This window comes from Nonomuraea sp. NPDC048882 (assembly GCF_040649755.1).
Lineage (GTDB): Bacteria > Actinomycetota > Actinomycetes > Streptosporangiales > Streptosporangiaceae > Nonomuraea > Nonomuraea maheshkhaliensis.
The window spans coordinates 112732-170402 of sequence record NZ_JBEZGB010000008.1; the positions used below are offsets into that span (position 1 = coordinate 112732).

A 57671-nucleotide genomic window follows, 5' to 3' on the forward strand; every position below is an offset into this window, starting at 1 on the left:
TTCTGCGCGACCCCTTCGCCCACGATCAGCTGGCGTGGTCCGCGGACGGTCTCAAGCATGTCGGTGCCTCTCTGGAACGTCGGCGGTGATGTGCTGGACCCCCGGGTTCCGGCGGATCCGTGCCGGTCACGGCAGGTCGATCGCCGCGTAGGTGACGTCGAGGTACTCGAGGATGCCCTCGTGCGACCCCTCCTTGCCGATCCCGGACTGATTCACGCCTCCGAACGGAGCCGACGGGTCCGAGATCAGGCCACGGTTGACGCCGACCATCCCCGTCTCCAGCCCCTCGGCGAACCGGAGCGCCCGCCGGAGGTCACGGGTGAAGACGTATCCGGCCAGGCCGTGCTCGGTGTCGTTGGCCTGCGCCATCACCTCGTCGTCGGACGTGAACGAGATGATCGGCGCCACCGGGCCGAAGATCTCCGTCCGCAGCATCCGGGCGTCTTCGGGCACGTCGACGAGGACCGTGGGCGGGTAGAAGTGGCCCGGCCCGTCCGGACGCTCGCCGCCCACCAGGACACGGGCGCCGCGATCGACCGCGTCGGCGACGAGCTCGTCGAGCTTGGTGACCGCCGCCTCGTCGATCAACGCCCCGACGTCCACGCCGTCGTCGAGACCGTGACCCACCGAGAGCGCGCCCATCCGCTCGGTGAAGCGCGCCGTGAACTCCTCGCGCACCGGCTCCTCGACGTAGATCCGGTTGGCCGCGATGCAGGACTCCCCGATGTTGCGCATCTTGGCCACCATGGCGCCGTCGAGCGCGACGTCCAGGTCCGCGTCGGCACACACGATCAGGGCCGCGTTGCCGCCCAGTTCCATGGAGGTGCGCAGCACGTTGTCCGCCGCCTGTCGCAGCAGCAGCCGCCCGACCTCGGTCGACCCGGTGAACGACAGCTTGCGGATCCGGCGGTCGGCCAGCAGCGCTGAGACCACCTCGCCGGCCCGCTCGGTGGTCACGACGTTGACGACCCCCGGGGGAACGCCGGCCTCCTCCATGATGCGGGCCAGGAACAGCATGGTGAGTGGCGTCTGGGCGGCCGGCTTGGTGATCGTCGTGCAGCCCGCCGCCAGCGCGGGAGCGATCTTGCGGGCACCCATGGCCAGCGGAAAGTTCCAGGGCGTCACGAAGACGCACGGTCCGACCGGCTTCGGTACGGTGAGGATGCGATATCCGCCGGCGGGAGCCGTGTTGTAGCGTCCCTCGACACGCACCGCCTCCTCGGCGAACCAGCGGAAGAACTCGGCGCCGTAGGCCACCTCTCCCCTGGCCTCGGCGAGCGGCTTGCCCATCTCGAGCGTGATCAGCCGGGCGACCTCCTCGGATCGCCCGATCAGTGCCCGGTACGTCGCGGTCAGCAACTCCGACCGTTGTCGCGGCGGGGTCGCCGCCCACTCCGCCATCGCCGCGCTCGCCGCGTCCAGGGCGGCGAGCCCGTCCGCGACGCCGGCGTCCGCCACCTCGGCGATGGTCTTGCCGGTGGCCGGGTCCTCGACGGCGAAGGTGGCTCCGCCGGCGGCGTCGCGCCAGGCGTCGCCGATCCGCAGCCGCCGGTGCTCGGGGGCCAGGACGTTCATCGGGTCACTCATCGCGCCGCCTCCTGTGCAGTTCTCGATGCGCCACCGATCACCTTCCGGCTTCGGACAGCGCCAGCCCGGTGCCCGCATCGAACAGGTGCGCACGGTCCAGGTCGACCGTGACGAGCAACCGCTCGCCCGGCGTACCGGTGACGGTGGTCCGTGCCTTGACCTTGAGGATCTCCGTCCCCACCCGGACGTCGACCACCGTCCGGTCACCGAGCGGCTCAAGGCCGTAGAGCTCACCCGGCAACGACGCGTCCCCCCGCCGCTCGACGGACAGGTCCTCCGCGCGCACGCCCAGCAGCAGCGGGCGACCGTCCTCGGCCGTGGTCCAGCGGGGCCGCGGCAGCGTCCAGCCTTCCGCCCCGACCAGACGATCTCCCTCGGCGTGGCAGGCGAGCAGGCTGATCGGCGGGCTCCCAACGAATCCCGCGACCCACTGGTTGGCCGGACGCTCGTACACTTCGGCCGGCGTTCCGGTCTGCTGCACCTTTCCCTCCTTGAGCACCGCGACCTGGTCGGCCATGGACAGGGCCTCAACCTGGTCGTTGGTGACGTAGACGAAGGTCGCTCCGAGGCTGCGGTGGATGCGGGTGAGCTCGGTGCGCATCTCGACCCGGAGCTTGAGATCGAGGTTCGTCAGCGGCTCGTCCATGAGGAACGCGCGTGGGTGACGTACCAGCGCCCGGGCCAGGGCGACCCGCTGCATCTCGCCGCCCGACAACTGCGCCGGACGACGCTGCAGCAGCCGTTCGATGTGCAGCAGGCTCGAGATCCGCTCGACGGCGGCGGCGATCTCGCTCGCGGAACAGCGGCGTGCCCGCAGCGGCGAAGCGATGTTCTCGTACGCCGTGTGCCGCGGGTAGAGGGCGTAGTTCTGGAAGACCATGGCCAGGTCGCGTGCGGCCGGGGCGTCACCGGTCGCGTCCCTCCCGTCCAGATGCACCGACCCGGCGTCGAGCTTGTCCAGGCCGGCGATCGCGCGCAGGGTCGTCGTCTTGCCCGCCCCGGAGGGTCCGAGCACGACAAAGAACGATCCGTCCGGAACGTCCAGCGTCACCCCGTCCAGGGCCTGGACCTTGCCGAAGGACTTGCGCAGCCCGCGCACCGCCACGGTTCCCATCAGGCCACCAGCTCTTCCGTGTGCACGTCGTAGACCGCCGGAGTCCCGCCGGTGTGCCGCAGCCCGACCGGTGCGTCAGCGGCGAAACGGACGGTCGGCGGCATCCGCACCCGTACGTCCCTCTGTCCGCCGTGGTCGACCACGTAGATGATCTCGTCGCCGAGCCACTCCGCCGAGACCACGCGGGCCGGGACCGAACGTTCCGCCTGTGGTTCGGTGACTTCCAGCGCCTCCGGCCGGACGCCCGCGACCAGGCGACGGTCGCGCGGCAGGCCCGGCGGTGGCGTGAGGACCAGTCCGCCCTGACCGCGCAGCTTCCCGTCGGCCACCTCCACCTCGATCAGGTTCATCGGCGGAGAGCCGATGAACGCGGCGCAGAAGAGACTCGCCGGACGGTCGTAGACCTCCAGCGGCGTGCCGATCTGCTCGACGCGGCCCTTGTTGAGTATGGCGATCCTGTGGCCGAGCGACATGGCCTCGACCTGGTCGTGGGTGACGTAGACCATCGTCGTCCCCAGCTCCCCCTGCAGGTGCTTGATCTCCGTGCGCATGTCCGCTCTCAGCTCCGCGTCCAGATTGGTGAGCGGTTCGTCCATGAGGAACGCGCGCGGCCGTCGCACCAGCGCGCGGGCGAGCGCGACGCGCTGCTGCTCCCCGCCGGACAGCCGGCGCGGCCGCCGGTCCAGGAGCGGACCGAGCCGCATCAGCCGGGCGGCCTCGTCGACCCGCTCGTGCACCTCCGCCTTGGGCAGTCCCTCGGCCCGCAGCGGGAAGGCCAGGTTGTCGCGGGTTCGCAGATGCGGGTAGAGCGCGTAGAACTGGAACACCATGGCGATGTCGCGCTCGGCCGGCGGCAGGTCGTTGACCAGCGTGTCGCCGATGCGGATGTCGCCTGTCGTCTGCCGCTCCAGGCCGGCTACGGCCCGCAGTGTGGTCGTCTTGCCGCAACCCGAAGGGCCGAGCATCACGAACAGCTCACCGTCGCGGATGGACAGGTCCACGTGATCGACCGCGACCGTCCCGTCCGGGTAGCGCTTGTGCAGGGCGCTCACCTCGATGCCGGCCATCAGCGTCGCACCGCCCCGAGCGTCACACCGGCGACGAGGTGCTTGCGCACCAGATAGGCGAAGACGAGCACCGGCAGGGCGAACACCACGGAGGCGGCGGCCACCAGACCCCAGTCCACGGTGGTTCCGCCGATGAGGCCGGCGATGGCGGGCGGGGCCGTCCGCACGCTGTCGCTGGAGGTGAGGAAGATGGCGAACACGAACTCGTTCCACGAGAAGATGAGCGCGAAGACCGCCGTCGCGGCGATGCCGGGCAGCAGCAGGGGCAAGGTGTATCGCCAGAACGCCTGCAAGCGGGTGTAGCCGTCGAGCATGGCGGCGTCCTCGTACTCCGCGGGCACCTCGTCGACGAACCCCTTCATCATCCAGATCGTGAACGGGACGTTGAACGCGGCGTAGATGAGGATCAGGCCGAGCTTGCTGTCGATGAGCCCGACCTGGCGGTACATGAGGAAGATCGGGATCACGACCACCACGGGCGGCATGAAGCGGGTGGACAGGATGAAGAACAGCTGGTCCTTCTTGGCCTTCATCGCGAAGCGCGAGTAGGCCCAGGCCGCCGGCACCCCCAGCACGGTGGCCAGCGCCGTGGAGGCCCCGGCGACCACGACGGAGTTGAGAAACGCGACGGACAGGGTCGAACGACCGCTGCCGGAGGCGACGAACACGTCCTTGTAATGGTCCATGGTGACCTTGAAGTCGAAGAACTTGGCCGGGATGGCGTAGACGTCCCGGTTCTCCTTGATGGACGTCTCGATCATCCACAGCACCGGAAAGAGCATCACGGCGGCCAGCACGGTCAGCAGCGCGACCTCCAGCGCGGAGCGGCCCCGGCCGCCGAAGCGGCGCGTGGGGGACCTCCGATCCCGGGCGGGCCGTGTGGACACGGCCTCGTCGACGGAGACGGCCATCAGTCCTCCTTGAGCTTGTTCAGGTAGCGCAGGTAGAGCTGCGTGAGGATGATGACGACGAGGATCATCAGGATCCCGTACGCCGAGGCGGTCCCGGTGTTGAAGCCCAGGAACGCGACCTTGTAGACGTGGAACGACAACGTCTCGGTGGAGACCCCCGGACCTCCGCTGGTGAGGATGTAGACCAGGTCGAACAGCCGGAAGGCCTCGATGGCCCTGAACAGCACGGCGATGAGGAGCAGTGGCCACACCAGGGGAAGCGTGATGGTGCGGAACCGGAACCACTCGGACGCCCGATCGATCGAGGCGGCCTCGTACAGGTACCGGGGAACCGCGGTGAGGCCCGCGAGTGCGATGAGCATGATGAACGGCGTCCACTGCCAGGTGTCGACCAGGATCAGGGAGATCAGTGCCGTTCGCTGCCCGGTGAGCCACTCCACCTGCCCCAGGCCGATCGAGCCGAGCATGCTGTTGACCACGCCGAACTGCGCGTCGAGCATGAACCTCCAGAACAGCCCCACCACGACCGGCGACAGCATCATCGGCACCAGGAACAGCGTGGTCAGCAGTCCTCGCCCGCGCGTGCGCCGTGAGATCAGGTAGGCGATGGCGAAACCGAGCACGGTCTGCAGGGTGACCGCGCCGACCACGTAGACCAGCGTCGTCAAGGCCCTCAGGTGAACCTGCTCAGAAGCCAGGATGGCGGTGTAGTTCCCGAACCCGACGAACTGGGCCGGCCCCCCGCGGGTGGCCGAGTAGTCGGTGAAGGACAGGTACACCGCCCACAGCAACGGGAACACCGACATGGCGAGCAACAGCAGCAGCGCGGGCGAGGTGAAGGCCACGGCGAGCCCGCGGTCGCTCAGGCGGCGGGACCGGCCCGGTGCGGGCGGCGTCGCGGACGCCACCCGCCCGGGCTGGTCGGTCGTCAGGGGGGCGGAGTCACTCACAGTCCGCCGCCGCCCTTGCCTCCGGCGGCGTCGAGCACGCTCTGCTGCTCCTTGGCGATGTCGTCGAGCGCCTCCTTCGGTGTCTTCGCGCCGTTGAGAGCCGCGTTCACGTTGGTGTTCTCGATGTCGACGAGGCGCGCGTACTCGGGCACGTTCCACATGTCCCGCATCCGCGGCACCGAGTCGGTGTACACCTGGTTGAACGGCGCGGCGTCGAGGAACTCGGGCGACTCCAGGGCGTCCGTACGCGAGGGCACGCCACCGGCCGCGGCCCACTTCTTCTGGATGTCGGCCTGCTCGAACCACTTCATGAAGCTCAGGGCCTCGGCCTGGTTCGCCTCGGGGGAATAGGCCGACACGTGCATCCCCATGCCGCCGAGAGGCACCAGGTTCGTCTTCTGGCTCGGCAGGGTGGCGAAACCCAGCTTGCCGAGAATCTGCTCCCGTGTGGTGCCGAGCGTCGACTGCTTCGGGTCGAGCAGGCCGCCGCTCGCGGCGATCCAGTTGAACGCGATGCAGGCCTTGCCCTGGGCGACAGCCGCGTTCACCTCGTCGATGAACCAGTTGCCTGAGCCCTTGGCGGTCAGCGGCTTCATCTTGTTGACCAGGACGTCCATCGCCTCCTGGCCCGCGGCGTCGTTGAGGACGCCGTTGATCTTGCGCGTCTTCGGGTTCCAGAGGTTGCCGCCGTAGACGCCGTTGACCGTGTTGTAGGTGACGGCCGCGGCGTCGGAGCCGTTGGCCTGGTGGAAGGCCAGCCCGCTGACGCCGGGGTTGTCCGCCTGGCACTTCTCGGCGACCGAGATCATCTCGTCCCAGGTCTGCGGTGGCTGGTCGCCGATCAGGTCCTTGCGGTAGATCATCGTCCAGGTGTCGCCGAGCAGCGGCAGTCCGTACAGGCTGGCGTTCTCGTCGCGCTTGCCGGTCTCCGCCTGGGGGAACTGGCCGTAGGCCGCCAGGAGGTACGGGTTGTAGGCCTTGACGTCGATGTTCTTCTTGACGAAGTCGGTGATGTCGAGGATGTTGCCGTTCGTCACGGCCTCGCCGATGTGTTGCGAGTCCAGGATCGGGATGTCGAAGTCGGTCTTGTGCGCGGCGAACTGGGTGAACATCGCGTCGTGCCAGTTCGCGTTCGGCACGGTCTTGACCTTGATGGTCACGTTCGGCCGCAGCTTGGTGTACTCCGCGTTGGCGAAGGTTTCCAGCGCGTGGGCGGGGGGCCAGTCGAACCAGATGAAGCTGAGGGTCAGCGGATCCTTGGTGAGTTCCGGAATGGTCGCCGGCGCCTTGGGGGCGCTGTCGTTCTGGCCGCCGCAGGCCGCCATGGTCGTGGCCACCACCATGGCCGCCGTCGCCAGCCGCACTTTTCGCCCTGGAACGGACAGTCGTCCTCTTCGTCGGGGATACCGCATCTTCTCGCCTGCTTTCTGGGCGGGGACTTCTGGAGCCTTGCTGCGTGCTTCGCCGAGCGGTTACTGGGTTGTTCGGGCGTGTCACCGGCCGGCGCAGGGCTGACCCGCGGACCGGAGTCACGCATGCGCCGCGACGTGGTGGGGCTTCAAGCAGTCGGGAATTCGGTCCTTGTACGGTCCGGTGGCGAACCGAGCAGGACGTCGAGCATGCTCATGGAAGCTCCAACTGATCGAAGCGGAGCGATGGCGGACGGTTCCCCGATAGGTGAGGATGGCTGGCATCCGCCACCTTTCCTATACGATCCGGTGGGGAGCGTCAACATCCCGCAGTATGGCGACCGATGTCAACAGGTTCCCGGAGACGCAAGAAAGGACCTCACGTGACGATGGACGACGAAGCGGTGATCGCGCGGCGCCGTGAGGCCATGACGGACGGAACGCCGCCGCCGAGATCTCGCGGCCGGCTCGCCGACGAGGTGTACGACACGCTGCTCGGACAGATGATGTCGCTCCGGATCGAGCCCGGTTCCCGCGTCACGATCGATGTCCTGGCGCGGGAGCTGGGGGTCTCGCAGACGCCGATCCGAGACGCTCTGAACCGCATGGAGGCCGAGGGCCTGGTCGTGCGGGTGCCCCATGCCGGCTATCACATTCCCCCCCAGATCACCCGGCACCGCTTCGAGGACATGCTGGAGGTCCGCCTGCTCCTCGAACCGGCGGCGGCGCGCAGATCCGCCGAACGCGCGTCCTCGGACCAGGTGGCCGGCATGCGGCGGATGCTGGAGGACATGGTGGAGTTGGAGGGGGGCAAGGGCCCCATGGCCTATGGCGCCTTCGGGCTGCGCGACGCCGCTTTTCACGATCTCGTCGCCCTGAGCGCGGAGAACCAGGTCATCCGCGAAGCGCTCGCCCGCCTGCACACGCACGTGCACCTGTTCCGGCTGCACCGCGACGCCCAGGTCACCCACCTGGCCATGGCCGAGCACGAGGAGGTTCTGGCCGCGATCGCCGCGCGCGACCCCGACGCCGCCGCCTACGCCATGCGCCGGCACATCCTGCTGTCCGGCGAGCGGTTCCGGCGATTGTTCGACGAGGCCGAGGGCGCGAGCGGAATGGCGGCGGAGGCTTGACGAGCGGGCTGGGTCGAGAAATGCTAACTCAATCCGATCAGATCGGATTGGATCCACCTCACCCGCCCCAGATGCGAGGAGAAGCAGGTGCCCCGAGCGCTGCTCCTGACCGGCGACGCCGCCGAGGAGCTCGACACCATGTATCCCTACTATCGCGTGCAGGAGGGTGGCTGGGACGTCGACGTCTCGTCACGGACGATGCGTGACGTTCAGCTGGTCATCCACGAGTTCGACCCCGACTCCGACGCCTACGTGGAGAAGAACGGCCGGAAGCTGCCGGTGGACGTGCCCTGGGCCGAGGTCGACGTCGAGCGCTATGACGCCCTCATCATCCCCGGGGGACGCGCTCCCGAGTGGATCCGGGTCGACGCCGACGTCAGGCGCATCACCGAGCACTTCTTCGCGCGCAACCTCCCGATCGCGCTGGTGTGCCACGGCGCGCAGGTGCCGGCGGTGTACGGGCTGCTGAAAGGGCGGAAGACGGCGTGCTTCCCGCCGATCACCGGTGACATGGAGAACGCGGGCGCGACGGTCATCGACGCTCCCGACGTCGTGGACGGCAACCTCGTCTCCTGCCGGGGGTGGCCCGACATGCCGCAGTTCGGCAGGGCGATGATGGAGGTCTTCTCGAAGTCCGTCAACTCCGCATCGGCATGAGCACGCCCGGCCCGTCCCGGTGACGGCAGTTCGGACCGTCACCATCGGCGGCTCCCCCGTCCACGTCCTGGAGAGCGGCACCGGGCCCGCGGTGCTGATGCTGCACGGCTCCGGACCCGGTACGACCGGATCCGGCGCCTGGGCGACGACGGCCCAGGCGCTGAGCACGTCCTGGCACCTGGTGGCTCCTGACCAGGCGGGGTTCGGCCGTACCCCGATCCCGGCGGGCTCCAGAGGCGGGCTCCGGCTGTGGACGGAACAAGCCGCCGGCCTGATGGATGCTCTCGGTGCCGAGCACTACGCCGTGGTGGGCCACTCCATGGGCGGCGCCGTGGCGCTGGCGCTGGCGGCCGCGCGTCCCCAGCAGGTCACCCGGGTCGTGGCGGTCTCGACGATGGGCGCCCCCGGGGCGCCGCTGTCCGCCGACCTCGACGCGATCTGGGCCGCCGCCCCCGGCCCGCTCGGGGCACGGGACATGCTGAGCCGCCTCGTCCTCGACCAGGCGCTCGTGACCGAGTCGGCCGTCGCCGCCCGCGCGGCCGCGATGCGCGCGGGGGCGGCCGCATACGCGTCGCTGTTTCCTCCACCCAGGGCACGCTGGGCCGACGACCTCACCCTCTCGGCACGGACGCTGGCGGGAATCCGCGCACCCGTGCTGCTCGTCCACGGCGCCGACGACCGCGTCACCCCGCTCGGGACGGCAGCCCTGCCCCTGCTCGAACACCTGGCCGACGTCCGCCTGCACGTCCTCGGCCGATGCGGGCACGTGCCATCGCTTGAGCACCCGCACGACTTCAGGCGACTCCTGTCGTGCTTCCTCGACCGGTGATATCGGCGGCAGTCGCAAGGCGCGACGCCATCCCGCGCGCGGCCCCCATCGGGGACCAGCCCTGAGGCCCATGCGGTCCTGAGTCGTTCCGGCGGAACGTTCAGCCCTCCTCGCAGCCGCGACTGCATCTCCCGACCAGGGTGGCGCTGCCATGAACGCGAGAGCGGCACGTACGCATGCCAGTTGGCTCGTCAGGGACAAGGGCTCGTTCTACCTCGCGATGGCCACCGGCTGGCTGCGCCTGATCGGAGTCGACTCCGGCCTGCTGCCGACCTCGGACTCCGGCCGGAGTCTCCCGTCCTGGTCAAGAGCTGTGCCGGCCCGCGGAACACCCTCCAGGTGACCAAGATCGAAGGGCGCGGCGGGCGCCGGCTCGCCGGCGGCCGAGCCTACGCCGCGGACGTGCTCATTTAACACGACCCTTTCGGTCCGGGGCGTCCCGGCGCTGACCTCCAGGCCCTCTACCGGTTGCTGGATCGCGGGGTCAAAGTGGTCTTCGTCGACTTTCCGCACGGAATGACCTCTGCCGTGGCTGCCGATCCGTTGCGGAACGCCTACCTGAGCGCGCTGTCGGCCGACGTGGAGACCGTGGTCGCGGCCGGCGCGGAGTGGTGACCAGTCTCAACTGGAGGGAGGTCGAGGAGCTCGTACGCCGGGCGCGGGATCGCAAATGGCAGATCGAGCTGCTCGCGGTGTCGGTGCCGTCCCGTCATCCGCTGAGCATGAGCACCTTGACCCATGCTGAACGCACCGAGCTGCTGCGCGTCATCGACGAGTCGGCGAGCGTTTTCAAGCGCCGGGTGTATTTCGAGAGACTGCGGCATTTCCTGATCTCGGGCCGAATCTCCATGATCCGGTCGTGCACGACAGGCCAGGAGGGCGTGTTCGTGAATTCCGACGGCGAGATCTGGGTCTGCGCCCATCGCGGGGACACGTCGTTGGGGAACATCAGGGACGTGTCACTGCCGGAGCTCCTGGCCGGCAAGGGCGCACTGCTCGCGCGCCGCCCGGCCGGACCGTGCGCGAGCACGGGATGCCTTTCGCTCACCTGATCGCGGGCTCGTCGAACGCGATCGGGCCTGAGGTCCCGTGGGCCCAGGAGCCTTGAAGGAAGCCATAAACTCACTCACCCAGGACGAGTGGTGCGACCTGGCCCACACGGTGACGATCCGTTTCAGCAGCCCAGGAGGTCGGTCGGCGTGACTGTGCCAGTTCGTTCTGCGGGCGGCGAGACGGCATCGGTGGCCGGCGGAGGCCTGCGGTTGCAGATTCTCGGGCCGTTGCGGCTGTGGCGGGGCGATGAGGAACTCAACGCGGGTCCCCGCCAGCAGGCCTACCTGCTCGCGCTGCTGCTGGCCAGGGAAGGGCAGCTGATCAGCACGCCGGAGCTGGTCGATCTGATCTGGGACGACGACGCTCCCGCCAGCGCGGTCAACGTCATCCACAAGTACGTCGGCGCACTACGCCGGCTGTTGGAGCCCTCGCTGCCGATCCGCGGCAACGGCTCCTACCTTCAGCGCCGCGGTAACGGCTACCTGTTCGCGGCCGGGCCCGGCGCGCTGGATCTGGCCGTCTTCCGGGAGTCCGTCGAAGCCGCCGGCCAGGCCGTCGCGCGGCAGCGGCGGGAGGCGGCGCTGGACTGCTATGTGGAGGCGCTGGGATTGTGGCAGGGCTCCACGGGCGAGGGACTGGCCTACGGACCGGCCGCCATGCCGATCTTCGCGGGGCTGGACGGCGAGTTCCTGTCCACGTGTGCGGCGGCTGCCGAACTCGCCGTCTCGCTCGGCCGGCCTGAGCGCGTGCTACCGCCGTTGCGGCTGGCCGCCTCGATGTCGCCGTTGCACGAGCCCGTACAGGCGAGCCTGATCACCACCTTGGGCGCCGCAGGACAGCAGGCACAGGCGTTGTCGTTGTATCAGAAGGTCCGTGAGCGCCTGGCCGAGGAACTCGGCGTCGATCCCGGCCCCGTGCTGCGGGCCGCCCAGCAGCGCGTACTGAACGACGCCCCTTCCCCGCCGGTGCGGATGACCGACGGACAGCCCTCCGGGCGGCCGCCCGCGCCCTGGCAACGAACTCCCGCATCCGCCACGCCGCCCGCTGCGGGCATGGTCGGCCGCGCCGCGGAGCTCGCCGTGCTGCTGCAGGCGGCCGGGACGGCGCTGACCGGTGGCAGAGGGCTCGCCATCATCGACGGTGAGCCGGGGGTGGGCAAGACTCGCCTGCTGGAGGAGCTCGCGGCCGAAGCGGAGGCGGGTGGTGCGCTCGTCGTGTGGGGCCGCTGCATGGAGGGCGAAGGCACGCCTTCGATGTGGCCGTGGGTGCAGGCGGCCGGCACGGTGCTGGGGGCGCTGCCCGCCGCGGTACGACAGAACCGGCTGACCGCCGAACTCGGCCGCCTGCTCGACCCGGGTGACGAGGGCGTCACCGCACGGGCCCTGCCGGACGGCCGTGCCCAGTTCCGGCTGTTCGAACAGGTCGTGGCCGCCGTCGGCGAGGCCTCCGCGCTGCGGCCGACGCTGCTCGTCATCGACGATCTCCAATGGGCCGACGTCACCTCGCTGCGGTTGTTCGGCCACCTGGCGGCGCGGTTGCCGGCCCGCACAATGGTCGTCGGAGCGCTGCGTGACCGTGCGCCCGTGCCGGGCACTGAGTTGTCGCGGATGCTCGCCGCGGTCAGCCGGGTCTCGGGCCAGCGCCGCGTCCATCTGGGCCCGCTCAGCCCTGCCGAGGTGGCCGAACTCGTCCGCGGGGAGACCGGCCGGGCGCCCAGCCCGGAGGCCGCCCACGAGATCCACGCCCGCACCGCGGGCAACCCGTTCTTCGTCCGCGAACTGTCGCAGCTCCTCAGCACCGGCGGCCTGCTCGGTGAGGACGAGGCGCCGGCTCGGGCCGGGGTGCCGTCCACTGTGCTCGACGTGGTGCGCGACCGGATGGCCGGCCTCGACGACGGCGCCCGGGGGCTGTTGCGGATCGCCGCGATCATCGGCCGCGACATCGACCTCCGCCTGCTTGCCGAGGTCGCCGATCTCGATGTCCAGATCTCGCTTGACCGTCTGGGGCCCGTGGAAGCGCTCGGCCTGCTCGAACCCTCACCTGGGAATCCGTTCTCCCTGCGCTTCTCGCACGACCTGGTCCGCGAAGCGGTCGCCAGGACGACCCCGCAGTCGCGCACGTCCCGGCTGCACCTACGCGTCGCCGACGCGCTCGAGCGCACCGGCTCGCCCGGCGACCATGCCGCCGAACGGGTCGCCCACCATCTGTGGTCCGCCGGCCCGCTCGCCGATCCGCGCCGGACCGTGGCGGCGCTGGTACGCGCGGGCCGCCGCGCCGCGATCAAGTCGGCGTTCGAGGCCGCCGAGCGGCACCTGCGGACCGCCGTGCAGGTCGCGCGGGCGGCGAGCCTGGCCGAGCCGGAGTTGTCCGCCCTGTCGCAGTTGATCGCGATCAGGGGAATGCTCACGATGTACGGCACCTCGACGGTCGATCTGCTGGAACGAGCCGAGCACCTGGCCAGGAGCCTTGACCGGGAACTCGACGCCACCGTCTTCCTCTACTCCCGCTGGGCGGCGCATGCCCAGGGCTTGGAGCGCGATCGCAGCAGGCCGCTGGCGCGGCGGATGCTGGAACAGGGCGAGGCGTCCGCCGATCCGCTCGTACGCGCGTACGGCCTGCAGACGTGGGGACTGCAGCAGTTCACCGAGGGAGACAACGAGGAGGCGTTCCGCTGTCTGAGCGAGGCGGGCCGCATCCTGATGACCCGCGGCGGCCCGCGTGAGGAGGACCCCGTCTGGTACGACCTGAAACTGCTGATGATCGGAAAGCTCGCGGAGACGACCGCGCTGCACGGGGACGTCGAGGGGGCGCGATCGTTGCTCACGATGCTGGAGGCCGCCGGCGACGACCCGTTCACCGTCACCGTGTGGGCCACCCACACGTCGAGGACGGAGGCGTTCATCGGCGACCCGGTCCGGGCCCTGCGCGCGGCGGAACGCGGGATCGCCGCGGATCCTCACTTCTCCTTCGTGTTCCTCGGCACCTACCAGCGGCTGGTCCGGTACTGGGCGCTGGCCAAGACCGGCCGGGATCCGGCCGGCGCGGCGGCGGAGGCCGAACGGCTCATCGCCACCAACCTGCTCGATCCGCTGCGCGCGAGTGTCACGATCTTCATCGGACTCCTCTGTGAGATGTGGCTGACCGCGGGGGCGCTCGACCAGGCCGCCGCGGCCCTCGACCGGGCCGAGGACTGCCTCGACCGCTACAACGAGGGCTTCGCGGAGGGCCTGCTCCTGCTGCTGCGGGCCCGGCTGCTGCACGCGAACGGGAAACCCGTCGCCGAGGTCAGGGCGGTCGCCGACCAATGCCGCAAGCTGTCCGCCGAACGCGGCAACCACTTGTACGCGCGGCGCGCGGAAGAGTTTCTGGCCACCTTGGACCGTCTCCCGAGCGGCGGCGCCGGATGAGTCGCGCGGTCTGAGGCTCGGAAATCGAACTTCCAGCATGGTCGGCGCATCTTGAGAGCCGGGGGATGATCACGCGTCCCCCCGCTCTCTCGTCCACGGCCCGCGACGAGGCCGGCGAGCCATCACCGACACCATGGGAAGAAGACTCGTGATAGCTGGAAAACTCCTCCGCGCGCTCGGCATGAGCGCGACGGCGGCGCTCGTCATGACGGCGATGCCCCCGGCGGACGCCGCCTCCGCTCCGGCCGGCGGATCCGTCCAGTATGCCAAGCGGCAGGACGCCGCCGGTGAGAGCGGGACCACGGCACGGCGTAAATGCCGGACCGGCCCCATCTATTCACACAACGGCAACATGGTCAGCGCCGAAATGAACTACCCCGGACGCTACAAGGGGATGCTCCGGGCTCGCACCTCAGGAAACAGAGACCCGAAGAAATGGGAGCTGTTCAGGGTCTGCGACGAGGCGACGTACAGCACCATCCAACTGATGAGCACCGGTCTCTACGTGAGCGCCGAGCTCGACTACACAGGAGCCGACTACGGCATGGGTGTCGGTCGAGCGGGCCTACACCGGCGACGGCGCCAACATGCTGCGCGCCCGCGCGAAGGACTTCGGAAAGTGGCAGGCCTTCTACTCGACCACGCTGGTTTTCCAGCACGGCGATTACGAGAATGCCCGGCCGCCCGCCAAGAGCTGACCGCCGTCCATGACCAGGGCCTCCCGCGCCGCCCCCAGCCGGGAGGCCCTACCCTTCGCCGAACCTCGAGGAGAAGCATGACGAGGCCTACGGCGGGCCGGCGGCTGTCCAGCCGCATCGCCATCGCGGCCAACGCCCGCCAGTTCGACGCACGCGTCAAGGCCTGCGTCGCGGCTGCTGTCCGGGTGGACACGGAGGAGATCACCGTACGGGAAGGCGGCGTCTGGGCCAGCCTGTATCGGTATCAGGTCTACCATCCCGGCGGGGACCACCTGACTTTCTGGGAGGTCGTCGACCGCTACACCGTTCCGCCTGAGCGGGAGACGCTCCTGACACCAGGTGGCGTCGGCCAGACGGTGCGCGTGTACACCTCTGGTACGGCCGCGGCCGCCGTCTGGACGCGCATCCTGGCCGGGGCCGACGGAGACTCCGGCATCGTGGCGGACATCCTGCGGGAGTCACTGGCCGCACGCGTGCGAAGGCTGGCGCCCTACCGCGACGACGCTCCTGTTCCCGATCGCGTCCAGGACGGCGACGATCCACGTGATACCGGCCGGCGGGACGCCCTGGCCGAACTGGACGCGGCGCTGGAGGCCGAGCAGGCCACCGGCGAGGTCCCCAAGAGGCGGCTGCGCAGGTACGCGGTGGCGATGTGGCGAGCCGGCAGACACAATGTCAAGGCCATCGCCGACCTCACCGGCCTTGATCGTTCAAACACTGTTTATCCCGCTCTGCGGGAGGCGGGCATCGACCCTGCGACCGACCGTATCCGTAACTGATCAGTGCTGGGGCCGGGCCGGCGTGCTCGGGTTTCGAGCCCGCCGCCCGCCGGCCCGGCCCGTCGCTGGTCAGGGGCGCAGGATGAGACGGACCGGGTCGCCCTCCTTACGGGCCAGCCGGTCCACGGCCACCGGTGCCTCCGCCAGCGGCAGAACGTCGCTGATGGACCCGGTCAGGTCGAGCCGGCCGCGCATGGCCAGGCCGATGAGCTGATGCAGGTGGTCGGGGTGGGAGCCGTAGTGGCCGCGTACGGATTGACCGAAGTAGGCCAGCGCGATGTCGTTGGGCACGGTCAGCGGCTCGTTGGCCAGACCTGCCACGATCAACCGGCCGCCCTGGCCGAGAAGCAGCATGGCCTGCTCGCGTGCGTGGGCGACGCCGGCGAAGTCGAAGGCGGCGTCCAGCCCGAGGCCGCCGGTCATCGCGCTGACGATGTCACGCAGCCGGGGGTCCGCCGGGTCGAGGACGGCGTCGGCTCCGGCGTCGATCCCGCGCAGCCGGGCCGCCGGGAGGGGGTCGACGGCGATCACCGGCGCCGCGCCGATGAGGCGTAGCAGCTGCACCGCGTGCGCGCCGAGCCCGCCGACGCCCCAGACCGCCACCGCCTCGCCGGGCCGGACGGCCGCGGTGGCGGTGATGGCCGCCCAAGGGGTGGAGACGGCGTCGGGGATGATGCAGGCCTGCTCGAACGGCAGGCCGGCGGGGACGGGCACCAGTGAACGGGCCGAGGCCAAGGCGTACTCGGCGTAGCCGCCGTCGAAGTCCACACCGCGGGTGCCACGGTCAGGCTCTCCGGCCTGCAGCACTACCCGGTCGCCCACCGCCCAGCCGGTCACACCCGCGCCGAGGGCGTCGATGACGCCGGACACCTCGTGGCCGAGCGTCACCGCATCGCTGCTCAGCAGCTTGGGCGTGAGTGTCCCGTCGGTGAGGTGCACGTCGGACAGGCACACCCCGGCCGCCCGCACTTTGACGCGGGCCTGCCCGAAACCGGGTTCAGGCACCGGCACCTCCTCCATGCGGACCTTGCGGGAGGGTATGTGCAGCCGGGCTGCGAGCATCTCGGCCATGGTCACCTACATTCGCTTCCAGTGCCGGCCCAGCCGCCGATCGTTTCGGCATCAAGATGCTTCGACGAGGCCGAAAGTTCGATCCCGCTCCTGCGGGATCGGCCTGCCGATAACGGGTGCGGCCCAGCCCGCATCCGGCGGCCTGCTGCGGCTGCAGATTCTCGGCCCGCTGCGGCTCTGGCGCGACGGCGTCGAACTGGACGCGGGTCCCCGTCAGCAGGCTTACCTGCTCGCGTTGCTGCTGGCCCGGGAGGGGCGGCTGGTCAGCATGGGTGAGCTGGTCGATCTGATCTGGGACGACGATGCTCCGGCCAGCGCCGTCAACGTCATCCACAAGTACGTGGGCGCGTTGCGGCGGCTGCTGGAGCCCTCGCTGCCGATTCGCGGGACCGGCTCCTACCTGCGGCGCCGAAGCAACGGCTATCTGTTCGTGCCCGGAACCGGCATGCTCGACCTGGCCGTTTTCCGTGAGCGCACCCAAGCCGGCGAGGCAGCCCTCATGGAGCAGCGGCGGGAGGCGGCACTCGACTGCTACGTGGAGGCCATGGGGCTGTGGCAGGGCTCCGCTGGTGAGGGGCTGGCCTACGGGCCCGCCGCCGTGCCGATCTTCGCCGGGCTCGACAGCGAGTTCCTGTCCACGTGTACGGCGGCGGCGGAGCTGGCGCTGTCAATGGGCCGGCCGGAACGCGTGCTGACGCCGTTGCAGCTGGCCACCTCGATGTCGCCGTTGCACGAGCCCGTGCACGCGAGCCTCATCTCCACTCTGGGCGCCGCAGGGCAGCAGGCACAGGCGTTGTCGCTGTACCAGACGGTCCGTAACCGCCTGACCGAAGAACTCGGCATCGATCCCGGCCCCGTGCTGCGGGCCGCCCACCAGCGCGTACTGAACGAGACCGTGGCGCCCGAGCCCGTACGCGACAACCGACGGGCGACCGCCCGCGTCATGGCCGGCGGCTCCGGCATCCGGGGCGCGGCCCGCCACGGGCCTGGTCGGCCGGAGCCAGGAACTCGCGGTGCTGCGGCACGCGACCGAATCGGCGCTCGCCGGCGGCAGCGGGCTCGTCGTCGTCGACGGCGAGCCGGGGGTGGGCAAGACCCGTCTGCTGGAGGAGATCGCAGCCGAGGCGGAGGCGCGTGGCGCGCTCGTCGTGTGGGGCCACTGCCTGGAAGGTGACGGGACGCCCTCGATGTGGCCGTGGATGCAGGCGGTCGGCACGGTGCTGAACGCGCTGCCCGCCGGCGCGCGGGACAAGTGGCTCGCCACCGAGCTCAGCCGGCTCGCCGACCCGCACGGCGACGGCTCCGCCGCACCGGCGATGCCGGACAGCGGCGCCCAGTTCCGCCAGTTCGAACGAGTCGTGGCCGCCGTCGGCGAGTCCTCGGCGCTGCGGCCGGTCCTGCTCCTGTTCGACGACCTCCAGTGGGCCGACGTCGCGTCGTTGCGGCTTTTCAGCCATCTGGCGGCCCGGCTACCGGACCGCGTCGCCGTCATCGGCGCACTCCGCGATCACGCGCCCGCGCCCGGCACCCAGCTGTCGCGCCTGCTCGCCGTCGCGAGCCGGATCCCCGGCCATCGCCGCATCCACCTCGGCCCGCTCAGCCTCGCCGAGGTGGCCGAAGTCGTCCGCGGCGAGACCAACCAGTTCCCTGCCCCCGGTGTCACGCGCAGCATCCACGCTCGGACCGCGGGCAACCCGTTCTTCGTCCGGGAACTGCCGCGGCTGCTGGCTGACGGAGGCGTGCTCACGCAGGACGCCGTGGCCCGGACGGGTGTGCCGTCGACGGTGCGTGACGTCGTCCGCGACCGGATGGCCGGCCTCGACGACGGCACCCGGCGCCTGCTTCAGGTCGCCGCGCTCATCGGCCGCGACGTCAGCCTCGCCCTGCTCGCTCGCGCGACCGGGCTCGACCTCCCGACCTGCCTCGACCGGCTCGAACCCTTGGAAGCACTGGGCCTGCTCGGCCCGGCCGCCGGCGATCCGTGCGCGTTCCGTTTCACGCACGACCTGGTCCGCGAGTCGGTCGCCGAGACCATGCCGCTGTGGCGGACCCCCAGCTTGCATCTGAGCGTCGCGGACGCTCTGGAGCACTTCGACGCGGAGGGCGAGTCCGTCGCCGAGCGGCTCGCCTTCCACCTGTGGGCGGCCGGCCCGCTGGCGGACTCCGCGCGGACCGCCCACGCCATGGTGCGCGCCGGCCGCGACGCGGCGGCCAAGTCCGCGTTCCAGGCCGCCGAGCGGCACCTGCGCAAAGCCATGGAGGTCGCGCGGACGGCGGGTCTGGCGGAGCTGGAGCTGGCCGCGTTGTCGCAGCTCACCGCGGTTCTCGGAATGAGTTCGATGTACGGCAACCTCATCCCCGAACTGCTGGAACGGGCCGAGCGACTGGCCCGTGACCTCGGCCAGGAAGTCGAAGCCACCGACTTTCTGTACTCCCGCTGGGTCGTGCACCAGCAGGGCATCGAATTCGATCGCAGCGGTCCGCTGGCGCGGCAGCTGCTCGATCAGGGCAAGGCCTCCAGCAATCCGATCGTGTACGCGTACGGTCTGGAAGCCTGGGGGCTGCACCCGTGGAACCTGGGCAATGTCGGCGACGCTTTCCGCCTGCTGTCGGAAGCCCATCGGATCATGCTGCGCGACCAGGCCCGGCGTGAGGACAACCAGGTCCGCCACGACCTGCAGTCGCTCATGGTCGGAATGCTCGCGGAGATCTCCGCGCTGCACGGTGACGTCGATGCGGCGCGGGCACTGTTCGACACCCTGAAGGCGGACGCCGGCGACGACCCCTATGCGGTCACGATCTGGTCCGCCATCGCCGTGCGGACCGCGATGATCGTCGGCGACCCGGAGTGGGCGTTGCGCGCGGCCGATCGGGGGATCGCCGTGGATCCCGACTTCTCCTTCGTCTTGGCGGCCGCGGCCCTTGACCTGGCCGACCGCTGCCTCGACACCTATGGCCAGCGCTATCCGGAGGGTCTGCTCCTGCTCCTGCGCGCGAGATTGCAGCAGGCTCTCGGCGAGCCCGTCGCGGTCGTCCGGGCCACGGCAGAAAGAGCCCGCGCGCTGTCGGCCGAGCGTGAGGCACATCTGTTCGCCCGCCGTGCCGAGATCTTCCTGGCGGAGCTCGAGGATGAGCCGCCCGGTCGTCAGAACAATAAGGCACCCCGTTTTTGAATTGACCTCAGGACAGGCGTCCGGAGAATAGGGGTAAATAAAACTCGCGGCGGCAGGAAAGGGTTTGCCGCAGCACCGAAAAACAAAGATCGACTTGCGCGGACGCATTGACTTCCGAGTCGTCCGATCAACTGAATCAAGAGCCTGACCTGCAGGTTCAGCAGAATCGGGCATTTATGTGGCATTGATCACATGCTTGACGTGAATTTATCCACAGAAAGCCCACTAGGGTCCTTTCTACTGTCCGTAGTGACAAACGGTTCCCAGGGACAGCAAGGAAAGGGTCATGATGAACACGTTTAAGCCGGTGAGCGGCCAGCGGATGTCGGGCGGCCGTAAGGTCGCCGGCGCGGTGGCGGCGGGAGCCGTCGCGGCGCTGGCTCTCGGCACGGTGATCGCCGCGCCCGCGGCCGCGGCTCCCCAGACCGCGCAGGCGGTCACGGTCGCCTCCTCCTCGGCCGGCGCCCACTCGGTCGCCTCGTTCAGGAAGTACTACTTCTCCTCCACGCTGTTCGGCAGGAACGAGGTGCCGGAGCCGGGCAAGAAGGTCAACGATCCGAACGGTGTGGCCGCCGCCAAGTTCCGGATCAGTGGCGACCGGTTCTACTTCTTCGTGCAGTGGCGTAACACCGGCAGGCCGACGGCTCTGCACATCCACCGCGGCAAGGCCGGGGTCAACGGCCCGGTGGTGATCGATCTGCTGTCCAACAGCCGTATCCGCGGCAACACCGCCTTCGGCTCGGTCCGGGTCAAGAGCAGCCTCCTGCGCGGCATCAAGGCCAACCCGAAGAAGTGGTACGCCAACCTCCACACCGCCCAGTTCCCCGACGGCGCCGTACGCGGCCAGCTCCACACCGGCAACCGCTGGTAACCCACCCGCATCCGGCCGGGCATGCCACAGCAACGACGGCATGCCCGGCCGGATGCGTCCGAGTCGAACGGAGAACCGCTTCATGACCTCCTCTGTCGGCATGTCATCCACGCCGGGGGCGACCGACGTGCCGGGAACGGCATCACCACGGACGCGCAGGCCGGCCTGGACGGACCTGCGCCCCCTCGTGGTGCGGCTGCACTTCTACGCCGGACTGCTCGTCGCGCCCTTCCTCCTGGTCGCCGCACTCACCGGCTTTCTGTACGCCGCCTCCCTGCAGATCGAGAAGATCGTCTACGCGCACGAACTGACCGCGCCGGCCGGGCGGACGCCGCTGCCCCTGTCCCAGCAGGTCACGGCCGCGCAAGCCGCTCAACCCCGCGGCAAGGTCAGCGCCGTGCAACCGGCCGCCGAAGCCGGTCTCACCACCCGGGTCCTGTTCGACGCCCCCGGACTGCCGGCCGGCACCAGACTGGCCGTCTTCGTCGACCCCTACACCGCCGGCGTCCGCGGCACGCTGGAGAGCTACGGCAGCTCCGGCGCGCTGCCCGTACGGGCCTGGATCTCCGGTCTGCACCGCCACCTGAACCTCGGTGAGCCCGGACGCGTCTACAGCGAACTGGCGGCGAGCTGGCTGTGGGTCGTGGCACTGGGCGGCCTGCTGCTGTGGCTCGCCAGGCGGCGCAGTCATCGCCGCCTGGCGGTCGTGCCCGAACGCCGCACCATCGGTTCCCGGCGCATCCTGTCCTGGCACGGCAGCATCGGCGTGTGGACCGTGCTGGGCCTGTTGGCGTTGTCGGCCACCGGGCTGACCTGGTCGACCTACGCCGGAGCGAACGTCGGCACCGTGCGTGCCGCTCTCGGCTGGCAGACCCCTAAGATCTCCGCCGCTTCCGGGGAGCACGCCGCCCACCACCCGGGAAACCACCCTGGATCGGCCCCCGTGATCGGCGTGGATCACGTCGCGGAGACGGCCAAGCGCGCGCAGATGCCCGGCCCGCTGGAGATCGCCTGGCCGGCCGCGGCCGGCGCCCCCTACCTGGTCAGCCAGATCGACAAACAGTGGCCCGTGCACCTGGACCAGATCGCGGTCGACTCCGTCACCGGACAGGTGAGCGCGCGCCTGCCCTTCGCCGACTACCCGCTGGCCGCCAAACTGACCCGCTGGGGTATCGACGCCCACATGGGGCTGCTGTTCGGTCTGCCCGGCCAGATCATGCTCATGGCGCTCGCGGCCGGCCTCGTGACACTCATCGTGCTCGGATACCGGATGTGGTGGCGGCGACGGCCGCGCGGCGGCCTCCCCCTGCCACCCGCGCGCGGCCGATGGCGCCGCCTGCACTGGACGACGCTGGCTCCTCTGGCCCTCCTCACCGTGATCGCCGGCGTCTTCCTGCCCTTGCTGGGCATCTCCCTGGCCGCCTTCCTCATCATCGACGTCCTCCGGGGAAGACGCGCCCGGGCTGTCTGACGAGGCGGGCGCTGTGCCCTCGCGGCTCCGGACCAATGAATGTGACGATGAACGGTTTCTACGACGTGAATCACCACTTTTTCTCCCTGCTCGCGGACTGCCATCTGCGCTTCGTCGGCACCGCGCTGGCAGGCCCCGACGCCACCGCACGCTGGCTGTACGAGGACGCGCCCTTCGGCGTCCTGGCCCATGACGGGGCGGACGACCCTCGCTTCACCTACGCCAACCTCACCGCCCAACGCTGCTTCGAGTACGACTGGGCCGAGTTCGTGGGCCTTCCGTCCCGGTTCTCGGCGGAGCCGGACCGGCGCGAGGACCGGCAGCGACTCCTGGACGCCGTGCACGAGAAGGGTTACGCGACCGGCTACCGCGGCCGGCGCATCGCCAAGTCCGGCCGCCGGTTCTGGATCGAGGACGTCACGATGTGGAACCTGGTGGAAGACGGCCTGCTCGTGGGGCAGGCGGCCACCTTCCCCCGCTGGACTGACGCCTGATGGCCGGCTGACTCCATGGATGGCCACGCCCGGGGGCGAGGGCGGATTCACCGCGGCTTCACTCTTCTTCAACTCGCCCTGCGTAGCTTCGTTCGGCAGCAACGGCATCATCCAGCTCTTCGCCGCCGACATGGGCATCACCATCCCGCAGGCGACGTACGCCGTGACCGCCTACGCGGCCGGGGTCATGATCGGATCCCCCGTCATCACGATCGCGGGCGCCCGGTTGAACCGCAGGCACCTGCTCCTCGGGCTCACCATGCTGTTCCTTCTCGGCAACCTGATGTCGGCGCTGTCGACGAACGTCGGCATGCTCATCGCCGCCCGCTTCATCACCGGCACCGTCCAAGGCGCCTACTTCGGCGCCGGCGCGGTCGTCGCCTCCTACGTCTACAGCCCGGGCAAGAGCGGAAGAGCTTTCGCGACGGTCATGGCCGGCCTGACGGTCGCGACGATCTTCGGTTCGCCCCTCGGCACCTTCGTCGGGCAACAGGCCGGCTGGCAGGCGCTGTACGGCGTGGTCACCGCGATCGGCCTGCTCGCCGGCCTGGCCATCCTGGTGTGGGTGCCGGCCACTTCCGATCTCGACGGAGGACCTCTCTCCCATGAACTGGGCGCGCTGCGCCGCCCCATGGTCTGGGTGATCATGGCCGTCGCCGCGCTCGGCATCTCGAGCATCTTCGCCGTCTACACCTTCATCGGCCCCTACGTCACGGACGCGGCGATGACCGATGACTCGCTGATCTCCATCGGCCTGGCGGTGTTCGGCCTCGGCATGGCGGCGGGGAACCAGCTCGGTGGACACCTTGCCGGCCGCTACACCTACCGGGGGCTCGTGATCGGCTACTCCAGCGTCCTGGCGTTCCTGCTGGTGATCGTCACAGCGGGTGAGACGGTCTGGGTGCTCATGCCCGCGCTGTTCGGAGTCGGTGCGACCATGGTGCTCGCCATCCCCACGATCCAGGTGTTGCTCACCATGTACGCCCCCGAGGCCCCCACACTGATGGGCGCCCTCAACCTCGCGGCGCTCAACCTGGCCAACGCGCTGGGCGCCGTCGGTGGCTCGATCACTCTGGCGGTGGGACTGGGCACCCTCTCGACGGCCTGGGCCGGTGTGGCGCTGACCGTCACCGGTCTGCTCGTCTTCGTCGCCACCGTCCCGCGGCTGACGCCGTCCCGGCCCGTCCAGAGGGCGGCGGGGATCACGTGACGCGTGGCGGACGCATCGTTCCCCTCGAGGTTGAGCAGAACGATCGCGAGTCCGCCCACAGGGCGTCCGGCTTCTACGGTTGTGCCTGGCGGAGTCGACGAACGTGAACCAGGGCCGACGCCCATGGAGTCGAACCCCAGCCATCGAAGGACCGGCCCCCGTGCCCCGCGCCGTTGTTCGATCACGGCCGAAGAGCGTACGGGCCCCTGTACCACTGCCATCAGCGGCCACGCGTAGCCGTCAGGCCGCAGCACGTCATCGCGGAGAGCAGAGACATGAACCTCAAGAAGCTGTTGCGTACCACCGGTGTGACCATGACGGCGGGATCGCTCATGCTGACCACGGCGCCGACGGCGAGCGCCGATGACCTGAGGGTGGACTGTACGCCGAATCAAGTTCTCCGGGCGAAGGAGAACAAGCGCGCGCTCAGCGCCGAACTCGACTACACGGGGCAGAAGGAAGGAATGATCCGTGCCCGGTCGACCGGTATCGGCGCATGGGAGATGTTCAAGATCTGCAACTATTACGGCGGCGAGTACAAGGACCAGTACCAATACACCGTCCTTTACTCGCAGGCCGCCCAGTGTTACGTGAGCGCGGAGGTGGAGTACTCGGGCGCCGACTACGGCATGCTGCGGGCGCGTTCCACCTCGGTCGGGCAGTGGGAGAAGTTCCTGGAGAAGTGCGACTCCCTTCCCTGCGCGTACAAATCTGTCGCCAACGGCAAATGGGTGGCCGCGGAGTTCGACTACAAGAACGACGGCGCGGGCATGCTGCGGGCACGCTCGGCGACCATCGGCAACTGGGAATGGTTCAGCATCTCCGGTCTCGCGTGACGACGCGTTCAAGAGTGACAAGGGCGACCGGCCACGTAGATATCGCAGAAAGCAGAAAAATGAGCCTCAAGAACATCGTGCGCGTATGCGGCACCGCCTTGACCGTGGGAGCGCTCTCGCTGACCGGCACGACCCCCGCTCTCGCGCACGTGCATAAGCGCGCCGATTCCCTCAAGGTCGCTCTCGACGGCGTGGACCCCTATCCCGGGGGAGACGATCCGTGTCAGGAGTGGGTGCTGGCGTCCAGCGGCGGCATCGTCAGCGTCGAGCTGGAATACGCGGGCTACAAGCAGGGGATGCTGCGCGCTCGATCGTCCTCCATCGGGCCGTGGGAGAAACTCCGCATCTGCCGGCACGAGAACTTCCAGACCATCTTCTCCGTGGCCGCCCAGCGTTATGTGAGCGTCGAGCTGGACTACGACGGCGCCGACAAAGGCATGCTCCGGGCACGCACCGACAAGGCCGGCGCATGGGAGATCTTCCAGCCGCGATGAGGACGACGGCTCCACGTCGTGACTTCTCCCGGCGGGGACTCGCCACCGGCGCCCGGCTCGGAATCGAACTTCCGGCTTGTTCGGCGCATCTTGTGACCGAGCAGGTGTCGTCGATCGCCGCCACCGCCCCGACCACGAAGGACATGATGATGACCACCAATATCGTCAGGCTGCTGACGCTCGGCGTGGCCGCCACCGCGACGCTCACCGCGGCCGGTCTCGCCCCGGCCACGGCCGCCGTGAACACTCGAATTGCCGTCAACCAGGTCAGCTACGTGAACGGGAAGGTCGTCCGCACCTTCGCCGGCCGGCTCGACAAGAAACCCTGGTGCAAGAAAGGCAGTTTCTGTTTCTGGTCCGGTGAGGACTTCAAGACCGAGCCACCCTTGACGCAGGTCGGGGTGTATCTGAAGTGCAACGAGTGGATGGACCTCGGCCGTCATGGCTTCAACGACATGATGTCGTCGGTCTGGAACAACACCGGCAGCCGGGTCAACCTCATCAACCATGACGACCACGGCAAGCGCTCCAACGGCCACCGCTACGACAAGACTCTGGTCCGCGTCCAACAGGGCCAGGTGCTCGATTCGCTGGGCCGCTACAACAAGCAGGTCGACCACGTGAAGCGGTTCTGCTGACACCTGGGTGCCGTCACCGTGCGAGACCGGAGATCCCCGCCTCGGCCGAAAGGCTCAGGCGGGGATATCGGCGGTGACCACCAGGATCGCGCGGCCCAGCACATGAGCGGACATCACCCAGCCCAGCCACCCCGGCGTGCCGCCAGTGCCATGAGGGCAACGAACAACTCTGCACGGGAAGCGGCGGATGGATCGGCTTCGGCCCGCCCGGAGGATTCGCCGAGTACGTCACCGTCCCCAACCGCCACCTCATCCGCATCGATGCGGATTCGGGCCCCGACCGACCAGGTGCGGGCGGCCGGGTCAGGCACACCTTCACGGCGATCAGGCTTGACGACATCAATGACCGCCTGGCCGCCCTGGGCCGGGGCGACGTGATCGGCCGCCAGGTCGTCGTCTTCAACTGACAATTCCCGCCGCTCAGGCCAGAATGTGATTAGGCGCGCCCGCAATCTTCGTGCGGCAAGAAATACATCTGAGGCGTGCGCACGAGACGTACTGGAATAAAACGATTCCATAACGGCGCGCCGGCCGGAAACTGCCCCATCAGCGGACAGGCTGATCGGACCACTCCTTGCGCATGGGCGCCATGACGCACGCCCAGAGCCGGCCGCCAAGGCCAGGGAAGCAGACCTTTCAACTCCCCGGATTACGCAGTCTCGCCGCCGGACCTCAACGAAGGTGTCCGCGCCCCGGGGAGATTTTCCCCCGCGTCGAGATATTCGGGCCTCCGACCCCGCAATTTATCGGCACCCCATGTCACCATATGACCGGACGTGTGGATAGCCTGGTCTCGGGCAATCAGCGTAATCGCTGACTTTGAGCGGAATGCGCACATGGTGCTGCCGGTACACGATGCTCGGCGTAGAGCACGGGCCGCCCCCTCGAACGGCTGCACTCGAAAAGCGCGTTTCGCCTCTCCCCCAACGACCCGCGGGCGACCCCGCCACGACTCATCGAGACCGTGGCCGACTACAAAGGAGATCGATGAACCACGCCATCGTCATCGGCGCGAGCATGGCGGGGCTCCTGTCCGCCGCCGCTCTGCACGCGAAGTTCGCACGGGTCACGGTGCTCGACCGCGACGCCATGCCCGATGACGACGAGCACCGCAAGGGCGTCGGGCAGAGCCGGCACGCGCACGCCCTGCTGGCCCGGGGTCACGAGGCCGTCGAGCGGTTGTTGCCGGGCATCACGGCCGAGCTGGTCGCGCAGGGCGCGATCACCAGCGACGTGCAGCGGAATGCCCGGCACATCCACTGCGGGCAGCGGCACGCCAGGGTCGAGAGCGGCATGACCGGCCTGCTCGCCAGCCGCCCGATGCTCGAAGGTCAGGTGCGGCGCCGGATCACCGCGCTGCCCGGCGTACGGCTGCTGCCCGACAGCGTCGCCGCGGGCCTGCTCGTCGAGCGGGACCGCGTCACCGGGGTGCGGCTCGCCGGTGGCGAGCCCATTCCGGCCGACCTGGTCGTCGACGCGAGCGGCCGCGGCTCGCGCACGCCGTTCTGGCTGGACGAGCTGGGCATCGTGCCACCGGCCGAGGAACACGTCATGTTGGACGTGCGATACGGGACGCGCGAGTTCCGCCGCCGCCCCGGCGACCTCGACGGAGATCTGATCGTCGTCGTCGCCCCCACCCCTGACAAGCCTCGCGGCGGGGTGGCGCTGGCGATGGAGGGCGACCGCTGGATCGTCACCCTGGTCGGCTACGGCCAGGCTCCCGGCCGCAGCCTGGCCGGGTTCGCCGAGTTCGCGGCCGACCTGCCGGCCCTCGATCTGCACCGGCTCATCAGCACCGCCCAGCCCATCGGGGAGCCGCAGGTGTACCGGAACCCGGCCGGGATCAGGCGCCGCTACGAACGGATGACCCGTTTCCCCGACGGTCTGCTCGTCACAGGGGACGCCGTCTGCGCGTTCAATCCCAGGTACGGCCAGGGCATGACGGTCGCCGCGCTGGAGGCGTTGGAACTGCTGAAGACCGACCTGCGCCCGCTGCCGTTCTTCAAGCGGGTCGCCAAGGTGGTGGACGGGCCGTGGCAGATCACCGTCGACGACGACGTGCGGCTGCTCCACGCCGCCAGCACCTTGAGCCTGAAGAAGCGCCTGCTCAACGCCTATCTGGAGCGTTTCCACGCCGCCGCCGCGCACGATCAGGAGCTGGCGTTGCGCTTCCAGCGGGTGGCCAACCTCTACGCTCCGCCGTTGTCGCTGATCACTCCCGGCTCGCTGGTCCGAGTGCTCCGCAACGGCTCACCGCGAGCAACGTCCGTGCCCGATCCGGAGTCCGTTCCCAGGGAGGCGAGCGAACGATCTACGCGTTCGACCTGATAGGCATGGCGGCCGGGAATGTGAAAAAGTACATGGTCATCTTCGCCGTGCCCCGGCAGACTTCTCGCAGGCTCCGCCGACAGAGTGGACACAGCCGGAAGGGCGGACGTATGTGCATCGGCATGAGCCGGGGATGCCAGGTAAGGGACGTACTCGCATTGCCGCTCGCCGCCGAGGGCGGCATCGGCGCGGGCGCCTGACCTCGAGCTGGCCGTCGCACCCCGGCACTTACGCGAGCAGCGACCACGGCCGGGCACCATCGCCGGCGGACATGCGACGTCGGTTCGCGCGCCGACCGGTCGTCCAGAGACGCTCGTGAGCCGATCGCATGACCCTCCGCCTGGTCTCCGTGCGACACATGTCCTCCCCGTTCCGGCTCACCCAGGACACCGCGTTCCCGGCCCGCGGGCCGCTCTCGTCCCGTGCCGTTGAGGACTCGGAACCGGTCGAGCCGAAGCTCAGCCCCTGGCGGGAAGCGCGCAGCCGCCTCCTCACGGTCCGCCAGGCACCCCACGAAGGAGTCCCCTTGTCGAATGCCACCGCGGCCGCGTTCGCCGCCGTCATGTTCGCCGCGCTGTACGCGAGCCACCATGTCGGTGATCATGTGGTGCAGAGCAGCGCTGTCGCAGCCGCCAAGAGTGTCCCGCATCCGGATGCGCTGGCCGCCGGAGTGCCGCCGTGGACCGGCTGGGGCGCCTGCTTGCGTCACGTCGCCGGCTACGCCGCCACGCAGGCGGCGGCTCTGGCGCTGGTGTGTGTGGTGGTGCCGCTGGAGATCGTCGGCATGGCGACGGCGCTCGTGGTGTCGGCCAGCACGCACGCGGTGATCGATCGCCGCTGGATCGTCCACCGGCTGATCGAGCTGAAGAGGTGCCATGACTGGGCGGAGGCACCGTACGTGCTCGACCAGTCGCTGCACATGGGCGCGATGCTGGTCGCGGCGGTGCTCTCGGTCGCGGTCAACGACGTCGCCGGCCTGATCATGGTCTTGGCGGGCGCCGGTGCGGTGGTGGGCGCCGCCTTGACGATGGAGCGCCGCTTCGCGTCGGCGTGCACGCGGTCGATGGACTCACTTTCCCGCTGAAACACGTCTCACCGTACGTGCCGGCGCGTCCTGCCTCAGTCGCCGGCGCTCAGCGGCAGGCGGGCTTCGACGACCCCTGGGTCGTCGGTGAAGCCAAGGGTGGCTCCGAGGCCGACCATGAGGCGGCGCATCCGCTGGTTCTGCGCCATGATGGCGGCTCGGACCTCGGCCATGGCGTGGTCGCGGGCGATGTCGACGAGAATGCGGGCGAGCTGGGCGCCCAGGCCGCGGCCCTGCCAGGCGTCCTCGACGAGCAGGGCGAGTTCGGCCGTTCCGGGTTCGGCGCAGTACATGAGGTTCGCCATGGCCCGCACCTGTCCGTCGTGGCAGGCCACCACGGAGATGCCGGGTGTCGGTCGTCGAGCGGGCCGCGGTCACGCTCACCGGCGCCCACATCATCGGCGGGCAGACCGGTGTCAGCACGACGTCGGCCGCGGCGTCGCTGGTCGCCCACTGCACGGTGACCGGCGTCTCGCGCACCGGGCTGGAGGTCGGCGAGGGCGGCCACGCGGTCCTGGAGGGCAACCGGGTGGTGCGCCCGGGCGCGGCCGGCATCGTCGTCGACGCCAAGGCCGACGTGCGCGTGGAAGGCGGCTCGGTGGAGGACGCCCAGGGCTGCGGCCTGGTCGTGTGGACCGGCGCCCGCCCGGTCGTCACGGCGCTGCGCGTCGTACGCCCCGCGAAGAACGGCGTCTTCGTCGCCCCGGGCGCCGGCGGTGTCTACGAGTCGTGCGACGTGGTCCGCTCGGGCTTTCCCGCCCTGCACATCGGCTCCGGCGCGGACCCGCTGTTCCGCCGGTGCGGCACGCGGGACTGCGCCGACGCCGTGGGCGGCGACGAGGGGGCGGCGCCGGTGTTCGAGGAGTGCGGCTTCGGCGGGAGTCCTACGCCGCTTCCTCCCGGCCCCGCTCCGCTGCCCCGGCCCGCCGTCATGCCGGCGCCCGTGGTGACGGAGCCCGCGGAGGAGAACCTGGAGGATCTGCTCGGCGAACTCGACCGGCTCGTGGGACTCGACCGGGCCAAGCGCGACGTGGGCTCGCTGGTCAAGCTGATGCAGACCGTACGACGTCGCCAGGACGCCGGGCTGCCCGCCCCGCCGCTCACCCGGCACCTGGTGTTCGCCGGCAATCCCGGCACCGGCAAGACCACGGTGGCGCGGCTGTACGGCCGCCTGCTCAAGGCGCTGGACATGTTGCGGGTCGGCCACCTGGTGGAAGTCGACCGCAGTGACCTGGTCGGCGAGTACGTCGGCCACACCGGCCCGAGGACGGCCGCCGCGTTCACCCGCGCTCTCGGTGGAGTGCTCTTCATCGACGAGGCGTACTCGCTGGTGCCCGCGGGCGGAGGCACGGACTTCGGCCTGGAGGCGGTGGCGACCCTGGTGAAGCTGATGGAGGACCATCGGGACGACGTGGTGGTGATCGCCGCGGGCTACCCGGAGGACATGACCCGGTTCGTCGCCTCGAATCCCGGGCTGTCCTCACGCTTCACCCGTACGTTGTTGTTCGAGGACTACGATCCGGCCGAGCTGGTGTCCATCGTGGAGCATCAGGCGCGCGAGCACCGCTACGAGCTGACCTCGGCCGCGAGTGCAGCCTTGGCCACGCTCTTCGCCGAGATGCCCAGGGACGCCGGCTTCGGCAACGGACGCTACGCCCGCCAGGTCTTCCAGGAGATGACCGAGCGGCAGGCCCAGCGCGTGGCGGACCTGGCCGACCCGGCCCCCGCCGATCTGATCGCCTTGGGGGTGGAGGACCTGCCCGGGACGGGCGACGACGGTCCGGTCCGATCATCGTGACGGCCGCGGGCCGGCGTGGCGGGTGGAGATCCGGCAGGACGTCACACAGGAGTGATCGCCCGCGTGGCGTCCTGCGGCGTACCTGCTACCGGCCGGGACGTCAGCCGAGGAAGAGATAGTCGCTTCCGTAGGCGACCTTGACCTGGGAGCCGGGCTTGCACGCGCCGGCCGGGGCGACGCCGCCGACGGTGTTCAGGCGCAGGATCTGGGTGGCGTGCGCGAGCAGCCCGGTCTTCGCGCCCGCCTGAGTCGCGTCGAGGACGAGTTCGGGGATGTTGCCGTCGCCGTTCGGCGTCTTGGTGACGACCGTGCCGCGCACCGCGCTGTCGTCGGGGGCGATCCACTGCGGCGGACCGGCGGCCGGGGTCACGAACGAGTGGTCGATGCCCCGCCGCAGCTTGGCCGTCACGCCGAGCTGGGTGAAGGCGAAGGAGCCTGACGGCTGCCGGGTGCAGGAGTAGATCTGCGAACCGCGCAGCACGTCGGCGGTGACGGCACGCGGATGCGTGAACGATCGACCGGACAGCTGGCCGCGGACCGCTCCACCGGCGAAGTCGGCCGTATGCAGGTTCGTGTAGTAGTTGCCGGGTTTGTCGATGATGCGCTTGGCGATCTTGCCGCTGAGCGGAGCCTCGCCGGCGACGCCGGTCAGGTTCGCCGGCAGGCTGCCCGCGAACAGGTCCGCGACCACCGGCCCGTTCTTGCCCGTTGTGCCCTTATGCACGTGGCCGTTGGTCACCGCGCCGAGCTTGGACCAGGAGGCGGTGTAGGCGAGGGCGGAACCATTGCGGCGCAACCACCAGGCGGCCTGGCCGTCCTGGTCGCCGCGCTTCTTGCCGTCGTTCTCCTGGACCTCCTGAGCGCCCCTCGCTTCGGCGGACAGTGTGGCCTGGTTGCTGCCGTGCAGCACCCCGCGCAGGTCGATCGGCCTGCTCAGCCGGTGGAACTGTCCGCGCAGCGCGCCCTTGGGGTGCTTCTCGTCGTGCAGGTTGGCGTAGAAGCCGCCGGGCCCGGCCAGCAGCGCCTTGACCAGGTCGGGGCCGGCCTTGACGGTGCCGGTGACGCCGAGCACGCCCTTGGGCATCGGCGTGGTGATGAGGTTGAGCTTGATCTCGCCGTTGGCACCCTTGGCTCCCAGGTGAACGTGAGCGGCGGTCGGCTTGTCGATCTTGTTCCAGCGGATCGCGAACGTGATCTCGTCACCACTGATCTTGAGAACGACCGTCGAGCGCCCGTTCTTGTCACCTGCCGTGCCCACTTCGTTGGCGCCACGCAGCCCGGCGGCGAGATACACGTCGTCGCCGGAGGCGTGCGCGGATGCGGGGACAGCTGACATCACAGAAGCCAGCAGAATGCCGGGGACGACAATTTTGGAAATGGACATGCTGAAACCTCTCATAAAACGGATTATTTCCGGTCGGACACCGTAGACAATACGCACAGGAGACCGAGAGAGATCAGCTGGAACGACCGGTAAAAGTACACACAACAAACGAGCGCCGCACAGACTCCTCCCGCCGGGACCGGATAGGTGATGACGCTTGGGCATGCCGATCCTTCACGGGGCTTGAGCGCTACAAGTCAACCGCAGCGACATCCTGAAACCCAGCGCGAAGGGGCTGTTCCCCTCAAACCCGGACGGGGGTGTCCACAGCCCTCTTCGAGAGGCCGGCGGACCTGACGACTCCACTCCGTGTCCATTCGCCGTCAACAGTGCCTTCAGTGTTCGTCAAGAGCGCCCCCCGTAGGTTTCGGACAGGCGCGATGTCGGCGGACGAGAGTGTCCGCGAACGAGATGAGGAGCGAGACCGTGAAGGTTCTGATCGTGCTGACCTCGCATGACCAACTGGGGGACACAGGGCGCAAGACCGGGTTCTGGCTGGAGGAACTGGCCGCGCCGTACTACCGCTTCAAGGACGCCGGGTGGGAGATCACCCTGGCCTCGCCGAAGGGCGGGCAGGCGCCGCTGGATCCCAAGAGCAACGAGGAACAGTTCAAGACCGACCAGACGCGGCGGTTCGAGGCCGATACGCGGGCCGAGGCGCAGCTCGCCGCGACCGTGCGGCTGGACACCGTGTCGGCCGATGATTTCGACACGCTCTTCTACCCCGGCGGGCACGGCCCGTTGTGGGATCTCGCCGAGGACCAGGCGTCGATCAGGCTGATCGAGCGGTTCGCGGCGTCGGGCAAGCCGCTGGCGCTGGTGTGTCACGCACCCGGAGTGCTGCGTCACGCGAGGAATCCGGACGGCGGCGCCTGGGTGGCCGGCCGGCGGGTGACGGGCTTCACCGACAGCGAGGAGGAGTTCATGGGCCTGACGAAGGTGGTGCCCTTCCTCGTGGAGGACGAGCTGATCGCCAAGGGCGCGGACTTCTCCAAGGCGGGCGACTTCGAACCGTACGTGGTGACCGACGGACTCCTGATCACCGGACAGAACCCGGCCTCCTCCGGCCCCGCCGCGGCCGAACTGGTCGCGCTGGCCGGCGACGGGGCGGCCTAGCCCGGCGCTGCGCACCATCCGGCCACGGCCGGCGGCGCACCATCATCCGCACTCATGAACGAGGAACCCCAGTGAGCGACGCGATCGCACCATCCTTCAGCGGCCTGCACCATGTCGCCTTCACCGTACGAGACCTGCAGGCCAGCGTGGCCTGGTACCAGAAGGTCTTCCAGGCCGAGCTCGTGGACGGAACGCTCCCGCACTACGGCCGCGAATGGACCGGGTACGCCGAGCTCGTCATCGAGCCCCGCACCGGGCTGGCCATCGGGCTGCACCACAACGCCGGCAACAAGGGCGAGGAGTTCGACAAGGTCCGCACCGGCCTCGACCACGTCTCCCCGCACGTGGAGGGGCGTGCGGGGCTGGTCGCCTGGTCGGACTGGCTCGACGGCCTCGGCATCGCGCACTCCGGCATCCAGAGCGTCAAGGAGCCCTTCGCGTACTCGGTCGTCGTCTTCCGCGACATCGACAACATCCAGCTGGAGGTGATGGCGGTCGGCGTCTGACCTCTGCGGCACCTGACGCGAACCGGCTCCCGCCTGCCGACGGAAGCCGGTTCGTGCTGTGCCTGACGGCCGCCGGGCGCGCGGCGGTGATCGTCGTCTTGGTTCGCCCACGGGTGAATGGCGAGAAGGCGGGGAAATGGGCTCGCATTTTTGGGCCAATAGCGCGTGACAACGTCCAGGTAAAATTACTCGCACCACACCCGTGTGACAAACCTCACGACGCCGGTCTGACGCGCCGAATTAGCGGTTGGCGTGGCTTTCCGCCGCACCGGCGATTCACGCTGCCCTTGCCTCCCGGCGCGCTGCGATAAGCCGGGACCGCGGCTCTGATCGTTTACCCGCGCCATTCACGGCTGGGCGGCGATTTGCCTTTCCGGACGGCGACGGGCAAGAATGAATCCGCCCGGCCCGCATCAATGGCGAGGCGGGCTGTGCCGGCCTGCGGCTTCCGTCGTGCCGCCGTGGCACCGTTGTGCATCCCTCCCCCTTCGGACCGTGCTGCCGTGCAGCCGTGGTCCAGCCTTGCCATGGAGAGTTCATGTTCACCTTGCGTCCAGAGCCGTCCCTGGCCGAATGGTCCGAGGCCGAGGCCCTGTACCAGTTCCAGTCGAACGCGCCCGCCGAAGTGCGCGACGCCCTGGGCATCACCTGCGCCAGGCTCGCGGGCGGCGTGCTCCTGTCGATGCGCGAAGATCCGGCGCACTATTGGAGCAAGGCGCTGGGCTTCGGTTTCGCCGGGCCGGTCACGACCGATCTGATCGGCGAGATCTGCGACTTCTACCGAGCGCGGAGCGACCCGTCGGCCGACCTGCAGCTCGCGCCCTCGGTACTGCCTCCCGACTGGGCGAAGATCTGCGCCGAGCACGGCCTGTTTCAGGGAACGTCCTCGGTGAAACTCGCTCGGGACCTGTCCCTCAGTGTGCCGGTCGCGCCCGGCGGTCCGCCGGTCGAGCGCGTGGACGCGCGCGGCGCGGAGGAGTGGGCCACGATGCTGATGCGCGGCTTCGACATGGCCGACAAACCGCTGGTGGCGATGACGGCCGCCTTCGCCGCGCTGCCCCGCGTCCGCGCCTACGTCGTCCGGCACGGCGGAGAGGTGATCGCGGCGGCCGGGATGTACATCGGCGGAGAGACGGCGCAGCTCCTGGGCGCCGCCACGCTGCCGCCCTATCGGGGGCGCGGCGCCCAGAGCGCGCTGCTGCGGGCGCGCATCTCCGACGCCATCGCGGCCGGCTGCCGGGTGATCTTCACCGAGACCGGGGCCGAGACGCCGGGCACGCACAACTCCTCCCTGCACAACATGAAGCGGGCGGGGTTCGTTCCCCTGTACGAGCGCGTGACCTGGGTGCTGAGCACACGATCCCCGGCCGGAAAGTAAGGCGCGCGGTGCGCGCGGGCGGCCTCCCGCCACACGAATGCCGAGCATCACGCCGGCCGTGCACGAACGGGTCCCTGTGGCCGAGCCCGAAAGTCGGCCCCTGGTGAATACTTCTCCACGCTCCGGAAGGAAGCACGTTGACCGCCTCGGAGAACGCCAAGGTCACGGACGTCGACCTCGTCCACGCGGCCCAGTCTGGTGACGTCCACGCACTCGGCTTGTTGCTGGTCCGGCACCAGGCGGACATGCGAGCGGTGGCGTTGAGCATCCTCGGCTGCGGTCCCGACGCCGAGGACGCCCTCCAGGACGCCGCCATGATCGCGATGCGCCGCATCGGCGACCTGCGCGATCCCGCCGCCGTGGCACCGTGGTTGCGGGCGATCGTCCGCAACGCCTGCCGGATGCAGCTGCGCGCCGCGACACCGATACCGGTGGAGGATGTCGAGACACTGACCCTTCCGCGAGGGGAGCCCGATCCGGAGGAACTGCTGAACGGTCACGCCTTGCGCGACTGGGTCTGGCACGCCCTCGACGAGCTTTCACCCCGCCTGCGGCTGGTGACGATGCTGCGCTACTTCACCGACGTCACCGCCTATGAGCACATCGCGCAGTTGTGCGACGTGCCGGTCGGCACCGTACGCAGCAGGCTCAACCAGGCGCGGGCCAAGCTGTCGCAAGCGCTGCTGGCGACAGCGAACGCGACCCACGACGACGTGGCCGTACAGGAGAAGAAGCGCCGCACGGAGGCGGAGGAAACCATGCGAGCCGCGCGGCAGGGCTTGTTCGCGCAGGCGCTCAAAGAGCTCTGCTCGCCCGAGGTGGAGATCACCACGATGAAGGGCAAGCGGATGCAGGGCATCGACTGGCTGCTGGGCGCGATGAACCGCGATCTCGACGCCGGCGTACGGCAGAACTCCGCCAACGTCGTGACCGGCCGTGACGTCGTCATCTGGGAGAACAGCCTCATCAGCCCGCCCGACGATCCCTTCCACTGCCCGCCCGCCGTCATCTGGGTGAACTTCCTCCAGGCGAACCGCGTCCGCGAGATCCGGTTGTTCCACCCGCACCGCGACGACGACGTCGTGTGCCGATGCTGCCACGGCCGTCGGTGACGGTCACGGCGCACCGCTACGCCGGGAGCTTCATCGTGAAGGGTATGCCGAGCTGGGCGTACCACTCCAGCTGGTCGTAGTAGTCACGGTCGGTGGTGATGAGGCCGTTCTCTATGCTGCACACCGCCACCCCGCGCACCGCGATGGGGCGGCCCGTGGCCTGCAGCACGCTGCCGTCGGCCAGCAGGAAAGGCCCTTGGTGCGTGCCGGTGTACATGTATTCGGTGACCGCGGGATCGTCGAGCAATGGTTTGTTCCAGGCGGTGAGCTTGATGTCGGGAAAGCCCTCGAACAGGTGCTCGTAATACCAGCCGATCTGTTCTCTTCCCTCGGTCAGCCCCGTGGGCGAGACCAGGACGGCCCGCGGGGCGAAGAAGCGCACGACGCCTGGCACGTCGTGCCGGTTGAAGGCGGCCACGACCTCGTCTTTGAGCTCCCGGGCACTGGTCATCAGTACCAACCCCCGTTCGTGCTCCGGGCATATATCCCCAGGTTAACAACCGGAAGTGAGCGGCGAGAAGTTCACCGTCCCCGCTCGTCGCGCGGCCGGGACCGCGGGAGGGCGGATCTCAGGTGCCGCCCTCCGCTGGGGCGGGGATCTCGGCGGTGGCCACCAGGATCGCGCGGCCCAGCACATGAGTGGACATCACCCAGCCCAGCCACCCCGGCGTGGAATCCGCCGGCACCCCGATGTCCTCGACATCCAGAGCATGCACCACCACGAAATACCGATCAGGCCCACTCCCCGCAGCCGGAGCCGCACCCATGAAACGAGCCTCACCGATGTCATTGCGCAACTGGTAAGCCCTCTCGGGCAGACCAGACCCCGCCTCGTCCCCCGCCCCTTCCGGCAACTCCGTCACAGCCGCCGGAATCCCCGCCACCACCCAATGCCAGAACCCCGAGCCCGTCGGCGCATCCACATCCAGCACCGTCACCGCGTAACTCCCCGTCCCCTCCGGAGCCCCCCACCACGACAACTGCGGAGACACATCCCCACCGCCCACACTCACATGCATCTGCGCCACCGGCCACGGCTCACCATCACCCACCGTGCCGCTGCTCACCCCGAACTCCGCCACCCGCGGCAGCCGAGCATACGGATCATCACCCCGAAGACCCCCACGCATGGCTCGAATGTTCATGACGAGGCTCCTTCGTCGCCGATCCAGACGGTCTTGAGGTTGCAGAACTCCCTGATGCCGTGGGCGGCGAGCTCGCGCCCGTAACCGGAGCGCTTGATCCCGCCGAACGGCAGCTCGGGGTAGGAGACGGTCTTGCCGTTGATGAAGACCTGGCCGGCCTCCAGGTCGGCGATGAACCGTTCCTGTTCGGCTTCGTCACGGGTCCAGGCGTTGGAGCCCAGGCCGAAGCTGGTGGCGTTGGCGATCTCCAGGGCTTGTTCGATGTCGGCCGCCCGGTACAGCGAGGCGACGGGGCCGAACACCTCCTCCAGGTAGATACGCATATCGGGGGTGATGTCGGCGATGACGGTCGGCGGGTAGAACCAGCCGGGGCCGTCGAGCCGCCGTCCGCCGCACAGCACGCTCGCCCCGGCGGCGACGGCGTCGTCCACCAGCTCCTCGATGTCGGCCCGGCCCTGTTCGGTGGCCACCGGCCCGACATCGGTGGACGTCTCGAACGGGTCCCCGACCCGGAGGGCTCGCATGCGGGAGACGAACTTGTCGGTGAAGGCGTCGTAGACGTCGGCGTGCACGATGAAGCGCTTGGCCGCGATGCACGACTGCCCGTTGTTCTGCACCCGCGCCTCCACCGCCGTGGCCGCGGCGCGGTCCAGGTCCGCCGAGGGCATCACGACGAACGGATCGCTGCCACCCAGCTCCAGCACCGTGTGTTTGACCTCGTCGCCGCAGATCGCGGCCACGGAACGACCGGCGGGCTCGCTTCCCGTCAGAGTCGCGGCGACCACCCGCGGATCACGCAGGATCGACTCGACTCTGCGCGAGGAGACGAGCAACGTCTGGAAGCAACCCTCGGGGAAGCCGGCCCGGAGGAAGACGCTCTCCAGATACAGTGCGCACTGCGGGACGTTGGAGGCGTGCTTGAGCAGCCCGACGTTGCCCGCCATCAACGCCGGGGCGGCGAAGCGCATCACCTGCCACATCGGGAAGTTCCACGGCATGACCGCCAGCACCGGGCCGAGCGGCTGGTAGCGGCCCAGGGCGCGCACCGCACCGACCCGCGAGGGGTCGGCCAGTGGCTCGTCGGCCAGGAATCCGGCCGCGTGCTCGGCGTAGTAGCGCATGCCATGAGCGCACTTGAGCGCCTCGTGCCTGGCCGAGGCCAGGGTCTTGCCCATCTCGGTGCTCATCAGCTCCGCTGCCAGGTCCGCTTCCTTCTCGAACAGGTCGGCGGCGGCATGCATGTGCGCGGCCCGCTCCTCGAAGCCGGTGGTGCGGTACGTCCTCCATCGTTCGTCCGCGAGAGCGATCTTCTGTTCCAGCTCGGCCTCGCCGAGCTCCTCGAATGTCCTGACCGTCTCACCCGTCGCCGGGTTGATCGTGGCGATCGCCATGACAGTGGTCTCCTTTCGCTCCGCCGGTACGAACGGGCGCGCGGTCCGGCCCGACGCAAAGGGCCATGTGCGGACCGGCCCTGCTCAGGGCCGTGCGCGGGCCGGCTCGGCCGTGCTCCTGCGACTACCCGGAGGCCGCGGCCTCAGGCGTCGGCCGGCAAGTCACCTCGCTGATGTCCGCACTGTAAGGGCTTCGTAGTTGACGGCCAGTGAACGAAGCAAACCCGCTGCCCACAGCGATCGGGCATCGCCACTTCTGAATCGGCCGCGGAACGGTTCAGTCGCGATCAACAAGCCTTCCTTGCCCGGATTAACGTCACCGGACGACAGCGACGAGAACGAGGAGGCGTCATGACCATGCGCGCGGCTCGGATGCACGGGTACAAGCAGCCGTTGCAGATCGACGAGGTTCCGGTTCCCGAGCCGGGGCCTGGCGAGGTGCTCGTCAAGGTCGCGGCGACCGGCATGTGCCGCAGCGACTATCAGCTACTGGACGGCTACTTCCCGGTGGAACTGGCCTTCCCTACATCCCGGGCCATGAGGTCGCGGGCCACATCGCGCAGGTAGGCCCTGGTGTGCCGGCGTCGGCGGGCCTGGCGGAGGGCGACATGGTGGTGGTGGACCCGGCGTGGGGGGACGGGACCTGCCGTCAGTGTCACGAGGGCAACGAGGAGCTGTGCACGGGCAGCGGAGGGTGGATCGGGTTCGGCCCGCCCGGAGGTTTCGCGGAGTACGTCGTGGTGCCCTGGCGGTTACGGGGTGCAGTACGCGCGGCTGCTCGGAGGTGGTGCGACGGTGGTGGCCTTCGCCCGCAGCGACGACAAACTCGCGGTGGCGCGGGAGAACGGCGCCGATCACACGATCAACACCCGAGGCAAGACCGTTGATCAGGTCCGGGCCGAGCTGCGGGAGCTGACCGGCTGGGAGGAGGCAGATGGGGTTCTGGACTGTTCGGGGGCTCCGGAGTCACTGGCGCTGAACGCCTCGTTGCTGGCGTACGAGGCGACCTTGGTGTCGGTGGGGCTCATGGGACAGCGGGTCGAGCTGCCGTTGTTCCCGTTCGTGTCCGGCGAGCGCACGTTCACGGGATCGTTCTGGGGCAACTACCACGATCTGACGGAGGTTCTGGCTCTGGCCGATCGGCCGCCAGGTCGTCGTCTTCGACTGACGTCCACAGCGCCCCTACCGCAGTTCGGGCCGGGCAGGTGCTTGCCACCTGCCCGGCCGCTGCCGTGTCGACGCCCGTCCGGCTCTCCGGGCGGACGCCTGAGGTGAGGTCACGCGGGTGAAGCAAAAGCGCCGGGCACCTCGTCTCAGGCGAATTCTTATGTGGAACGAAATTCATGGAGTCGTTCTGTGGGGTCGGATGACCTCATGCCAGGAGTCCGGAGAATGGGGTAATAAATTGACTCCAGGACCATAGCGAGGCCGTTCGACATAAAGCTCTTTCCAGCATGGAGCGTCCTTGACGAATCGTTCGAGTGATGCCATCATCCCTGTTCAAAGGCGCCAAGCGGCCGAGGCCCGAACTGTGATGAGCGAATACCAGAACAACCTCGCCCACGCTTGCGACAGCTGTCACACACTTCATGTGATCGACTCGCGGAAATAGCGTTAAGGTCATTCCTGCTGTCGGCGGAGACACGTATCGACCTTGGCGATCCAGCGGGCGTCAGAAAGGGTTCAGACATCCATGGGAAAGCAATTGAACGGCGGGCGGTTCTCGTTCTTCGTGCGGCGGTTGAGTGCTCACGCATGTGGTTGAACCGGTCAGGACGACGCTCGGCGCCCGATCGCTTCAGGTCCTCTTGATCGTCGTACCGCCGAGGGTGGCCGGCGTGCCACGTTGAGCCGCGGCCCCCTACCCGCAGCTCTTTTTCTCATGACATTCCGCACAGGACGGCATGACCGGCCCTGGGCTTGAACTCCCCCAGGCCGTTGCCGCTTTTCGTCTCTCCTGCTGCGGATCGAATTTCCCCGGACGGCCCTCATCCCCTGCCGTCCCGGCTGCTCACCAGCCGTGTTGAGGCCCAGCAACGATTCCGGCCTGGGCCTGCGACGCGGCCATTTCGCCATGACCACTGTCCTTCACGAAGGGCTCTCCGGCCTTCGCGACCGCCAGGAAAGAAGACCGTCAGTGCACAGATATAGACAGCTGAACAACACGTGCAGCGCGCGGGACCACGATGCCGAGTGCCCGGATGCCAGGCCGGGGGCGCAGCCCCTGGACACCTCGCCTGCCGGCCATGTTCACCCGGCCTCCGTACTTTCATGATCACTCGATCTGGACGGCTCGACGCGCTGCTGCTCTGGTTCGGCCTGCACACGGGCATCATGGTGTCCACGCTGCTCGGAGTGGCGCTCGCCGACTACGTCGACAGGTGGCGCCAGTGGGATGTCGTGCTGTTCGCCACGATCGCCGAGCACGGTTACGACGGCGATCCCGCTCAGCCGCACGACCCCGGACTGCCCGCGTTCTTCCCCGGGCTGCCGCTCCTCATGCGACTGGTTCACCTCGTGGTTCCCGACTGGACGGCGGCCGGGTTGCTGATCTCGCTGGTGGCCGGCGCGGTGGCGGTGGTGCCACTGGCCCGGCTGGCCGAGGCCGAAGGCGCCTCGGGATGGATGGCGGTGGTGGCGCTGCTGCTCTTCCCGACGGCGGTGTTCCTGACGGCCGGCTACAGCGAGACGCTCTTCCTCGCCTTCGCGATCCCCGCCTGGCTGGCCGCCAGGCACGGCCGCTGGCCGCAGGCGGCGATGCTGGCCGCGGGAGCCTCATGCGTGCGCATCACGGGGTTGTTCCTGTCGGTGGCCCTCGTCGTGGAGTTCTGTGTGCGCAAGGAACCGCTGCGGCGGACGGGCTGGCTGGTGCTGCCGCTGGTGCCGCTGGGGGCGTACTCGGCCTACCAGTACGGCAGGCTCGGCGACTGGCTGGCCTGGATGCACGCGCAGGAGGCCGGCTGGGGACGCACCTTCACCTGGCCGTGGGAGGCGTGGAAAACGTCCTGGCGCGAGGCCATGGGGCACGGCGACTTCTCCGTGGGGTTCAGAATGGAGATCGTCGGCGCGGTGGTGTCGGTCTGCGTGCCGGTCCTGCTGCTCGTGCTGCGCAGGTGGAGCGAGGCCGTGTACGCGGGGACGCAGGCCGCGGCTCTCCTGACCTCGTCGTTCTACCTGTCGGTCCCGCGCTCGCTGCTGCTCTGCTTCCCGTTGTGGCTGCTGGTGGCCCGGGTCGCGACCAGGCGACCGTGGGTGATGGCGCTGTACGCGGTGATCCTCGGGCCGCTCATGCTGCTCCACGCCAGCCTCTTCCTCAGCGGAGGCTGGGCGGGCTGACGACGCGGCGGTCGGCCGGCATGCCGGCCGGCCGCGTCAAGGCGTCACGGGCACGTTCCGGAGGGGCGGCGCGCCACCGATGGAGACGTCCATCGCGGTGACCTCAGGTCCGGGAGCGGGGAACGTGTACGTACGCATGCTGATCTCGCCCACCTCAAGAGCCGGGTCCTGCGTCCGGGACGGCCGGTTCGCGGAGTCCGGGACGGTCAGGTAGCGCTTGCGCCCGGCGTTGTCCACGAGGCTGATGGCCGAGGGGCTGTCGCCGACGAACGCCTCGACCGAGACGCGACGGGCCTGTTCGGCGTGCGGCGTGATCGACAACACCAGATCGAGCAGGTCGCCCCGGCGTCTGAGCGTCAGCACCCCGATCTCGGCGGTGTGTCCGCCCGCCGCCTTCAACGTGACTTTCGCCGGCCAGTGGGTGACGGGGTCCGGGGTGCGCCGTGGTGACGGCGACGCGCTGCGAGGCGGAGGTGGTGAGAGGAGATGGGGAGCGATCACGGATGGATCGGCGCCTCTTCCTGGCACCGAACAGGCCGTCAGCGCCAGGGGTATCACCGCTGCCGCGATCCAGCTGCGAGCTGGCAAGATCTCTCCTTCGACATCGAAGACGGTGACCGTCTTGACCGTGTCACGCGGCCCGGCGGCTGCCGGGCCGGTACCGCTATCACATGCGGGCCGGGGCCGGCTGGTCAGCGCCGATCGGGAGCATCGGGATCAGTGCGGCGCTGTACGGCGCCGTCCGCACGATCCTGACCGGCGACCTGCCGGCGGCTCTCGCGGCCACGGGCGCCCTGCAGCCCGGCTTCGCGCATGAGCCGGGCGACGCGCTTGCGGTTGACCTCTTCGCCCAGGTCGACTCGTAACCTGGCGTAGACGCGCGGCGAGCCGTAGGAGCCGTTGGAATCAGCATGGATCTGCCGGATCATCTTGGTGAGCTCTTTGTTGCGCAGGACACGCGTCGGCTCAGGACGCCCGAGCCAGTCGTAATATCCCGATGTCGACACATGAAGGAGCCGGCAGGCCACCGCGACCGGAACGTGGTCGTCGGCGAGCTCGCGGATCAGCGCGTAGAGCACCTTGGGAGAGCACTTCCGCAGGGCGAGATGGATCGCGCGCTGGAGAACGTCATTCTCCGTCTGCAACTGCCTGGTGCGGCGGCGAAGGTCGGTGAGCTTCTTCCTGGTCTCGGTGGGCAGTTGGTCATCGGCGCCGGATCGGGCATCGGCGTCGTCTTGTTTCAGCCACGCGTGCAGGCACGAGCGGCTGATGCCCAAATCCTTGGCGAGCTGGACGAGCGATGTGTCGCCTCGCCGCGCGAGCTCGATCGCGCGGCGGCGGAGGTCGGGAGAGTGCGCAGGGGGCACGGACGACGTCCTTTCCTGGTGAGCGAGCCGGCTGCTCAGCCGGTCCAACCGAACGCCTCGATGCCGGTGCTGTCCTGCTCTGTTCGGCTTGGCGATCGGGTCGGCTGATCGGCGCCATCGGATCGCCACACCCAGTTCTCCCGGATGTACAGCGGCCGCAGCCCGGCCCTGAGCATGTTGCTCAGCGACGAGTTGGAGCCGCCTTGCTCGGGCTGGCCCGTCTCGGCGACGAGCCAGCGGCAGCCCGCGTTCGCGGCCTCCTTGGCGCGGGCCGCCAGCAGGGCCGACTGCGCCCCGCGGTTGCGATAGCCGGGGAGGGTCGCACCCGTGTTCAGTGAGCCGGCCCTGCCATGGAGGAACAGGTTGGCGCCGGCCACCATCCGGTCATCGTCCCAGGCGGCGAAAGGGCGGAAGTCCGGATGCGTCACCGCGGCCGCGATCATCTCGTCGATCCCGTGCTCCGGCATGCCGAACCCACGAAGCACGACCGAAGCCCATTCCCGGGTGTCGTCGGGACCGACCGGTCCGACGCGCAGGTCGGTCGTCGCGCCGGCGATGAAGAAGTCGATCGGGCACCAGAGCTTCACGATCCTCCCTTCCGGCCGCAGGTCGTGCCGGGCGCGGATGTCGTCCCAGTCCTTCGGCAGGACGTCCGGGGCGACCTGGATGACCGCCATCCTGCTGTCTTCGTCCCGGTAGAAGTCCAGGACACGATCAAGAAGCTCTCCTGTGAAGGGTTCGTCGAAGCCGAACCCCAGTGCCTTGCTCCAGTAGCCCGTCGGGTCGTTGCGCATCGCCAGGGCGACACCCCCGCCGATATGGGCCGTCGCGATGCCGAGCTCGGCTCGGACCCGCGACGGGGCGCTCGACTCGTACCGATACATGAACTCCGCCTCGGCACCTTCGGCGAGAGCGGTCTGTTCCGCGTGCCACATGCTCTTTCCTGCTGGTCCCCTCGTGGCATCCCGTTCCGGCGCCGCGTGTGCGGGCCGTCGCGAGATCTGACGCAGACAAGATGCGCTGATCAACCGGGAAGTTCGATTTCGGCTCGACGAGTTTTCTGGCCTTCCGGCGCGGGGTTCGCACCATGTTCGACCGCACGGAGGGCAGGTGATAAGTTCCCCCGGGAAATCCCAGATGTGTGGAAAAGTGCATGGTCATCCGCGCCTGGACCCCGGCAACCTCCTTGAGGTCCCGCTCAGAGGCCGCATTCTGAGCGCCGCCCGACAAGGGCCGAAACGACTATCTGACATTCCCTGGCTGTCACGGCACGCGGCTGCGGCATGCGCCGAAACCGACGACACGGGAAGAACCTGAAGGGCGAACGTATGTGCACGATGTCTGATCAGGGGTGCCAGGCGCGCCACGTCATGACCGATGATCAGCCGGAGGACCCGCTCGCGACCGGCTCGTCCCGCCGCGCCGCCATCGCGGGCGTGGGGGCCGCCGGACTGATGACCGTCCTGGCCGCCTGCGCCGGCGAGGGCCAGACCAGCGCCTACACCGACTCCGGCTCCGGCTCCGGCTCACGCGCTTCGGCACCCGATGCCGGGAACACCGGCACGCCTCCCGCCACGCAGGCCGGTGGTACCGTCCTGGCCAAGACCGCCGACATCCCGAAGGAGGGCGGCAAGGTCTTCCCGGACCAGAAGGTCGTCGTCGTCCAGCCGTCCGCCGGCAAGTTCCGGGCCTTCAGCGCCGTCTGCACCCACCAGGGATGCACGGTGAGCGACGTCTCCTCCGGCATGATCAACTGCCCGTGTCACGGCAGCATGTTCTGGCTGGACGGCAAGGTCATGGGCGGTCCGGCGACCAAGCCGTTGCCCGAGGTGCCGATCAAGGTCGACGGCGACACCATCTCGCTGGCCTGAACACGCCGTTCCACACCACGGTCGACCACTTGCGACCTCAGTCGATCACCGACAGTTACCGATCGAATACCTCCATGTCCCCGTACCTCCGCAGAAAGCAGGAAGCATGAACCTCGCACACCTCTCCCGCACGCTCGGCATGACCCTGGCGGCCGGAGCGATCGCGCTGACCGCGGTGCCCGCAGCGAGCGCCGACACCGCCGCAGCGCCGACCGGCTGTTTCAACGGCTGGATCGGCGCCTGGGCGAACAACCGTCTGGTCAGCGCCGAACTCCACTGGGAGGGCGCCGGATACGGCGCGCTCCGCGCCCGGACGGTCACCGCCAAAGAGGGCAATTGGGAGCAGTTCGAAATCTGCCTGGGCAGCAAGTACGACACCATCCGCTCGCTGGCTTCGTCACGTTACGTAGCCGCCGAGCTGGACTACACCGGAGCCGAGAAGAGCATGCTCCGCGCACGCTCGACCACCATCGGCCCCTGGGAGGAGTTCGACGTCGTGTGCCGGACCAATTCCTACTGCACCATCAAGTCGCTGGCGAACAACAAGTACGTCTCCGTGGCGGACTCCACCGCGCTCCGGGCGGACTCGACGTCCATCGGGTGGGAGCAGAAGTTCGGCATCGAGCGCCAGGACCAGATGGACTGAGAACCGGTCCTTTCGCCGGGGCGAGGCGTCAGCCGCCTTGCCCCGGCGCAAAGACCCGGGGCATCCGCAGAGCGGCGGTATTCATCCAGCAGCCCTGAGCGGCCGCAAGCAGCGGCCCGGCCTGCGAAGAGAGCAGAAGGCGAAATCATGATTCTCGGGAAGAGCACGCGTACGTTCGGCATGACCTTGGCGGCGGGGACGCTCGTGCTGAGCACGACGTCCACGGCGTTCGCCTCCGCTTCGGCGGCCGGCTCCTTGTCCTCCTCATGCGTCAGGTGGTCATTCAAGGAGCAGGTCACCGACCGCGGGGTCAGCGCCGAACTCGACTACACGGGAGACAAGAAGGGCGTGCTCCGCGCCCGGGCGACCGGCGTCGGAGCATGGGAGAAGTTCGACGTCTGGCAACCGAAGTGATCGGAGACCTGCACGCCGCGCCCGCAGGTCTCCCCCGCCGACCGGCTCCGACCGGGAGAACGCGATCAGCGAAAACCGAATGCGGCCGAAATCGAACTTTCGGCGTGGCCGCCGCATCTTGATGTCCGGGAAGGCTGGGCCGGTCCCGAAGTGCTTGGGCAAGCCGGTGACCACCACGTGCTCAAGCCGGGCGCCTGGCCATGGTGGCTTCAACCGGAATAGCCACAAGATCGCGAGATGAGGTCGTAGTGAACCAGCCCATGGCTGACGTACGGGACATGTTCATGGTGCACACGATGATGCGCCGGGAGTTCGGGCTTCTTCCCGAGCTCGTGCGCGAGGTGACCGCGGGTGACACCAACCGCTCCGCGGTGGTCGGGAAACATGCCGCGCTGATGTGTGTCGTCCTGCATCTGCACCATGAAGGCGAGGACATCATTCTGTGGCCGCTCCTTCTGGAGCGCGGTGGTACGCAGGCCGCGACCTTCGTGCCGAAGGTGGAGGATCAGCACCACGGGATCGAGGCCGCCCTTGAGGGGGTGAAGGAGCTGTTGCCGGCGTGGACGTCCACGGCCCGCGACGGTGAGAGCCTCGCCGCGGCCTTCGAGGTGCTACGCGACCGGCTGCTGGAGCACATGGCCCTGGAAGAGGAGGAGATCCTTCCTCTGGCCGCGAAAGTCGTCACCGCCGCCGAATGGGCCCAGCTCGGTGAGCACAGTATGTCGAACAGCCCCAAGAAGGACCTGCCGCTCGTGTTCGGCATGGGCATGTACGAGGGCGATCCCGACGTGGTCAAGGAAGTGCTCTCTCACGCGCCACTGACGGCCCGGCTGATCATGCCACTGCTCGCCCCGCGTCTGTACGCTCGGCACGCCAAACGCCTCTACGGCACCGCCACCCCGCCTCGTGCAGGTCGACAGTGAGGTTGTCGAAGAGCGGACGGGGTGCCCAGCCCGTGAGCACGTTCGGGGGCAGCGCCTGACTGCTCGAGATCGAGGGCGCCCAGCACGGCGTCGCGGTCCACGATGATCCTCAGTACGCCGACCCGCAGACTCAGGACCTTCTGATGGGTCCGGGCCGAGTTCGTCAAGTGGCACAAAAGCGTGGTAGCCCACCTTTGCTTATTTCAAAGCCCACCAGGGTCATGTGGAGACCATTGCTGGATATTTCCGGATATTTCCGGACTTTCGGTGAGCAACTCGTTTCACCGGATGCTTGCGGCCGAACCACTTCGCATGTCCAATGAAACTCGTAACTCTTCTAACGAGATGGTCAGTCATCCCGACCGAACGAGGTGATGCGGGTGGCATCTCCCATGATGGGCGTCATTCCGGCCTGTCCACGCGGTCAGGCCAGGTTGTCACCTTGAATGACGATCCGTTCGGAGGTGAAGGGCGGCCGTCTCTCCGCGAGCTGCTTGAGCCGCGCACTGTCCCGCACTCCAGCACACCCAGCGTGCATGCGGGCAAGGGAGTGACACGGGGCAAGCACGGCAACTTCGATCAGGGCACAGCCGGGCTGATCGTCCGGAAAGTCGGAGGGCAGGGCAGGTACATGCTGACCTGCGCGCACGTCCTCGGTCTGGCGCCGCTCGGGCAGGAGGTGCCGGACTCCAAGCTGGTGTACTCGCCGGAGCTGAGCGAATGCTGCGATATCGAGTGCAACAACCCCATCGGCAATGTGGTCCCGGAGACCCTTCAGCAGTTGCAGGACAATGCCATCCAGGCCAAGGTCAAAATCGGCCAGGTCGATTTCGCGGTGGACGCCTCGCTTGTCGAGCTCGCCGCCCGGGCTAATGCGTCGAACGAGGTCCCGAAGATCGGAATGGTCGCCGGAATACGGGATCTCATCGCGGAATGGGCGATCTCCGCGTCCGAGCCCTCGAGCTCACCCGACGGCGTACTGTCACTGCCCGTCGAGCGCCAGATCGCGGTGCAGAAGTACGGCGCGAAGACACAGCACTCCCGCGGAAAGATCGTCGCGCTGAGACGGGTGCCGACCAAACAACTCAGCGGCAGCCAGATCGTCCCCGGACAGGCATGGGTCTTCGAGATCGAGGTTGTGCCTCCTCCCGGCCAGGAACCGGTCGTCGAGTACCGGCTGGACATGCAGCGCTATCTCACCGCGGACCCGGCGATGACCCCGCAGGCCATCAAGGCGCAGTTCGACAACTCCGGCCTGATCGTCTCGGTCGGCGGCACCCCCTCCGAACCGACGTTGATCGTCAGAGGCAGGCACTTCTCGCTGCCCGGGGACTCCGGCGCGCCGATTCTCGACAACGACCGCAAGACGGTGGGCATCCTCACTCAAGGTGTCAAGCAGCTCGTTCTCGTCACGGGAAAGACCGCCCCGGTCGAGATTCTCACCGGACGATCTCAGGGCATCTTCGTCGAGGCCGCCTTCAAACACCTGAACGTCGAGCTGCTCCCGCCCGGCGTGACCACGGCCGGCGACGTGGTGGCCGTGCCGGGAACGGCCATCAGGCGCGGCGGGCCGCCAGTGGACTGGTCGGCGATCCGCGCCGCGTGGACCTCCCTGGAGAGCAGCGAACTGGGCGGCCGCCTGGGCGCGGTGATTCGCCGGCACATGGCCGAGGTACGCGATCTGGTGCATCACAACCGGCGCGTCATGGTCACCTGGCACCGCCGCAAAGGCCCGGCGTTCGTCAATGCCATCCTGCGCGGCGCCGAGCAGCCGGCCTGGCCGTTGCCGGCGGAGATCGACGGGGTGAGCCCGGTGGACACGCTGCGCGCGATGCGGGATGTACTGATGATGGAGGGCAGCGCGGGGCTGCGCGCCGACCTCGACGCCCACCAGGAGTACATCCTCGACCTGGCGCGACGTGCGACCTCGCTCCCGAGCGTGCTGAACCTGCCGGATCTCATGGGGCCACCGGCGGTGCGGATCGTCAACTCCCGCGGCGTGCCCGGCGTCGCCTCCGTGCTCGTACGCGACATCGACGGCGCCCACCATCTGCTGGCCAACCACCACGTGGTCCATGGGGCCGGAGCACAGGATGGAGAAGCTGTCTGGGCGCTGCCGCCATCCCGCGGCGACGGGGCGCCGGCCGAGCCGGTCCGGCTGGGGCATGCAGGGCGCGGCCGCCTCGGCACCGTGAAGCATGACGGCGAGGAGTACTTCGTCGACGCTGCGCTCGTCGGCCTCGGCGGCGTTCAGAACCTGCCCGGCTGGCTGTGGCACACTTTCGCCGGTCCGTGGCCGACGATCGTCGCCCCTCCTGAGCCGGGGGCCGTGGTGAGCAAGCACGGACCGGCCACCGGCCTAACAGAAGGCATCCTCCTGGACGTCGCCTACCCCGACCGGCCGTTCATCGACGGCCGCGAGTTCCTCGCGCCGGGGCAGCTTCTGGTCGGGCCGCGCGATCCGGAGCGGGTCTTCTCGGCCTCCGGCGACTCGGGCGCGGCACTGCTGGACGAGCAGCGCCGCCTCATCGGGCTGCTCTGGGGAGCCACCGCCGGCGGTGACGGTGTCGCATGTCCCATCGCACCCGTACTGGATTGCCTCGGCGTGACACCCGTGGGATCGGCCGAGCCCGCCGGAGCGGCCCGGGAGGAGAGGTCATGAGCTCGGTGGAGAACCTCAGGCCACATCTGCCGCAGGTGCGGCGGATGCTCCGCGACCTGCCCGGCATCGTGGGCGTGGGGCTGGGCGTCGCCGACGACGACAGTGCCACGCCGGTCTGGCGCGTGTACGTCGATGGCTCGGATCAGACCCAGGAGGCCGGGGTTCCGGTGAGCGTCCTGGGGCTGCCCACCCGGATCGTGGTCGCCCGTGCCACCGTCCCGACGGCCGCTCCGCCGTTCGTCACGGCCGGCGCCAGCATCGAGACCAATCACAACAAGGGGCCCGGCTCGCTGGGATGCTTCGCCCGCGACAGCGGCGGTCACCCTGTCCTGCTGAGCTGTGCCCACGTCCTGTTCCCCGGCTTCAAGGTCATCGACAAGTTCGCCGTCTACTCACCCGACTACAGCTCGTGCTGCTCGAGCGGCGTCCGGATCGGCCGTCCCGTCTACGACCCGAACCAGAAGGCTCAGCCCACCGAGGGCGAGGAGTGGGTCGGCGGCTACCACGACGGCCAGTGGACGGGCGGCTTCAACTGGATTCCCGCCAAGGTCCGGGTGATGGGGACCGTGGTGAACGGCCACGCCAGTGAGACCGACTGCGCGATGGCCCGGCTCGATCCCGGGGTCAAGTTTCACAACGCCTGGCAGGTCAATCTCGGCAGCACGGTGACCTCGATCCCGATCAAGGGGGCGGTCACCGACGGCCTCGGGATCGGTAAGGGACCGCCCGTGGGCACGTTGCCGAGTCATGAGCAGTACGTGCGTGTCTACAACGCCGTCAACGGGCGGCTGAGGTTCGGCACCATGTTGAGCAACACGCTCTCCGAGCCCGATGTCGCGGATCCCGACCGCATCATCATGAGGGTGGGAATGTCCGATCCCCGGGATCACGGGACCGGGTCCAAGACGAACGTCAACCAGTTCATGATCCTGCCGAGGCCCAGTCCGATTCCCGGGCAGTCGCTGAGCGACAGCTACCACAACGGGGAGGAGCTGACCTTCGAGAGTGGCGACTCGGGCAGCGTGGTGATCAATCACGAGAACCGCGTCATCGCGATGATCATCCGAGCGGGGCCGATAGACGAGTACTTCAAGCTCGATCGGAGCGCGCCCGAGTTCGCGCACGTCGGCAATCTCGGCATCGCCACGCCCATCGGCCCGGTACTCGAACGGCTCCAGGTGGAGATCCCGGCTGCCGAGGACGGCTGGTCAGGCACCACTCCGAGTGCCGGCGGCCCGGTCCACATCTTCCTGGGCCGGCCTCCGTCCAACGTCGATCTGGCCCAGCGGCGCGGGGTGGAGCAGTTGCGTGAGCAGCTTCGTACCAGCCTTCTCGGGCGGCTGCTGCTGGGCAAGATCGGCCAGCACCGCAGGGAGGTGAGGGAGTTGCTCACGTCGGTACGTCCCGTCGCCGCCGCCTGGCAGGCCATGCAAGGGGCGGCCTTCTACCATCACTGCGTGCAGGGCGTCCGCGCTCCGGGGCACACCATCCCGACGGTGATCAACGGAGTGAGCCGAGCCCAGCTGGCCGAAACGATGCTCCCGCTGCTGCTCCGGCATGCCGGGCCCGTTCTCCGTCGTGATCTCGAACGCTACGGCCCGAAGATGATCGGACTGCTGCTGCCGGTCGAGACGATCCAGGACGTCCCCCTCGTCCTCGCCCGCCCGCGAGCGCGGTCATGACCGGTGAGCGAGGCAGCCTTGACGGGCTGATCGGCCAGCTCGCCACGCTCCTGTCCCCGCTCACCGGGCTCTCCCGGGCCGGGGCGCGAGAGTTCTTCGCCGACGTGGGGCTGCCGCTGACGGACGCGCAGGCCGCCGCCATCGCGCCGGCTCTCAGCACCACCACGGGATCCGTCGGCTTCCTGGTCGAATTGCTGCGCGGCCTTCAGGAAGCGGTCGAAGCCGAGCAGTGGGATGAGGTCCTGCGCCGGATCCTTCGCGCCGGCGGCCAGATCGACGCGGTCATCTCCGGGTTCGACGGGCTGAAGACCGCACTGGCGGGCCTGAACCTGCCCGGCGCGGAGCCGATCCTGGCGAACTTCCCGCAGCGGGTGTTCAACCTGCTGCTCACCGAGTTCCTGGGACGGCAGCAGGGTGTCAACGAACTCCTGGAGTTCCTGGGCGTCCTGGTGCGTACGGATCGCAACGTCGGCCTGATCGACCCCCAGAAGCCGTTCTTCACGGAGAACGACTTCCACTTCGACCGCATCGGCGGCTGGATCCGTGAACCGAATGCCCAGCTGGCCGCTCTCTACGACTGGGGCGCGCCGAGCTTCGACGGCACCAAGATCCTCGCCGTGCTCGACCGGATCGCCGCGTACGCGGGATTGCCGTCACTCTTCGACCGTGCAGCCACACCACCCACCCTGGACCTGGTCTTCGCCTCTCTCGTCCCGCGGACCGACCTCGACCCGCCTGGCCTCGCGGTGGAAGTGCCGCAAGGACTGGGTGTGGGATCGGTCGAGCGCAGTGGTGAGGCCTGGACCCTCACTCTGCGTCTCGACGCCGACGTCCCAGCGGGGACGAAACTGGTGTTCCAGCCCGGCGGAGCCAGGGTCGAGCCGCCACCCGGCACGACCGTGTCGGGAACGGCCAAGGTGGTTCACAGCTATCGCCGTGATCCCGCCGATCCGGTGATCCTGCTGTCGCTTCCCGGCGGAAGCCGGATCTCGGTCGAGCAGGTGGACGTGACCCTGCGGCTGCGAGCCGAGCCGGACGGACGTCTTGAGGTGCAGCTGGGGGCGCTGCTGCAACGCGGCAAGGTCCTCATCACCCTGGCCGGCGGTGACGGCTTCATCGCGAAGCTGCTGGGTGGCGTCCGGATCGAGAGCGGCTTCGAGCTCGGCGTCCGGTTCAGCCCGGCCGACGGCCTGCGGTTCGAGGGCAGCGGCGGCCTGGAGGTGCGCCTCGCCTCCCACGTCGGCCTCGGCGCGGTCGACCTCTCCGCGCTCACCTTGCTGGTGGGCATCGAGGGCAGCACGTTCACCCTCGCCCTCACCTCGGACCTCAAAGCCGCGCTCGGGCCGATCGTGAGTGTCGTCCAAGGCCTGGGGATCGAGATCCCGCTCGCTTTGACGCCCGACGGCAAGGGCAACCTCGGGCCGGTCGACGTACAGCCTCGCCCCAGACCGCCCGCGGGCGTCGGCCTGTCCATGGACCTCGACGTCGTCAGCGGCGGCGGGTTCCTCTACTTCGACCCCGACCGCGGCGAGTACGCAGGTGCCCTGGCCTTCCGGCTGGCCGGGTTCATCGATGTGAAGGCGATCGGGCTGATCTCCACCCGGATGCCGGACGGTACGCAGGGCTTCTCCCTGCTGATCATTCTGACGGCCGAGTTCGGCGGGATCGGCCTGCAACTGGGTTACGGATTCACCCTGCTCGCCGTGGGAGGACTGCTCGGTCTGCATCGGACCATGAACCTCGGCGCGCTCGTGGAGGGAGTACGCACCGGCACCGTCGAGTCGGTCATGTTCCCGAAGGACGTGGTCGCCAACGCCCCGCGTATCCTCAGTGACCTGCGGGCCTTCTTCCCCCCGGAGCAGGACACCTTCCTGGTCGGCCCCATGGTGAAGCTCGGCTGGGGCACCCCGACTCTGATCAGCGTCTCGCTGGGCGTCATCGTCGAGATCCCGGGAAACATCGCCATCATCGGTGTCCTGCGCTGCATCCTGCCCGCCAAGGAACTGCCGCTGCTGGTGCTTCAGGTCAACTTCATCGGCGTGATCGAGTTCGACAAGCAGCGGCTGTGGTTCTACGCCCAGCTTTTCGAGTCACGCATCCTGTTCATGACGATCGAGGGGGGCATGGGCCTGCTCGTCGGCTGGGGCGAGGGAGACCTCGTCCTGTCGGTGGGCGGCTTCCATCCCTCGTTCAAGCCGCCGCCCCTGCCGTTCCCGGTGCCGCCGCGCATCTCGGTCGACATCATCAACCAGCCGTTCGCCCGTATCCGCGTATCCGGCTACTTCGCCGTCACCAGCAACACCGTGCAGTTCGGGGCGATGGCCGAGCTCGTCCTGGGCTTCGATGACTTCGGGCTCCAGGGCCACCTCAGCTTCGACGCCCTGTTCCGGTTCTCCCCGTTCGCGTTCGTCATCGACATCGCGGCAAGCGTCTCGCTCCAGGCCTTCGGCGTCGGCCTCTTCAGCATCCACCTCAGGTTCCAGCTGGAGGGCCCGGCCCCGTGGCGGGCGCGCGGAAGAGGGTCCATCTCGCTGCTGTTCTTCGAGATCTCCGCGGACTTCGATCTGACCTGGGGCGCGAGCGACAATCCGACCCTGCCGCCGGTTGACGTCCTGCCGCTGCTCTGCGACGAGATCGGCAAGGTGGAGGGCTGGGCGACCAGGCTGCCGAACGGCGCCACCCAGGCGCTGGTCAACCTGCGGACGCTGCCGGAGAGCGACCACCTGGTCCTGCACCCGCTCGGCACGCTCTTCGTCCACCAGCGGTTGATCCCACTCAATGTGCGCATCGACCGCGTCGGCGCTCAGCGGCCACGCGACGGCAAACGGTTCAGCATCGCCCCGGCACCCGACAGCGGCCTGGTCCAGGTGTCGGTCCCGGACGACAAGTTCGCCATGGCCCAGTTCCAGGACATGGACGACGCCGCGAAGCTGACCATGTCCCCGTACGAGGACCAGGACGCCGGTCTCGAACTCACCGCCCTGCAGGGAACCCTCGCGTCGGCGCGCGCGGTCCGCCGCAGCGCCCGGTACGAACTCATGGTGATCGACAGCAAGGCCCGTGGTGCGGCGGAGTTCCGGGCCGCGGACACGGCGCCATCGCCGGACACCGCGCCCGTCCGCAAGAAGAAGCTCCATCGCGTCAGCCCCGCGGTCTTCCAGCCGCTGCTCGACGGAAGCAGCACCAGCCGCTCCCCTCTGTCGCGGCACGAGGCGACGCTCCGCAGGCCCTACGCCACCGAGGAAACCCTCCAGGTGACCGGCCAGCGCTTCGTCGTCGCCCACAGGCGGAACAACCAGCAGGCGTTCCCGCCCGGCAGCGGCGCCGCCGCGGTCGCCGCGGGTCCTTCGAGCTTCCGCAGCCGGACCACGGCGACCGAGGCCATGGCCGCATGGGTGGAAACCGAGCCGAGCCTGGCCGGCACGCTGCATGTCATCCCCTCATCGGAGGTCGTCGGTGCCGCCGCCGTCCCCGGTGGCTGGAGCGGCATCGCGGCACTGCCGACGGCGGTCGGCGTGGACTCCTCCACAGACGCCGCGGTCCTGCTCTCCGGGGGCCGGGTGCTGCTCGCGGGCGGCGCGGACGAGACCGGAGCGCCGCTCGCCGGCAGCGCGCTGTTCGATCCCGTGGCGGGTACGTGGACGCCGGCGGACCGGCTCGGAACCGGACGCCGTCTCCACTCGCTGACCAGGCTCTCCGACGGCAGAGTGCTGGCCTTCGGCGGGTCGGCTGCCGATGGGTCCGCGCTGACCGCCGCCGAGGTGTACGACCCGGTCGCCGGGCGCTGGACGGCCGTGCCGCCAGGGACGTCCACGCCGATCGCCCGTCATGGGCATACGGCCACTCTCCTGACCTCTCAGAAAGTCCTGGTCACCGGCGGGACTGGACGCCGGGCGGGTGATCCGGTGACCCTGACCTCCGCCCAGCTGTTCGACCCCGCCAGCGGGAAGTGGGAGAACGCCGGGCCGATGACCGACGCCCGTACCGGACATCAGGCCGTCCGGCTCCACGACGGCCGGGTCCTCGTCATCGGCGGCGCGCTGCTCACCGGCCGCGGCCGTGCCGCGCTCGCCTACTGCGAGATCTACGTCCCGGGCACCGGCACCTGGGCACCGGCAGGCAGCCTCATCACCGCGCGCGTCGGGCACCAGGCGACCCTGCTGCCGAACGGCACAGTCCTCGTCACCGGCGGTGACTCCCTGGCCGGCCGGCCAGGGAGCGGGTACCGCGCCGGCAGCCTGGACTCCGCGGAGATCTACGACCCCGGTACCGACCGGTGGACGCCGGTCACGCCCATGCCCGGCGGGCGCAGCCGCCACCGCGCGGTACCGCTGCCGACGGGCAAGGTGCTGGTCCTCGGCGGCACCGCCGGTCCTCGTTTCGGCGCCGGTTTCCGCAACGCCGTCACCTACGACCCCGGCACCGGCACCTGGGCGAGCACCGGCGGTCTGGCCACCGGCCGGTGGGACTTCACCGCGCTGCTCCTCTCCGACGGGCGGGTCCTCGCCGTGGGCGGTCGCGTACTGGCGGGCGTGGCGGCACCTGAGGGTCAGGACGTCCTGACGCCAACAGCCGAGATCTTCACTCCATGAACGTACCGACGACGAAGGGCTTGCGGCCATGACCAGCACCACCTTGGCGGCCACCGGCAAATGGAGCAGCACCGGACCCCTGCCGGCAGCCGGTGGCTGGTACGGCCAGCATGAGAGCGCGGTCGTGCTCGGCACCGGCAAGGTCCTCGTCGTGGGCGGTGCGGACGGCTCGTCCGCCGCACTCGGCCAGGCCGCGCTCTACGATCCCGAAGCCGGCACCTGGTCGGCCACCGGTTCCCTGCAGACCCCCCGGCGTCTGCACACGACGACCCTGCTGCCCAGCGGCAAGGTCCTGGTCGCCGGAGGCATCAGCGGATCGGCGCAGTTCCCGGCACCGGGTCTGGCCGCAGCGGAGATCTACGACCCCGAATCCGGGCGGTGGAGCAGTACGGGGGCCATGAAGGGCGCCCGCTGGGGCCACAGTGCCGTCCTGGCCGGGGGCAAGGTCCTGGTCGCCGGAGGCACGACGATCCGATCCGGGCAGTCGGTGAAGGCGTTGCGCTCCGCCGAGTTGTACGACCCGGACGACGGAACCTGGACCGAGACCGGCGCCATGACCGACGCCCGCAGCGGACACCCCGCGGTGGTCCTCGCCAACGGCAAGGTCCTGGTCGTGGGAGGCACCGTGCCGCTCGCCCGCGACGAGGACGCCGCCCTGGCCTACTGCGAGCTGTACAGCACCACCGGCGAGACCTGGGCCCCGACCGGCGCGCTGCTCGCGCCCCGTGCCTGGCATCAGGCCACGGCGCTGTCCGGCGGCGCCAGCGTGCTGGTGACCGGCGGTCGTGCGCCGGGTGGGCCCGGCGACGGCACGTTCGACCCGTTCAGCCGGGCGAGTGCCGAGGTGTACGTCCAGGACACGGAGAAATGGACCGCCGTGCAGGCCATGCCCGGAGGACGCGCGCTGCACCGCGCCGTTCCGCTCGGCTCGAACAAGGTCTTGGTCGTCGGCGGCAGCGACAACGCCCAGAGCGACGTCGGCTATGCCAGCGCGGCCGTCTTCGACGTCGGAACCGGCAGCTGGGCGCCGACAGGAGGGCTGGCCACGGGCAGATGGGCGTTCGCGGCCGCCCCGCTCTCCGAC

50 protein-coding genes and 3 pseudogenes (2 of these 53 only partly in view) are annotated in these 57671 nt (G+C 69.1%); 37 read left to right on the top strand and 16 right to left on the bottom strand.

Annotated elements, in window-relative coordinates:
- The 7 genes from AB0C27_RS27970 to AB0C27_RS28000 all read right to left on the bottom strand — a co-directional run.
- Positions 1-59, bottom strand: the 5' end (the start) of a protein-coding gene (locus AB0C27_RS27970) for an iron-containing alcohol dehydrogenase (RefSeq protein WP_357849223.1). It extends 1180 nt beyond the left edge of the window; the window shows 59 of its 1239 coding nt (coding positions 1-59); its start codon is at positions 57-59; the stop codon falls past the left edge of the window.
- Positions 60-126: 67 nt separating this feature from the next.
- Positions 127-1587, bottom strand: coding sequence for an NAD-dependent succinate-semialdehyde dehydrogenase (locus tag AB0C27_RS27975; RefSeq protein ID WP_357849226.1), 1461 nt, complete (start codon positions 1585-1587; stop codon positions 127-129).
- A 37-nt stretch (positions 1588-1624) separates the two neighbouring features.
- Positions 1625-2701: an ABC transporter ATP-binding protein gene (locus AB0C27_RS27980; protein WP_357849229.1), complete on the bottom strand. Its 1077-nt coding sequence runs from the start codon at positions 2699-2701 to the stop codon at positions 1625-1627.
- Complete coding sequence (locus AB0C27_RS27985) at positions 2701-3768, bottom strand: ATP-binding cassette domain-containing protein (protein ID WP_357849232.1); 1068 nt, start codon at positions 3766-3768, stop codon at positions 2701-2703. The genes AB0C27_RS27980 and AB0C27_RS27985 overlap by 1 nt, the downstream gene beginning before the upstream one ends.
- Positions 3768-4679, bottom strand: coding sequence for a carbohydrate ABC transporter permease (locus AB0C27_RS27990; RefSeq protein WP_346109047.1), 912 nt, complete (start codon positions 4677-4679; stop codon positions 3768-3770). The genes AB0C27_RS27985 and AB0C27_RS27990 overlap by 1 nt, the downstream gene beginning before the upstream one ends.
- On the bottom strand, positions 4679-5629 hold the full coding sequence (locus AB0C27_RS27995) for a sugar ABC transporter permease (RefSeq protein WP_346109045.1): 951 nt from the start codon (positions 5627-5629) through the stop codon (positions 4679-4681). Before AB0C27_RS27995 ends, AB0C27_RS27990 begins: the two co-directional genes overlap by 1 nt.
- A complete protein-coding gene (locus tag AB0C27_RS28000) occupies positions 5626-6993 on the bottom strand; it encodes an extracellular solute-binding protein (RefSeq protein WP_357849236.1) in 1368 nt (455 codons plus the stop codon). The genes AB0C27_RS27995 and AB0C27_RS28000 overlap by 4 nt, the downstream gene beginning before the upstream one ends.
- A gap of 434 nt (positions 6994-7427) precedes the next feature.
- Here AB0C27_RS28000 and AB0C27_RS28005 point away from each other — a divergent pair, with 434 nt between their 5' ends.
- The 8 genes from AB0C27_RS28005 to AB0C27_RS28040 all read left to right on the top strand — a co-directional run bounded on the left by AB0C27_RS28005 (position 7428) and on the right by AB0C27_RS28040 (position 15594).
- Positions 7428-8171, top strand: coding sequence for a GntR family transcriptional regulator (locus AB0C27_RS28005; protein WP_346109062.1), 744 nt, complete (start codon positions 7428-7430; stop codon positions 8169-8171).
- A gap of 87 nt (positions 8172-8258) precedes the next feature.
- Positions 8259-8828: a DJ-1/PfpI family protein gene (locus tag AB0C27_RS28010; protein ID WP_357849239.1), complete on the top strand. Its 570-nt coding sequence runs from the start codon at positions 8259-8261 to the stop codon at positions 8826-8828.
- A 19-nt stretch (positions 8829-8847) separates the two neighbouring features.
- Positions 8848-9657: an alpha/beta hydrolase gene (locus AB0C27_RS28015; RefSeq protein WP_357849242.1), complete on the top strand. Its 810-nt coding sequence runs from the start codon at positions 8848-8850 to the stop codon at positions 9655-9657.
- 151 nt (positions 9658-9808) lie between these two features.
- Positions 9809-10000, top strand: coding sequence for a hypothetical protein (locus tag AB0C27_RS28020; protein ID WP_357849246.1), 192 nt, complete (start codon positions 9809-9811; stop codon positions 9998-10000).
- 268 nt (positions 10001-10268) lie between these two features.
- A complete protein-coding gene (locus tag AB0C27_RS28025; protein WP_357849250.1) occupies positions 10269-10709 on the top strand; it encodes an SPASM domain-containing protein in 441 nt (146 codons plus the stop codon).
- A 147-nt stretch (positions 10710-10856) separates the two neighbouring features.
- A complete protein-coding gene (locus tag AB0C27_RS28030; protein ID WP_357849252.1) occupies positions 10857-14117 on the top strand; it encodes a BTAD domain-containing putative transcriptional regulator in 3261 nt (1086 codons plus the stop codon).
- A gap of 548 nt (positions 14118-14665) precedes the next feature.
- A complete protein-coding gene (locus AB0C27_RS28035) occupies positions 14666-14815 on the top strand; it encodes a hypothetical protein (protein WP_357849255.1) in 150 nt (49 codons plus the stop codon).
- A gap of 77 nt (positions 14816-14892) precedes the next feature.
- A complete protein-coding gene (locus AB0C27_RS28040) occupies positions 14893-15594 on the top strand; it encodes a hypothetical protein (protein ID WP_357849259.1) in 702 nt (233 codons plus the stop codon).
- A gap of 69 nt (positions 15595-15663) precedes the next feature.
- Here the strand turns inward: AB0C27_RS28040 and AB0C27_RS28045 are convergent, their stop codons facing one another.
- Positions 15664-16665 carry a zinc-binding dehydrogenase gene (locus AB0C27_RS28045; RefSeq protein ID WP_357849262.1) on the bottom strand — a complete coding sequence of 334 codons (1002 nt, stop codon included), beginning with the start codon at positions 16663-16665 and terminating at the stop codon, positions 15664-15666.
- Here AB0C27_RS28045 and AB0C27_RS28050 point away from each other — a divergent pair.
- The 12 genes and pseudogenes from AB0C27_RS28050 to AB0C27_RS28105 all read left to right on the top strand — a co-directional run.
- Positions 16664-17539, top strand: a pseudogene (locus tag AB0C27_RS28050) (BTAD domain-containing putative transcriptional regulator); the annotation flags it as partial. The gene AB0C27_RS28045 and the pseudogene AB0C27_RS28050 sit on opposite strands and share 2 nt — an antisense overlap.
- 139 nt (positions 17540-17678) lie before the next feature.
- A complete protein-coding gene (locus AB0C27_RS28055; protein WP_357849265.1) occupies positions 17679-19838 on the top strand; it encodes an AAA family ATPase in 2160 nt (719 codons plus the stop codon).
- A 286-nt stretch (positions 19839-20124) separates the two neighbouring features.
- Entirely contained in the window at positions 20125-20709 is a 585-nt protein-coding gene (locus AB0C27_RS28060) for a CHRD domain-containing protein (RefSeq protein WP_357849268.1), read from the top strand.
- An 82-nt stretch (positions 20710-20791) separates the two neighbouring features.
- Positions 20792-22180 carry a PepSY domain-containing protein gene (locus tag AB0C27_RS28065; RefSeq protein ID WP_357849271.1) on the top strand — a complete coding sequence of 463 codons (1389 nt, stop codon included), beginning with the start codon at positions 20792-20794 and terminating at the stop codon, positions 22178-22180.
- Positions 22181-22227: 47 nt separating this feature from the next.
- A complete protein-coding gene (locus AB0C27_RS28070; protein ID WP_357849274.1) occupies positions 22228-22674 on the top strand; it encodes an MEKHLA domain-containing protein in 447 nt (148 codons plus the stop codon).
- A 19-nt stretch (positions 22675-22693) separates the two neighbouring features.
- A complete protein-coding gene (locus tag AB0C27_RS28075; protein WP_357849277.1) occupies positions 22694-23884 on the top strand; it encodes an MFS transporter in 1191 nt (396 codons plus the stop codon).
- 275 nt (positions 23885-24159) lie between these two features.
- The gene (locus tag AB0C27_RS28080) at positions 24160-24720 is read left to right on the top strand and encodes a hypothetical protein (protein ID WP_357849280.1); all 561 of its coding nucleotides are present in this window, start codon (positions 24160-24162) and stop codon (positions 24718-24720) included.
- Between the two features lie 59 nt (positions 24721-24779).
- Positions 24780-25214, top strand: coding sequence for a hypothetical protein (locus tag AB0C27_RS28085; protein WP_357849283.1), 435 nt, complete (start codon positions 24780-24782; stop codon positions 25212-25214).
- A 92-nt stretch (positions 25215-25306) separates the two neighbouring features.
- A complete protein-coding gene (locus AB0C27_RS28090; RefSeq protein ID WP_357849285.1) occupies positions 25307-25852 on the top strand; it encodes a peptidase inhibitor family I36 protein in 546 nt (181 codons plus the stop codon).
- 188 nt (positions 25853-26040) lie between these two features.
- Positions 26041-26259, top strand: a pseudogene (locus AB0C27_RS28095) (hypothetical protein); the annotation flags it as partial.
- A gap of 580 nt (positions 26260-26839) precedes the next feature.
- Positions 26840-28180 (top strand): FAD-dependent monooxygenase, encoded by a 1341-nt coding sequence (locus AB0C27_RS28100; protein WP_357849287.1) that lies wholly within the window; start codon positions 26840-26842, stop codon positions 28178-28180.
- Between the two features lie 526 nt (positions 28181-28706).
- Entirely contained in the window at positions 28707-29264 is a 558-nt protein-coding gene (locus AB0C27_RS28105; RefSeq protein WP_357849290.1) for a DUF3307 domain-containing protein, read from the top strand.
- A 35-nt stretch (positions 29265-29299) separates the two neighbouring features.
- Here the strand turns inward: AB0C27_RS28105 and AB0C27_RS28110 are convergent, their stop codons facing one another.
- Positions 29300-29569 (bottom strand): GNAT family N-acetyltransferase, encoded by a 270-nt coding sequence (locus AB0C27_RS28110; RefSeq protein WP_357849293.1) that lies wholly within the window; start codon positions 29567-29569, stop codon positions 29300-29302.
- Between the two features lie 44 nt (positions 29570-29613).
- Here AB0C27_RS28110 and AB0C27_RS28115 point away from each other — a divergent pair, with 44 nt between their 5' ends.
- Positions 29614-31062: an AAA family ATPase gene (locus AB0C27_RS28115; RefSeq protein ID WP_357849296.1), complete on the top strand. Its 1449-nt coding sequence runs from the start codon at positions 29614-29616 to the stop codon at positions 31060-31062.
- Between the two features lie 100 nt (positions 31063-31162).
- Here AB0C27_RS28115 and AB0C27_RS28120 read toward each other — a convergent pair whose 3' ends face one another.
- Positions 31163-32446: a CHRD domain-containing protein gene (locus AB0C27_RS28120; protein ID WP_357849299.1), complete on the bottom strand. Its 1284-nt coding sequence runs from the start codon at positions 32444-32446 to the stop codon at positions 31163-31165.
- Between the two features lie 426 nt (positions 32447-32872).
- On the opposite strand from AB0C27_RS28120, the gene AB0C27_RS28125 reads away from it, so the two are divergent.
- From AB0C27_RS28125 to AB0C27_RS28140, 4 genes are all read left to right on the top strand, one after another.
- The gene (locus AB0C27_RS28125) at positions 32873-33562 is read left to right on the top strand and encodes a type 1 glutamine amidotransferase domain-containing protein (protein WP_357849302.1); all 690 of its coding nucleotides are present in this window, start codon (positions 32873-32875) and stop codon (positions 33560-33562) included.
- A gap of 71 nt (positions 33563-33633) precedes the next feature.
- Positions 33634-34068, top strand: a complete 435-nt coding sequence (locus AB0C27_RS28130; RefSeq protein WP_357849305.1) for a VOC family protein — start codon at positions 33634-33636, stop codon at positions 34066-34068.
- A gap of 538 nt (positions 34069-34606) precedes the next feature.
- A complete protein-coding gene (locus AB0C27_RS28135; RefSeq protein ID WP_357849308.1) occupies positions 34607-35446 on the top strand; it encodes a GNAT family N-acetyltransferase in 840 nt (279 codons plus the stop codon).
- A gap of 137 nt (positions 35447-35583) precedes the next feature.
- The gene (locus AB0C27_RS28140; protein ID WP_357849310.1) at positions 35584-36558 is read left to right on the top strand and encodes a sigma-70 family RNA polymerase sigma factor; all 975 of its coding nucleotides are present in this window, start codon (positions 35584-35586) and stop codon (positions 36556-36558) included.
- A gap of 16 nt (positions 36559-36574) precedes the next feature.
- Here the strand turns inward: AB0C27_RS28140 and AB0C27_RS28145 are convergent, their stop codons facing one another.
- The 3 genes from AB0C27_RS28145 to AB0C27_RS28155 form a co-directional block, all read right to left on the bottom strand.
- Positions 36575-37009, bottom strand: coding sequence for an ester cyclase (locus AB0C27_RS28145; RefSeq protein WP_357849313.1), 435 nt, complete (start codon positions 37007-37009; stop codon positions 36575-36577).
- 118 nt (positions 37010-37127) lie between these two features.
- On the bottom strand, positions 37128-37703 hold the full coding sequence (locus AB0C27_RS28150; protein WP_357849316.1) for a YbhB/YbcL family Raf kinase inhibitor-like protein: 576 nt from the start codon (positions 37701-37703) through the stop codon (positions 37128-37130).
- Positions 37700-39094: an NADP-dependent succinic semialdehyde dehydrogenase gene (locus AB0C27_RS28155; protein ID WP_357849319.1), complete on the bottom strand. Its 1395-nt coding sequence runs from the start codon at positions 39092-39094 to the stop codon at positions 37700-37702. The genes AB0C27_RS28150 and AB0C27_RS28155 overlap by 4 nt, the downstream gene beginning before the upstream one ends.
- A 351-nt stretch (positions 39095-39445) precedes the next feature.
- Here AB0C27_RS28155 and AB0C27_RS28160 point away from each other — a divergent pair, with 351 nt between their 5' ends.
- The 4 genes and pseudogenes from AB0C27_RS28160 (at position 39446) to AB0C27_RS28175 (ending at position 42430) form a co-directional block, all read left to right on the top strand.
- Entirely contained in the window at positions 39446-39661 is a 216-nt protein-coding gene (locus AB0C27_RS28160; protein ID WP_357850268.1) for a hypothetical protein, read from the top strand.
- Positions 39562-39786: pseudogene (locus AB0C27_RS28165) on the top strand (alcohol dehydrogenase catalytic domain-containing protein); the annotation flags it as partial. The gene AB0C27_RS28160 and the pseudogene AB0C27_RS28165, both read left to right, overlap by 100 nt.
- Positions 39787-39853: 67 nt before the next feature.
- On the top strand, positions 39854-40369 hold the full coding sequence (locus tag AB0C27_RS28170; RefSeq protein WP_357849322.1) for a zinc-binding dehydrogenase: 516 nt from the start codon (positions 39854-39856) through the stop codon (positions 40367-40369).
- A 996-nt stretch (positions 40370-41365) separates the two neighbouring features.
- A complete protein-coding gene (locus tag AB0C27_RS28175; RefSeq protein ID WP_357849325.1) occupies positions 41366-42430 on the top strand; it encodes a mannosyltransferase family protein in 1065 nt (354 codons plus the stop codon).
- 36 nt (positions 42431-42466) lie between these two features.
- Here AB0C27_RS28175 and AB0C27_RS28180 read toward each other — a convergent pair whose 3' ends face one another.
- The 3 genes from AB0C27_RS28180 to AB0C27_RS28190 all read right to left on the bottom strand — a co-directional run bounded on the left by AB0C27_RS28180 (position 42467) and on the right by AB0C27_RS28190 (position 44591).
- On the bottom strand, positions 42467-42829 hold the full coding sequence (locus AB0C27_RS28180; RefSeq protein ID WP_357849328.1) for a hypothetical protein: 363 nt from the start codon (positions 42827-42829) through the stop codon (positions 42467-42469).
- A gap of 293 nt (positions 42830-43122) precedes the next feature.
- Positions 43123-43797, bottom strand: a complete 675-nt coding sequence (locus AB0C27_RS28185; protein WP_357849331.1) for an IS3 family transposase — start codon at positions 43795-43797, stop codon at positions 43123-43125.
- Positions 43798-43832: 35 nt separating this feature from the next.
- Entirely contained in the window at positions 43833-44591 is a 759-nt protein-coding gene (locus AB0C27_RS28190) for a GNAT family N-acetyltransferase (RefSeq protein WP_357849334.1), read from the bottom strand.
- A 576-nt stretch (positions 44592-45167) separates the two neighbouring features.
- Here AB0C27_RS28190 and AB0C27_RS28195 point away from each other — a divergent pair.
- The 8 genes from AB0C27_RS28195 to AB0C27_RS28230 form a co-directional block, all read left to right on the top strand.
- Entirely contained in the window at positions 45168-45668 is a 501-nt protein-coding gene (locus tag AB0C27_RS28195; RefSeq protein ID WP_357849337.1) for a Rieske (2Fe-2S) protein, read from the top strand.
- A gap of 106 nt (positions 45669-45774) precedes the next feature.
- Positions 45775-46314 (top strand): hypothetical protein, encoded by a 540-nt coding sequence (locus tag AB0C27_RS28200; protein ID WP_357849340.1) that lies wholly within the window; start codon positions 45775-45777, stop codon positions 46312-46314.
- 147 nt (positions 46315-46461) lie between these two features.
- Positions 46462-46728, top strand: a complete 267-nt coding sequence (locus AB0C27_RS28205; protein WP_357849342.1) for a hypothetical protein — start codon at positions 46462-46464, stop codon at positions 46726-46728.
- 278 nt (positions 46729-47006) lie between these two features.
- Entirely contained in the window at positions 47007-47651 is a 645-nt protein-coding gene (locus AB0C27_RS28210; RefSeq protein WP_357849344.1) for a hemerythrin domain-containing protein, read from the top strand.
- Positions 47652-47943: 292 nt separating this feature from the next.
- On the top strand, positions 47944-50313 hold the full coding sequence (locus tag AB0C27_RS28215; protein WP_357849347.1) for a hypothetical protein: 2370 nt from the start codon (positions 47944-47946) through the stop codon (positions 50311-50313).
- Entirely contained in the window at positions 50310-51995 is a 1686-nt protein-coding gene (locus AB0C27_RS28220; protein ID WP_357849350.1) for a hypothetical protein, read from the top strand. The genes AB0C27_RS28215 and AB0C27_RS28220 overlap by 4 nt, the downstream gene beginning before the upstream one ends.
- Complete coding sequence (locus AB0C27_RS28225) at positions 51992-56587, top strand: DUF6603 domain-containing protein (protein ID WP_357849353.1); 4596 nt, start codon at positions 51992-51994, stop codon at positions 56585-56587. The genes AB0C27_RS28220 and AB0C27_RS28225 overlap by 4 nt, the downstream gene beginning before the upstream one ends.
- Before the next feature lie 28 nt (positions 56588-56615).
- Positions 56616-57671, top strand: the 5' portion of a protein-coding gene (locus AB0C27_RS28230; RefSeq protein ID WP_357849355.1) for a kelch repeat-containing protein. The gene runs 120 nt beyond the window's last position; 1056 of the gene's 1176 nt are visible here — the first part of the coding sequence; the start codon lies at positions 56616-56618; its stop codon lies off the right edge, out of view.

Excerpts from the sequence above, each read along its gene's own strand:
- AB0C27_RS27975 (WP_357849226.1), bottom strand. The coding sequence starts at position 1,587 with ATGAGTGACCCGATGAACGTCCTGGCCCCCGAGCACCGGCGGCTGCGG.
- AB0C27_RS27980 (WP_357849229.1), bottom strand. The coding sequence starts at position 2,701 with ATGGGAACCGTGGCGGTGCGCGGGCTGCGCAAGTCCTTCGGCAAGGTC.
- AB0C27_RS27985 (WP_357849232.1), bottom strand. The coding sequence starts at position 3,768 with ATGGCCGGCATCGAGGTGAGCGCCCTGCACAAGCGCTACCCGGACGGG.
- AB0C27_RS27990 (WP_346109047.1), bottom strand. The coding sequence starts at position 4,679 with ATGGCCGTCTCCGTCGACGAGGCCGTGTCCACACGGCCCGCCCGGGAT.
- AB0C27_RS28005 (WP_346109062.1), top strand. The coding sequence starts at position 7,428 with ATGGACGACGAAGCGGTGATCGCGCGGCGCCGTGAGGCCATGACGGAC.
- AB0C27_RS28020 (WP_357849246.1), top strand. The coding sequence starts at position 9,809 with ATGAACGCGAGAGCGGCACGTACGCATGCCAGTTGGCTCGTCAGGGAC.
- AB0C27_RS28040 (WP_357849259.1), top strand. The coding sequence starts at position 14,893 with ATGACGAGGCCTACGGCGGGCCGGCGGCTGTCCAGCCGCATCGCCATC.
- AB0C27_RS28045 (WP_357849262.1), bottom strand. The coding sequence starts at position 16,665 with ATGGCCGAGATGCTCGCAGCCCGGCTGCACATACCCTCCCGCAAGGTC.
- AB0C27_RS28060 (WP_357849268.1), top strand. The coding sequence starts at position 20,125 with ATGATGAACACGTTTAAGCCGGTGAGCGGCCAGCGGATGTCGGGCGGC.
- AB0C27_RS28065 (WP_357849271.1), top strand. The coding sequence starts at position 20,792 with ATGACCTCCTCTGTCGGCATGTCATCCACGCCGGGGGCGACCGACGTG.
- AB0C27_RS28070 (WP_357849274.1), top strand. The coding sequence starts at position 22,228 with ATGAACGGTTTCTACGACGTGAATCACCACTTTTTCTCCCTGCTCGCG.
- AB0C27_RS28075 (WP_357849277.1), top strand. The coding sequence starts at position 22,694 with ATGGCCACGCCCGGGGGCGAGGGCGGATTCACCGCGGCTTCACTCTTC.
- AB0C27_RS28080 (WP_357849280.1), top strand. The coding sequence starts at position 24,160 with ATGAACCTCAAGAAGCTGTTGCGTACCACCGGTGTGACCATGACGGCG.
- AB0C27_RS28085 (WP_357849283.1), top strand. The coding sequence starts at position 24,780 with ATGAGCCTCAAGAACATCGTGCGCGTATGCGGCACCGCCTTGACCGTG.
- AB0C27_RS28100 (WP_357849287.1), top strand. The coding sequence starts at position 26,840 with ATGAACCACGCCATCGTCATCGGCGCGAGCATGGCGGGGCTCCTGTCC.
- AB0C27_RS28110 (WP_357849293.1), bottom strand. The coding sequence starts at position 29,569 with ATGGCGAACCTCATGTACTGCGCCGAACCCGGAACGGCCGAACTCGCC.
- AB0C27_RS28120 (WP_357849299.1), bottom strand. The coding sequence starts at position 32,446 with ATGTCCATTTCCAAAATTGTCGTCCCCGGCATTCTGCTGGCTTCTGTG.
- AB0C27_RS28135 (WP_357849308.1), top strand. The coding sequence starts at position 34,607 with ATGTTCACCTTGCGTCCAGAGCCGTCCCTGGCCGAATGGTCCGAGGCC.
- AB0C27_RS28145 (WP_357849313.1), bottom strand. The coding sequence starts at position 37,009 with ATGACCAGTGCCCGGGAGCTCAAAGACGAGGTCGTGGCCGCCTTCAAC.
- AB0C27_RS28150 (WP_357849316.1), bottom strand. The coding sequence starts at position 37,703 with ATGAACATTCGAGCCATGCGTGGGGGTCTTCGGGGTGATGATCCGTAT.
- AB0C27_RS28155 (WP_357849319.1), bottom strand. The coding sequence starts at position 39,094 with ATGGCGATCGCCACGATCAACCCGGCGACGGGTGAGACGGTCAGGACA.
- AB0C27_RS28160 (WP_357850268.1), top strand. The coding sequence starts at position 39,446 with ATGACCATGCGCGCGGCTCGGATGCACGGGTACAAGCAGCCGTTGCAG.
- AB0C27_RS28175 (WP_357849325.1), top strand. The coding sequence starts at position 41,366 with ATGATCACTCGATCTGGACGGCTCGACGCGCTGCTGCTCTGGTTCGGC.
- AB0C27_RS28190 (WP_357849334.1), bottom strand. The coding sequence starts at position 44,591 with ATGCGCAACGACCCGACGGGCTACTGGAGCAAGGCACTGGGGTTCGGC.
- AB0C27_RS28195 (WP_357849337.1), top strand. The coding sequence starts at position 45,168 with ATGACCGATGATCAGCCGGAGGACCCGCTCGCGACCGGCTCGTCCCGC.
- AB0C27_RS28200 (WP_357849340.1), top strand. The coding sequence starts at position 45,775 with ATGAACCTCGCACACCTCTCCCGCACGCTCGGCATGACCCTGGCGGCC.
- AB0C27_RS28205 (WP_357849342.1), top strand. The coding sequence starts at position 46,462 with ATGATTCTCGGGAAGAGCACGCGTACGTTCGGCATGACCTTGGCGGCG.
- AB0C27_RS28210 (WP_357849344.1), top strand. The coding sequence starts at position 47,007 with ATGTTCATGGTGCACACGATGATGCGCCGGGAGTTCGGGCTTCTTCCC.
- AB0C27_RS28220 (WP_357849350.1), top strand. The coding sequence starts at position 50,310 with ATGAGCTCGGTGGAGAACCTCAGGCCACATCTGCCGCAGGTGCGGCGG.
- AB0C27_RS28225 (WP_357849353.1), top strand. The coding sequence starts at position 51,992 with ATGACCGGTGAGCGAGGCAGCCTTGACGGGCTGATCGGCCAGCTCGCC.